The following is a 52584-nucleotide window of genomic DNA, read 5'->3' as shown; positions in this document are numbered from 1 at the left end:
TAGCGCGACGGACGAGGGGACGCGGGGGCCGCCGTCAGTGCTCGCCGCCCGTCCCGCGGCGGTCGGAGTCCAGGTCGATGTCGAGCTCGTCGAGGAGTGCCTCGGCCTCCTCGCGCTTCTCTTGGTGGTCTTCGAGGAACTCGCGCATCAGCTCGGCGGCCTGCTCCTTACAGCCGCCACAGAGGCGCTCGCCGTTGACGCACTCGGAGTAGACGGTCTTGGTGAGCTCGTCGTCGTCGCCCGCGAGCAGGTAGGCGTACAGCTCGTAGACGGGACACTCGTCGGCCTCGCCGCCGAGCTCGCGCTGTTCGTCGGCGGTGTCGCGGCCCCCGGTGGTCGCCGCCCGGACCTTGTCGTAGCCGTCCTCGGGGTCGTCGAGCAGGGAGATGTGGCTCGCCGGGATCGACGAGGACATCTTCCCGCCGGTGAGCCCGGTCATGAAGCGGTGGTAGATCGAGGAGGGCTGCCGGAAGCCGAACCCGTCGTGGTCGATCTCGACCTCGCGGGCGACCGATTCGGCCTCGCCGCGCGTGAGATCGAAGGCGTCGACGTGGCCCTCGAACACGCGCTTTTCTCCCTCCACGGCCTCGATCAGCGCCTCGAACGCCTCGTCGGTGGCGTTGCGGTCGAAGAAGCGCACCCGGGGGCGAAGGGGCTCTTTCCCCCCCGCCCGGAGCTTGTCGAGGGCGCCGGCCTTCGCGTCGGCGAGGGGCGTGTCGCTCTCGTCCGCCCCGGTCTCGGGCGGCTCGTAGTCGGCGAGCCACGCGGCGGCGTCCTCACAGCGCACGTCCGTCTCGGCGTCGTCGACCTCGCCGTCACCGTCGGACCCCGCGAGCGCGTCGTAGGCGGCCCGCACGAGCTGCCGCTCGTCGTCGTCGAGCTCGAAGGAGGCGAACGCCTCGGTCACCTTGAAGTAGCGCACGCGGGTCGCCAGGTCGCGCGTCAGGCGGACGTGGGGGTCCTGGTCCGGGCCGACCGGAATCACGGTCGGCTTCGGCTCGTCGACGAGCTGGGGGTAGAGGATGTCCGCGGTCTGGGTGATCACGCTCTGCATGTGCGAGATGTTAGTCTCGCCGTCGAAGCCGTAGATCGCCTCGAACTCCGAGAAGTTCGCCTTCGAGCCGAGTTCGAACCCCAGATCCTGTACCTCCCGGTTGTCGGACTGGCGGTAGATCTCCCCCGCCTCGGCGTCGAAGCCGAGCGCGAGGAGGCTCAGGAGGTAGTTGCGCGCGTGCTCGTCGATCTCGTCCCACGACATCCCGCGGGCGGAGTGGGCCTCCAGGTCGGCGATCAGCCCGAACGCGTCGCCGCCCTGCCGTTGGTGCCAGATGATCTCGTCGAACACGAGCTTGTGGCCGATGTGCGGATCGCCGGTCGGCATGAACCCGGAGAGCGCGGCGAACGGCTCGTCGTTGGCCATCGCCTCGGCGACCGCGTCGTACTCGCGGTGGCCGAAGATGACGCCGCGGCGCATCAGGTAGTGCGGGTCGACCACGTCGTCGGCAACCTCGTCGAACGCCTCGATGCCGAACTCCTCGAACAGGTCCGCGTAGTCGCCGACCGACGCCGACCCCCACGGGTCGAGCGCGACGTCCTCGGTCGGTTCCGCGCGCTCGGTCCCGCCGTCCGTCCGGGGGGTGTCCTCGTCCATACGTCTCCTCCAGTCGGTCGACGCAAAAACCGTTCGCTTGCGCGGGAGGGGTTGCCACGCCGGGGCGGAGAAACGAGACGACGGGAGAACGAGGCGACGAGGGAAGGGGACGACGGGCAACGAGTGCCGACCCGCACCGCGCGTTCCCAGCGAGCGACCGAGCGGGCGTACCGTTATTTGCCACCGGATCGAACGGGCACCTATGTACGACGACCTGCTGGTGCCGACCGACGGAAGCGAGGCGGTCGACCGGGCGCTCGATCACGCGATCCGGCTGGCGACCGACCACGACGCGACGATCCACGCGCTGTACGTCGTCGACCGACGCATCGCCACCGCGAGCTCCGGCGAACTCCACGACGAGGTCGTCGCCGACCTCGAGTCGCAGGGCGAGGCGGCGGTCGGTACGGTCGCCGATCGGGCCGAGGAGGCGGGCGTCGACGTCGAGACGCACGTGGTGGCGGGGACCCCCGACACCGAGATCGTCGACTACGCCGACGAACACGGCATCGACGTGATCGCGATGAGCCCCGAGGGGAAGTCGCCCCGCGAGCGGATCCGATCGCTCGGCAGCGTCTCCGACCGCGTGGCCGACGACGCGAACGTACCGGTGTTCCTGATCAAGTAGGCGACCGAGTTAGGTGACTGGGGGCACGGACACACGAGCATGGAACTCACCGTTCTCGGGTCCGGCAGCGCGATGCCGGTCCCCGACCGCGCGCAGGCGGGGTACCTCCTCAACGACGGCGACCGCTCCCTGCTCGTCGACTGCGGCAGCGGCGTCCTCCAGCGGCTGGCCGGCACGGAGACCGGCTACGAGGGCGTTTCGACCGTCCTCTTAACGCACCACCATCTCGACCACGTCGCGGCGCTCCTCCCCTTGATAAAGGCCCGGTGGCTCGCCGGCGAGGAGCACTTGGAAGTCGTCGGGCCCGCGGGGACCAAGTCACTCCTCGACGACCTCCTCGGCGTCCACGAGTATCTCGACGGCCGAATCGATCTGGCGGTCCGGGAGGTGTCGGCGGCCCGGTCCTTCGCCGCCGGCGGGTTCGACGTGACCGCCCGCGAGACGCGCCACTCGATGCCGGGGTTCGCCTACCGTTTCTCGCCGCCGAGCGCGTCCGTCGACCCCGCGGACGGCCCGCTGACGCTGTCGGGAGACACGGAGGCGTTCGCGGGCATGGCGTCGTTCGCGGACGGGACCGACCTGCTGGTCCACGACTGCTCGTTCCCCGACGGGACCGACGTGTCGAACCACCCGAACCCCACGACGCTCGGCGAGTCGCTCGCGGGCGTCGACGTCGACACCCTGCTGCTCTCGCACCTGTACCCCCACACCGGCGGTCGCGAGCGCGAGATGGCACAAAGCGTCCGCGACGCGGGGTTCGGCGGCGACGTCGAGGTCGCTACCGACGGGCTTCGGATCGCGATAGCAGACAGGGATTAGTCAGTAATACCACAAAGTTATACCGCGGCGCATCGAGGGGTCGCCCATGGCGTTCAGCGACGAACTCCTGACAGCGGGGGCGGACATCTGGGCGGCCCAGTTCGAACACCCGTTCGTGCGCGAGCTGGCGGCCGGCGACCTCGACAAGGCGGCGTTCCGGCGGTGGCTCGAACAGGATTACCGGTATCTCTCCGACTACGCCCGGACGTACGCCGTCGCGGGGTCGAAGGCGCGGGACGAGACGGCGATGGCGACGCTCCTCGGCGGCGCCGACGCCGTGTTGAACGAGGAGCTCGAGCTCCACCGGTCGTTCGCCGGCGAGTACGGCGTCGCGCCCGAGGAGCTGGCCGCCGTGCGGAAGCGCCCGACGTGCGAGGCGTACACGAGCTTCCTCGTTCGCACGGCACACGAGCGCCCCGTCCCGGTCGCCGTCGCGGCGCTTTACCCCTGCATGCAGGGGTACCTCGACGTGGCGGACCACATGGCCGGCCTCGCCGACGAGACCCACCGGTACACCCCGTTCATCGAGACGTACACGAGCGAGGCGTTCCGCGCGGAGACCGACTCGATGCGCGGTCTCCTCGACGACTACGCGGAGGCGTACCCCGGCCACCGCGACGCGATGCGCGACGCGTTCCACAGGAGCGCCCGCCTCGAACTCGCATTCTGGGAGATGGCGTACGTGGGGGAGGAGTGGGTGTCCGAGAGCGCCGACGGAGCGGGACAGAGCGCCGGCATGGATGCGCCCGTCGAGGCGAATGTGACCGACGGGGCCAACGAGTCGGACGGGACGTAACCGCTCTACGTTACGCTCACCGGCGATCGACCCAGATATTTAAGCGAACGCGGCGGCTCCGTTCGGGCATGGCCGGCCCACTCGCTGACGATTTCGGACGGGAGGTGACAGGGGTGCGGATCTCGCTCACCGACCGGTGTAACTTCGACTGCGTCTACTGTCACAACGAGGGGTTAGGCGACACGCGAGGGCCGATGGAGCCGAGCGACGACGAGATGAGCGCCGACGACGTGGTCCGCTTTCTGGAGGTCGTCGAGGGGTACGGCGTCGATTCGGTGAAGTTCACCGGCGGCGAGCCCATGCTCCGGCAGGATCTCGAGGAGATCGTCGAGCGCACGCCCGACTCGATGGAGGTGTCGCTGACGACGAACGGGACGTTCCTCCCCGGACGCGCCGCGGACCTGAAGGCGGCCGGGCTCGACCGCGTGAACGTCTCGCAGGACGCGCTCGACCCCGACGACTTCGCCGAGGTGACGAAATCCGGCGCCTACGAGCGCGTGCTGGAGGGAGTCAAAGCCGCCGTCGACGCCGGGCTCGACCCCGTGAAGCTCAACATGGTCGTGTTCACGCACACCGCGGGCTACGTCGAGGAGATGGTCGAACACGTCGCCGACAACGAGGGGCTCCAGCTCCAGCTCATCCAGTACATGCCGGAGTTGACCGGGAAGCCGGAGTGGAACGTCGACATCGAACGCGTCCACGACTGGCTCGCCGGAAAGGCCGACCGAGTCGAGCGCCGCGAGATGCACGACCGGAAGCGGTACTACGTGGGCGAGAGCGACGACGGCGAGACGGGCGGTATGGTCGAAATCGTCGATCCCGTCGAGAACGAGGATTTCTGCGCCAACTGCGGCCGCGTCCGCGTCACCCACGAAGGGTACCTGAAGGGATGTCTCAACCGCAACGACGACCTCCGATCGATGGGCGAGATGACCCGCGACGAGATCGCCGAGACGTTCGAGGCGGTCGTCGCGAACCGCGTCCCCTACTACGGCGAGTACCTGATCGAGAACGACGACGGCGAGTACGAGATCAACGAGTCGTATCTTGGGGCGCCGAGCGTGTCGGACTGAGGCGGGCTCGCTGCCCGTCCACGCTCCGACGTTGCGACGACAACTCCTGCCCACCAAGATGGTGAACGGGCACGGTGGGATTCGAACCCACGACCATCGGATTAGAAGTCCGACGCTCTATCCGGGCTGAGCTACGTGCCCTCACTCCGAAGTCTCTCACCCAGCGGCAAAAACGCCGACGGTTCGAAGCGGGCTCGGCAGCGCCGCCTCCCCAACAGCAGACCTAAGTCCGACACGGGATTAGCCCCGTCAATGAACGTTATCGGAACCGTCGGCCTCCCCGGCAGCGGCAAGGGGGAGGCGGCGAACGTAGCCGAGGAGGCGGGGATCCCGGTCGTCGTGATGGGCGACGTGATCCGGGCGGAGTGCCGCCGACGCGGGCTCGATCCGGCCGAACACCACGGCCGGATCGCCGGCGCGCTCCGCGAAGAGGAGGGCGACGACGCGATCGCCGCCCGGACGCTCCCGCGGATCCGGGAGGCGGCGGCCGAAAGCGAGCACGACACCGTCCTCGTCGACGGACTCCGATCGACCGTCGAACTGGAGCGCTTCCGGGAGGCGTTCGGCGACGACTTCACGCTGGTGGCGGTCCGCGCCCCGTTCGAGCTCCGCGCCGAGCGGCTCGACGACCGCGGGCGCGACGACTCCGACTCCGACATGGAGGCCCTCCGCGAGCGCGACGCCCGCGAGGTCGAACTCGGTCTCGGTGAGACGCTCGAACGGGCCGACATCGAGATCGACAACACCGGGACGCTGGCGGCGTTCCGACGCCGCGTCCGAGAGGTGCTCGGCGTGACCGACTCCGAGTCTGACTCGGATGGCGATGCGGGTCCCGCGACCGCGAACGCCGGAGGTGACGGCTCGTGATCTACAGCGTCGACGTCCGGATCGAAGCGCCCGTCCGAGACACCGAGGTGACAGACCGGGTCGCCGACGCGGTCCGGAACGTGTTCCCGGACGCGGAGCCGGTCCACGAGGACGGTCGGCTGGTCGCCGAGGCGCACACCCTCGACGCCTTTTCCGACGTGCTCCACGAGCAGGAGATCCTCGACACGGCCCGCCGGGTGTTCCTGCAGAACAGCACCGAGGAGGGGTTCGACTTCTCCCTCAAGAAGCAGGCGGCGTTCGAGGGCGTCGTCAACTTCGCCGTCGGGGAGCCGGACGAGCTCGGCGAGATCGACGTCGAGGTCCGCGTTCGGGAGCCTGACGTCGAGGCGTTCATCGACTACGTCGCGCCCGAGACGGACGAGGGGCGACCCGTCGATCCCGCCCGGGAGTACGGCGACCGGATCGACCCCGAAGACGCGGAGTACTGACGGTCGGTGGCGGTGCGGTCGATGCGGCCGGGGTCGATCCGGTTGAGGTTGATTCGGTCGAGACCGGTTCAGTCGGGGTCGAAGCGCTCGGGACGCTCCCGAAACGAGAACAAAAAGCGGCCAGCCTTCTCCGGACTCAGTCGCTCAGCAGCGATGCGGCGGCCCCGCCGATCGCGCCGAAGACCGCCGGGTAGACGGCGCCGGCGAGCAACACGGCAGTGACGAGGTCGGGCGCCACGGTCCCGTCGCCGACGGCGTACCGGAACAGGAACGCCCCGATCACCGCGAGCGGGAGGTACCCGGCGAGGACGAACGCGCCGGCTTTCGCCCCGTCAGCCGGATCTGACGCTCCCGCAGCCCGACCGGCGACGACGCCCGCAACGACGAGCAGGAGCGGCGGGACGACGAAGAGCAGCGCCAGCGACCCGCCCTCCGCCTGCGAGATGAGGTTCGCCGACTGCGCGCCGCCGATCAGCGACGGGACGCTGATGTCGACGAAGTGGGCGTTGTAGAACATCCACCCCGCGGCCTGCCACGTGGAGATCGGGTCCCCGCCGAACAGGTCGGCGAAGAAGTTGATACCCGAGAGCCCCTCCTCGATCTGGTCGCCCTGCGTCACGTAGACGACCAGATAGCCGAGGACGTACGCGACGGCGCCGGCCGCCGCGCCGCCGACGATTCCGCTCGTTCGGTTCGATCGGTCGGGGACAGACATGTGCCCGGAGTCGTTTCGGCGATCATAAGTGTTTGTTGGGTCGGCGCGCTCAGCGCCGAACGTGTTCGGGGTTTCGGGCACCAGCCGGGTCGCATCTCCCCGCTTCCGGCTACTCGGTCGCCTCGCGCCACTCGTCCTGCGAGATCGAGTATCGGACCTCGTCGTGGACGCCGCCGTCAGCGAAGGTGATACTGTTCCGCAACAACCCCTCGCGGCGGCCGCCGAGACGGTCGACGTACTTCTCGATCGCCCGCTGCGACTGCTCGTTCTCGGGGAGGTGGCTGACGACGACGAGGTCGAGATCGAGGTCCTCGAAGGCGACCGCGACGAGCGCCGCGGCGCGCTCGCCGGAGTAGCCGCGGCCCCAGAACCGCTTGCGGAGCCACGTCCCGAGCAGGGCGGTCCGTTTCTCCCAGTCGACGGAGAAGCCGCCGAAGCCGGCGATCTCGCCCGCACCGTCCTCGCCCTCGCGCGGGCGGATGACGTAGTCGGCCGCTTCGTCGTCCTCCCATCGCTCGCGGCCGCGTTCGAGGAACTCGAGCGTCTCCTTTTTCGTCTCGTGAGGGTCCCACGTGACGTACTCGGTCACCTCGTCGATCCCGGGATCCGACGAACAGATGCGGTAACACTCGTCGAGATCGACGCGCTCGGGCCAGCGGGGCTCTAACCGCAACCGGTCCGTTTCGATCGTCTCGGGGAACATACGCGCACGTCTCGCGGATGCGTATAAAAACCACCCCGGACGTGTGCCGTGTTGACTCAGGGCAAGCAAGCCGTGCCGACGCGAGACGCACCGGCTACCCGAGCACGTCGTACTCCCGGAGCGCGTCCTGGAACGCCTCCCGCTTCACCAGCGCGAACCCGGCGCAGATGATCAGGAAGCCGCCGACGGTGTTGAGCGTGATCGCCTCCCGGAGGAACACCCAGCCCGAGACCGCGGCGAACACCGGTGCGACGTACGAGACGAGGTTGATCTCGATCGGGCCGAGCCGGTCGAGGAGATCGAAGTAGATGAGGAACCCGAGCCCGCTGGCGACGACCGAGAGGTAGCCGAGCGCGAGGACCGCTTCGGCGGTCCACGTCACGCCCGAGAGCGACTCGCCGAGCGCGAGCGACAGCAGGTGCATCAGCGCGGCGCCGAGGAGCATCGACCACGCCTCCATCGTCTCGATCGGGAGGTCGTCGTCGGACGCCCGGGTCAACACCGAGCCGAGCGCGAACGCCGCCGCCGCCAGCAACACGAGCAGTTTCGGGACCGTGCCGCCTCCGGCGAGATTGTTCGGGTCCGGCGCGGCCAGCACGACCGCCCCGACGAGCCCGACGAGGAGGCCGATCACGCCGACGACGGTCAGCCGCTCGGAGGGGAGGAACGCACGCGCGAAGACGGTCGTCAGGACGGGCGAGAGGCTCACGATCACCGCCGCGACCGCGCTCGTCACGGCCGGGTCGCTCTCGCCGATGAAGAGGAACGCGTGGTAGGCGGCGATGATCAGCGTCGCGCCGACCGCGACGACGGCCCACTCGTCGCGACCTCGCGGGATCGGGTCGTCGACGACGTACGCCGCGTACGCGATCATGACGACGGCCGCGAGGTCGTACCTGAGGGCGGCGAACAGCACGGGGGGGAAGTACGCCAGCCCGGCCTTGATCGCCATGAATGCGGAGCCCCAGACGGCGGCGAGGACGAGAAACAACGCGAGATTCCGTGCTCGGCTCACGCATCGACCTCTCCCGGGGGCGCGCCAAAAGGTTCCGGAAGCGGCCGGTCGTGCAGGGATCTGCTCTCCAGGGGGCGCTCTCGGTTCCCTATCGGATCCGGTAGCGGTCCACGTCGGCGGAGCCGTCGCGCGCGACGACCCCGACGTCGGCGAGCCGGCGGAGCGCGTCAGTCACCGTCTCCTCGCGGGCACCGACCTCGTCGGCGACCGCGGCCGGAGTGCCCTCGGTCTCGACCAGCGCGGCGAGGACCGCCGCGAAAAACCGACTGTCCGACTCCGTTCCGAGTCGTTCGTCGATCTCCGCCAGCGTGTCCTCCACGCGGCCCTGCACCCACCGCTGGGCCAGAGAGAGCTCCCGGTCGAGGTTCTGGAGTCGGCCGAACTCGCCGGCCAGATCGGCCAGGTTGCTCGACGAGCCGGAGCCGTCGGGGACCTCTATCGAGAGGTGCTGACACCGCGACGCCATGTCGAAGCTGTTCTTCGCCGGGTACGCGCTCTTCGCGCCGAAGCCGTACGGGGAGACGCTCACCTCCAGCCGGAGGCTCCGCGTGATGCGGAAGTACTTCCGGCGCTGGTCGTCGGTGGTCGACTCGATGAGACCGGCCTCCTCCAGCTTCCGCAGGTGGTCGATGACCGCCTTCGGGCTCACGTCGAGGTACTCCGAGATCTCCGTGACGTAACAGGGTTTGGTGGCGAGCAGCCGGAGGATGCGCCGCCGGTTCTCGTTGCCGAGGAGATCGAGCAGTACCGCGGAGTCCATTAACGTATGGTTAGCGTCGCAGAGGGAAAAGGCTGACTTACGTCGCCCGACCGAATCGCCCTCCCGCGGGTGGTCACCGAGGTCGCGTCCGGTGGCCACCGGCGGGCGTCGATGTCGCGTCCGTGGTTGCGGAGGCCGCGCCCGCCGGTCGGTCGGAGCGAAGGGTAGTTACCCCGTCGCCGGGAACTGCCGGTATGGAAACGGCGCTCATCATTCTGGACGGATGGGGTCTCGGCGGCGGGACGGACGCGGGCGAGGACGGCGAGACGGTCGATCCCGCTGGTCGACCGGCGGGCCGCGACGCGGTCGCAGCGGCGGACACGCCGGCGTTCGACGCCGCGACCGAGCGCGGCGCGGACGGGCGGCTCGCCGTCCACGGGCGGCGCGTGGGACTCCCGGAGGGTCAGATGGGGAACTCCGAGGTCGGCCACCTGAACATCGGCGCGGGCCGGGTCGTCAAGCAGGCGTACACCCGGATCACGGACGCGCTCGCGGAGGGGTCGCTCTCCGATAACGACGCCATCGCGGGCGCGCTCGACCACGTCGAGTCGACCGGAGGCCGGGTCCACTTCATGGGGCTGGTCTCCGACGGCGGCGTCCACTCGGACGTGGAGCACCTGCTCGCGCTGATCGACGCCGCGGCGGACGCGGGCGTGCCGGCGACGAGCCACGCGTTCACGGACGGTCGGGACACCGCCCCGGAGATCGCCGACGAGTTCCTCGCGGACGTGACCGCGAAGGCCGACGAGCGCGGGACCGGACACGTCGCGACCGTGATGGGCCGCTACCACGCGATGGACCGGGACGAGAACTGGGAGCGGACCAGGAAGGCGTACGACGCGATCGTCGAGCGCGAGGCCCCCCACGTGGCCGAGACGGCGGTCGGGGCCGCGACCGAGGCGCACGCCCGTGGCGAGACGGACGAGTTCATCGAGCCGACGCTGGTGGCCGATGAGCCCGCGCTCGCCGACGGCGACGCGGTCGTCTTCTTCAACTTCCGCGCGGACCGCGCCCGCCAGCTGGTCCGGATGCTCACCGACACCCGACCCGCGTGGAGGTTCGATCTGGACCAGCCGGAGATCCGCATGACCACGATGACCGAGTACGACGAGACGTTCGACTTCCCGGTGGCGTTCCCGCCGGAGATGCCCGAGAACACCATCGGCGAGGTCGTCGCCGACGCCGACCTGACCCAGCTCCGGATCGCCGAATCGGAGAAGTACCCGCACGTGACGTACTTCCTCAACGGCGGTCGCGAGGTGGAGTTCCCCGGCGAGCGGCGCGAGATCGTCGAGAGCCCGGACGTGCCGACGTACGACCTGCAGCCGGAGATGTCGGCTCCGGAGCTGACCGACGAGGCGGTCGGGATCATCGAGGCTGACGACCCGGACCTGCTGGTGTTGAACTACGCGAACCCCGACATGGTGGGCCACACCGGCGACTTCGACGCCGCGGTGGAGGCGGTCGAGGCGGTCGACGCCCAGCTCGATCGGCTCCTCGACGCGGTCGCCGACGCGGGCGGTCACGCGGTCGTGACGGCCGACCACGGCAACGCCGACGACATGGGCACCCTCGACAATCCTCACACCGCACACACGTTCAACCCGGTCCCGTTCGTCTACCTGACCCCCGACGGCGACGACGGCGGGCGCGCGGTCCGCGAGAACGGCTCCCTCTGTGACATCGCCCCCACGCTCGTCGACCTGATCGGTATCGACCGGCCCGCCGAGATGACCGGCGAGAATCTCCTGACGGAATAAACGGTGAACTCCGGTCGGATTGTTTCTGGTTCCACGCCCTTTTAAGTCCCCGACCGGCCAGTGATCGTTCATGACAGACGAAACGACGCCGGTTATCGCCGCCGCATATCGAACGCCGCAGGGACGAGACGGGGGCGTCTACGCGGACGTCCGCAGCGAGGACCTCTCGACGCGGCTCATCGACCACACGCTCGCGGAGACGGGGCTGACGAGCGACCACGTCGACGACCTGATGTGGGGAGTCGCCCAGCAGCGGACCGAACAGGACAACAACGTCGCGCGCGTCATCGCGCTGCTCTCCGACCTCGGCGAGTCGGTGCCGGCGACCTCGATCAACCGCTGGTGCGCCTCCTCGATGCAGGCGATCATCTCGGCGGCGGACGCGATCGCGGCCGGGAACCGCGACTGCATCGTCGCGGGCGGCGTCGAGAGCATGAGTCGCGTCCCGATGGACGGCGACTCCTACCAGCACCTCCACCCCGAGCTCTCGGAGCAGTACAACGTGTTCCAGCTCCAGATGGGAATGACCGCCGAGAAGGTGGCCGAGGAGTACGGCGTGAGCCGCGAGGCCCAAGACGAGTACGCCGCGCGGAGCCACCAGCGCGCCGCCGAGGCGACCGAGTCGGGGCGCTTCGACGACGAGATCGTCCCCGTGGAGACCGATGACGGGCTCGTCGAGGCTGACGAGGGGATCCGCCCGGACACGACCGCCGAGAAGCTCTCCGGACTCTCTCCCGCCTTCACCGGCGACGGAACGGTGACCGCGGGGAACTCCTCGCAGATCTCCGACGGCGCGTCGCTGACGCTCGTCACGAGCAAGGCGTTCGCGGAGGACCACGGCCTCGACGTGCTCGCGGAGGTCGGCACGAACGCGGTCGCCGGCGTCGACCCCACCGTGATGGGGATCGGTCCGGTGCCCGCGACCCGGAGCCTGCTCGACCGCGCCGGTCGGACCATCGACGACTACGACCTCGTGGAGCTCAACGAGGCGTTCGCCTCCCAGTGCGAGTACTCACGGCGCGAGCTCGGCATCGACGAGGACATCTACAACGTCAACGGCGGCGCCATCGCCATCGGCCACCCGCTCGGCGCCTCCGGCGCGCGGCTCCCCGTCACCCTGATCCACGAGATGCAGAAGCGCGACGCCGACCGCGGGCTCGCGACGCTCTGCGTCGGCTTCGGACAGGGCGCGGCGATCGAGTTCAGCAGATAGGCGCTCGGCGCTGTCGCTCGCTCGGTTCGAACGGTGTTTCGTACGCGATACGGCCGCGACGGCCTAGTGGTGCGGCGGCGGGCGTTACTGAATGTGGCCTTCGCGCCGGAGCTGGTCCGCGTCGTCGTCGTCGTACCGCCACTCGACGTTCGCTTTCTCGTCCTGCCAGTCCCACGGCTCCGCGAGGACCACGTCGCCCTCGCTGATCCAGGTCCGATACTTCATGCGGCCGGGGATCCGGCCCATTCGCGTCTCGCCGTCGACGCAGCGCAGTCGCACGTGGTTCCCGCCGAGGTGTTCCGTCACCACGGCGAACACTTCGTCGTCGTTGGGCATTCGGAGGTTCCGTCGCCCGGATTCTTCGCTCATACAGGTAGTACGACGGTCGGCCGTATAAGTGATGGGAGACGCGTGTGCGCGTTTCTCGTGAGGGGCGTTAGCACGACCGGCGAGCGGTCAGGATCGCGCGACCCGCCGGCCGTCCTCACGGGCGCGGTTCGCCGCCGACGGCGCCCGGTCTCTCGCGCTCAACGGCGCCCGACCTTCTCGCTCAGTCGCGGTCGCGCCCCGCCTCGCCGAACGCGGCGTCGATCTGCGCGAACGTCTCCGCCTGATCGCCGGAGTTGTCGACGACGACGTGGTCGGGTTCGATCCGGTCGAACAGCTCCTTGAAGTGGAGGTGGATCTCGAAGTCGGCGTCGCTGATCCCGTCGCGGCGCTCGATCCGGCGCTTGACGACCGGCTCGTCGCACGTCACCTCGACGAGCGCGAACTCGTCCGCGACCCGCTCGCCCACCTCGCGGGCGTCGGCGCGGAACCGGGCGTCAGCGAACGTCGCGTCGAGGACGACGGTGTCGCCGTCGGCGACGCGGTCGCGAGCGCGCTCGATCAGCTCCGCGTACACCGTCTCCGTCTCCGCGTCGGTGTACGCCGGCTCGTCGAACAGTCCCTTCCGAACCACGTCGGTCCGGAGGATCTCGCCGTCGACGTGGTCGGCGATCCGCTTTGCCACCGTCGACTTGCCGACCCCCGGCAGCCCGCAGACCACGATCAACGCGCCGCCCGACGGCTCGGTTGCGGTCGCCGACCCGGTCGCCGCGTTAGCGGCGTCACCGTTCGACATCGCCACCCCGTCCGGTCCCGACCGTCAGCCGTCCTCCGTCACTCATCCGTCCGCACGGTCCGTCGAGAGGTACATGAACCTTCCCCTCAGCGGCGGCGCAAGGAGGGTTTTCGGGCCGTTTCGTCGCCCCTCCGAACGGGACGCTCCGCCGAGCGAAGCGTTCAAATCCCGTCGCGACGACGGCTTTGGCATGAAAGATATGGAGTCGCTCGTGCTTGATCAGGACGACGAGATGCTCGCGCCCGCGGTGGTGGTGGCGACGATCGCTCTCCTCGCCGTCTTCGTCATCGGCTTCCTCGTGCAGATCGTCGGCCTGATCGCGTGATCCGATCCGCTCCGATCGCCGCCGCCGTCCCGCCCCGATTCTGATCGCCGCAGTCCCCCCGTCTCGATTCTCGCCACGTCCGTCCCCCTTTTCAGACTCGGGAGCGAGTCGACGAGTATGGGACGCGACCTCCTGACCGACCTCCTCGACCGCAACGACGAGCACGTCGCGTCCCCCGGCGCGGACGCCCTCGCCGACCAGCGCGACGGCCAGCGTCCGCCGGTCGTCTCCGTCTGCTGTTCGGACTCCCGCGTGTCGCAAGAGGGGATGTGGGCGGTCGAGCGGCCGGGGTTCCTCTTCACCGCCGGGAACATCGGAAACCGCGTGAGCGACCGCGTCGACGGCGAGCGCGTGCTCGCCGGCAGCGTCGCGTACCCCCTCGTATACACCGGCACGAACGCGCTCGCGATCGTCGGACACACCGGGTGCGGCGCGGTCGGCGCGGCCCTCTCCGCGGTCCGGACCGGCGACCTTCCCGAAGACCCCGGCGTGCGGGCCGACGTGGCGGAGCTCGTTCCGATCGTCGAGTCCGGCCTCGACGCGCTCGCCGGCGACAGCGGAGCCGGGGGGCTCGACGGCGACGGCGCCAGCGTCCGGAATCGACTCGTCGAGTACAACGTCCACGAACAGGTCGCGCTCGCCCGCGAGATCGAACCAGCCGCCGACGCCGACGTGTACGGCTTCGTCTACGACTTCCACGGCGCGTACGGGAGCCGCGACGGGACGGTCTACCTCGTGAACGCCGACGGCGAGCGCGACCCCGACGCCCTCCGAGAGCGGGTGGGACCGGCGCACGCGGACCACGTCGACACATTGCTGTAAGCTCCATCGACCGCCGCGCCGCCGTCTCCTCGCGGTTCGTCGTCCGTCTGCCCCGTTGTCCGTTCCCCCATCTGTCCGGTCCGCCCTCCGGGCTCGCTCCTCACCCGCCGCATCCGACAGCGGTATCACCGCGACGACCGAACCAGTCGGTAATGGACCGCCGCGTTCTGTTCGCGAGCCTGATCCTGTTGGCCGGCGGCGCGACCGGCGTCGGCGTCGCGCTCTTCGCGTTCGTCGGCGTCGACGACGCGACGATCGATGCGCAGGTCGTCTGGGAGTCCGAGCCCGTCGGCGGCGACGACGGCAGCGGCGCGGTCGTCGCCACCATGGACGGCGACCCGCTCGTCCTCCAGCCGGCGATCGAGGACGGAAATCGAACGATACGCGCCACCGCCGCGGGCGGCGACGTGGAGTGGAGGACGACCGTCGGCGGCGCTGGCGCTGCGAACGACGCCGACGGCACCGATCCCCCCGCGACGAGCGGGCTCGTCACCGGCGAGCTCGGCGGCGACGAGGTCGCCGCGTTCACGACCGAACCGGGTTCCCTCGTCGTTCTCGACCCGACCGACGGCGCCGAGCGGCTCGCCGTCGACCTCGGCGGACCGGGCGGGCTCCGCCCGGCGATCGGCGACCTCGACGGCGACGGCGACGCCGAGATCGCCGCGGCGACGACCGACGGAACGGTTCGCGCGATCGATGCCGACGGCGACACCGTGTTCGAAACGGACCTCGGTGCGCCGGTTGAGCGCCGGCCGCTGGCCGTCGACTTCGCCGACTCCGATGGCAGCGCCGACCGCGGGGTCGCGGTCGCGACCGCCGTCGACGGCGAGCGCTCGATCAGTCTGCTCGACGCGACCGGCGAGCCCCGGTGGACGACGACGCCGTCGGTCACCCCCCTGAGCTGGAGCGCGGCCGACACCCGGAGCGGGCCGGTGCTCGCGCTCGGCGGCGCGAACGGAAACCTGGAGACGATCGATGTCGCCGACGGCGGGAGTCGCTACGAGGTCGGGTTACAGGACCTCCCCGTCACCGTCGGCGACGCGGATCCCGGGCGGGTGTACGTCGGCGGGAGCGGGAGCGTCTGGGCAGTCGACCTGCTCGACGGCGAGGTCGTCTGGAAACAGCAGTACGGCGGCGACACGCGGCTGAACGCGCCCGGCGTCGCGGACGTCGACGGCGACGGCTCCCCGGGCCCGGTCGTGGTGAACCGCAACGGGAGGGCGCTCGCGCTCAACCAGAACGGCGAGGCGATCGCCCGCGGCGACATCGGCAACGCCGTCGTGTACGCGGGCCCGCTGTTCGCGGACGTGACCGGTGACGGGAGCGCCGAGGTGCTCGTCGTCGCCGAGGACGGTCGGATCGTGGCGCTATCCGACTGAGAACGACCGGCCTCGGTTGGCCGGGTTTATCAGTCGATCTGTGCCGGATACGCGTCGCAGTCACCGATTTTTAGCCGTGATTTCACCGGAAACGAGGTGTGTCGGAATAGCTATCGCTCTCGGGACCGCGGCATCGGCAAAAACGAAAACGGCGTCGCCGTTTCAGTGCTGTTCGTCCTCGTACACCCAGGCGGCGGTGTCGAGGCCGTAGTCGACGAGCTCGTCGTCGTCGAAGAACAGGTCGATCTCGCGCTCGTTGGCGCCCTCGTCCTCGTGGTCCGACGCGTGGATCACGTTGTGGCCGAGGTCTAAGCCGAAGTCGCCGCGGATCGTGCCCGGGGCGGACTCGGCGGGGTCGGTCTCGCCGACCATCGCGCGGACCTGACGGGTCGCGTCCGCGCCCTCCCACACCATCGCGAAGACGGGGCCGGAGGTGATGAACTCGACGAGGCCGTCGAAGAACGGTTTCCCCTCGTGTTCACCGTAATGCTCGTGGGCGAGGTCCTCGTCGATCTGCATGAACTTGCCGCCGACGAGCTTCAGGCCGCGCTCCTCGAAGCGGGAGACGATCTCGCCGATGAGACCGCGCTGCACGCCGTCGGGCTTGACCATCACGAAGGTGCGCTCGTCGTGGTGGCTCATCTACTCGCCACCCTGATTGCGCCCTTCCTCGGTCCACTCGAGGTCGCGCGCCTCACGGCCGAGGAAGTAGTTCTTCTCCGCCTTCGAGTCGACGAAGTGGAGGATCTGTCCGTCCTTCTTGACGTACATCGTGCCCGTGCCGGGCTCGATCTCCTCGCCGGTGTAGTCGCAGGTTCGTGTCTCGACCATTGGTTATCGCCCTCCGATGGAGTCGGCGTCGCGCTGGGTCTCCCGGAGCTGGAGCACGTCGCCCATGCGGACGGGGCCCAGGACGTTCCGGGTGATGATCCGGCCCTGGTTCGATCCTTCCTGGATGCGGCACTTGACCTGCATGGCCTCGCCGTGCATCCCGGTCTTGCCGACGACCTCGATGACCTCCGCGGTCGTCGAGTCGCCGGTGCCCTCTTCTGCGCTCATGGGTGGTTATCGGAGCTCCGCGACCTTCTCGCCGATGTCCTCGACGTCGTCGTCGGCGTCGCCGGCGTCAACGACGGCGGCGGCGGCCGAACCGACTTCGAGGCCGGCGGCGTGGCCGACTTCGTCCTGCGTGTCGACGAAGACGACCGGGATGCCCTTCTCCTCGGCAAGTTCGGGGAGGTGCATCACGATCTCCTCGGGGGAGACGTCCTCGGCGACGATGACGAGATCCGCGTTGCCGCGCTCGACGGCCTTCGTGGTCTCGTTGGTTCCTTTCTTCACGGTACCGGTGTCTCGGGCGACCTCGAGCGCCTCAAGCGATCGCTCGGCGAGGTCGGCTGGGGTTTCGTAGTCTACGTAAACGGGCATATGTTGTTCACCTATCCCCCGCGCGGGCTCGCGTGTCCGTCCCGTGGTCGGTCCCTAACGGAACGGCACATCATCAACCCCGCAGAGGCTGTGAAGCGACGTAGTCCGGACATCCATAAAAGCGCTTTCAATGTCCTGCGCGTGTGCGAGCGGGGGTCACGGGGGGCGGACCGGCCTCACCCACGCTCTGGCGGCGGTCCTCACGGCGTGTCGTGTCGCGCCCCGACGGCGACGCGCCGCTCCGACTCCGCGATTTTTAAGCGTCGCTCGCCCCTCCGCCCGCACATCGAATGGTCCGTCTCGTTCACTACTCCGACATCGAGAACGTCTTCGACGTCCCCGAGCGGGCGGCCCGCCTCGCCGGCCGGATCCGGGAGCTCTCGGGCCCCGACGCCGCCGTCGTCGCCACGGGCGACACGACCGCCCCAGGCGTCCTCTCGCTGGTGGCGACCGGACGGCAGGTGCTCGACTTCTACGCCGCGACCGACACGCTCCTCGACACGTTCGGCAACCACGAGTTCGACTACGGACCCGACCCGCTGCGCGGGCTCGTCGACGACGCCACCGCGACGTTCGTCTCCGCGAACGTCCGCGACGAGCGCGGCGAGCCCTTCGGCCGCGACGAGGGCGTCGTCCCGTGGGCGACCCGGCGGATCGGCGGCGCGACCGTCGGCTTCGTCGGCGTCACCGATCCCGCGACGGACTCGCTGAACCCCATGGCCGCCGAGCTCACGTTCGACGACCCCATTCCCGCCGCGCGGGACGCGCTCGCCGAGATGCGCGCCGCGGCGGCCGCGGACGGAGACGGCCTCGACCACGTCGTCGTCCTCTCGCACCTCGGCTCGGGTGACGAGGACCTGGCCCGCGAACTCGACGTCGACGCGATCCTCGGCGGTCACATCCACAGCCCGCGCATCGAGCGCGTGGCCGAGACCCTGCTGGTCCGTCCCGGTGTCAACGGCGAGGCGGTCGTCGAGGTCGACCTCGGCGAGACGGGAGGCGCCGGCGGCGACGCCGAGCGCGAGGCCCCCACCGCGACGCTCCGCGAGCCGGACGGCGCCGAGCCGATCGCCGCGCTCGAAGCCGCGCTGGTGGAGCGAATGGCCGCCGCCGACCTCGACGAGGTCGTCGGTCGGGTCGACGAGCCGATCGAGCGGACCGGCGACACCGTCCACGGCGGGGAGTGCCGCGTCGGCAACTTCGTCGCGGACGCGTTCCGGTGGGCGCTCGACGCCGACGTGGGGCTGTCGAACGCGGGCGGGCTCCGACAGGGCGACCCGTGGACGGGCGACGTGACGAAGGCCGACCTGATCAGCCTGATCCCGTTCGAAGAACCCGTGGCGCTCGCCTCCGTGACGGGCGCGGAGCTGCGCGACGTGCTCCGCGAGATGGCCGCGCCCGACGTGGACTTCGGCAAGGACGACTGGTGGCACGGCCACGTCTCGAACGCGCGGGTCGTCTGGGACGCCGACGCCGAGCTCATTCTGGAGGCGACCGTCGGCGGCGACCCGATCGACCCCGAGGCGCGCTACACCGTCGCCGTCTCGGAGTATCTACTCCACTCCGACCACGAGTTTCCGACGCTCGCGCAGCGCCACCGGGTCGACGAGGGCGACATCCAGTACGAGGTGCTCGCCGACTACGCCCGCGAACACGGGATCGATCCCCGGATCGAAGGCCGGATCGAGATCCGGAACCGCGAGGCGATCGCCGGCGAACGTCAGTGAAGTGAGCGAACGACGACGCGCCGGCTACGCGCTGCTGTCGACGAACTGCTCGGCGCCCTCGTAGAACCAGTACCCGTTCTCGCGCATCGCGCGCCCGAGTTCCTGATGGAACTCGACGAAGTCCGCGAACTCCTCTTTCTCGACGTTCTCGAAGATGTCCTCGACGGAGACGACCGTCTCGTAGTCGATCCGGATCGGATGGTCGCCGTACTGTTCGACGTAGTCGGCGGCCGACAGCGGGAAGTCCTCCTCCTCGTCGATCTTCTTCGCGAGCACCGCGTGCCCGTACTGCCGCCTGCCCTCGCTCCCCTGTTCACCGTCGGGGTCGTGTGGCCAATCCATACGTCACGATTCATCGGGACCGGGCATAGTCATTACGGAAGGCCAGACCGGCCTCGGCCGCGTCGATCGCCGTGTGAGACCGGGACGACCGACTGCTTCCGTCGCCGATGGGGGAGCGAGCGCCACGACGGCTAATTGAACTATACCTTAATTTATTAACAGTATATATAATGTAAAAACGTTTAGGATACTAGACGCTATTCGATCACACGGATCACACCATGAGAGCTGTTGTATACCAAGGCCCGTACGACGTTGCCGTTGAGGACGTAGACGACCCGGAGATCGAACACCCGAACGACGTCGTGGTCGACATCACGACCTCGTGTATCTGCGGCTCCGACCTCCACATGTACGAGGGGCGAACCGCCGCCGAGGAGGGGATCGTGTTCGGCCACGAGAACATGGGGATCGTCTCCGAGGTCGGTGACGCGGTCTCGACGTTAGCGGAGGGCGACCGCGTCGTGATGCCGTTCAACGTCTCCTGCGGATTCTGTCAGAACTGCGAGGAGGGGTACACCGGCTTCTGTACCAACGTCAACCCCGGCTTCGCCGGCGGGGCGTACGGCTACGTCGCGATGGGCCCGTATCCGGGCGGACAGGCCGAGAAACTGCGCGTCCCGTATGCGGACCACAACGCGCTGAAACTCCCCGAGGGACGCGAACACGAGGACGCGTTCTCGCTGCTCGCGGACATCTTCCCGACCGGCTGGCACGGCACCGAACTGGCGAACCTCCAGCCCGGTGAGTCCGTCGCCATCTTCGGCGCCGGCCCGGTCGGGCTGATGGCCGCGTACAGCGCGAAGATCAAGGGCGCCGCCGAGATCTACGTCGTCGATCAGGTGCCGAGTCGACTCGAACTGGCCGAGGAGCACTGCGACGCCCACGCCATCGACTTCTCCGAGGGAGACCCGGTCGACCAGATCATCGAGGAGCACGGCGGGATGGTCGACAAGGGTGTCGACGCGGTCGGGTATCAGGCGACCGACCCCGACAACGTCGACACCGACACCGAGGACTACTCCTACCAGCCGGCCAAGGAGAACCCGGCGGTCGTGATCAACAACCTCATCCGCGTTGTCCGACCGACTGGCGAGCTCGGTATCCCCGGGCTGTACGTGCCGGAGGACCCGGGCGCGCCCGACGACATGGCCGCGCAGGGGCGGCTCGGCATCGACTTCGGGAAGTTCTTCGAGAAGGGACTCAAATGCGGCACGGGCCAATGTAACGTGAAGGAGTACAACCGGTACCTCCGCGACATGATCATCGAGGGGCGAGCCGACCCGAGCTGGGTCGTCTCGCACCGCGTCAACCTCGACGAGGCGCCCGAGATGTACGAGGCGTTCGACGCCCGCGAGGAGGGCGTCACGAAGGTCCTTCTCGAACCCTAAGTCGGCGCGGCCGCTCGCCGCAGTTCCGATTTTTCACCGTCCCGAGCGTCAGACCCGGAGCCACGCCTTCGGGTGTTCGTCGCGGAGGTGCGACTGGTACCGACCGACGAGCTCCGGATACCCGTCGGCGACGCAGTGCCAGCCGCAGTGCTCGCAGGTGCGTTCGACCGCGTCGTCCCCGCTCTGTACGTGTCCGCCGCGTCTGTACGTGACCATGGGCGTCTCGTCGCGGGTCGACCGCGCCGATAGCTAACGTACGCCGCGGGCGGGGTTCACTCTGTCGGCGCTCGCGAAGCGCGCTCGCTCCGTCCGACCCGCCGAAACCGGTATGACGGTCCCGTCCGTTCCGGTCGGTATGTGTAAGTACTGCAACTGGGCGTTCCACGACGGCTGGGGGGAGCTGCTGAAGTACGACGACGTGTACCAGTCGGCCGTCGGCGCCGAGACCGAGTCCACCCACGGGTTCCACGAGGACTGGGACGACCTGCAGGCCGAGTTGGGGCTCTGATTCCCCCTACAGCGGGAAGGCGTCCGCGCTCTCGACCGACTGCGGGTCAGACGCCGCCAGTCCGTCGAGCTCGCTGCGGATCCGCGATTCGTCCAGCTCGCTGCCGATGAACACGAGCCGCGTGCGTCGGTCGTCGGTCGGTCCCCACTCGCCGATCGGCCCCGCCTGCACCGAGGGGCCGGCCTGGCTCACGCCGATGACCTCGTCGGTGCCCGCGACGTTCGCAACGCCCTTGGCTCGGATGATATCGCCGTCCCAGTCGGCGAGCCAGTCGGCGAACGACCCCGGATCGAGGGCGTCGGCGGAGCGGTAGACGAACGAGTCCACCCCGTGGGCCGCGGCGGCGCCTTCGGCGTGGTCGTGACCCCGGTGCTCGCCCGTCGAGCCGTCCCCGCCCTCGCTTTCCGCGATCGCCCGCTTCCACCCCGGCGACCGCTTCGCCGTCTCGAAGTCGAACCGCCCCGTGTCGAGCACGTCGCCCGGGTCGACCTCGGAGTAGCTCGTCCGGATCCGCTTCGCCCGCGGGCCGAGCCGGTCGGCGACCGACTCGATCTCGTCGAGCACGTCGTCGGGAACCATGTCCGTCTTGTTCAACACGAGCACGTCGCAGAACTCGATCCCCTCGACGAGCACGTCCGCGAGGGGCCGGTCGGCCGCCGGCTCACCGTCATCCGGCAGGCTCTCGCCCGCGTCGAACTCCTTCCAGAACCCGTAGGTGTCGAGGACGGTCACCATCGTGTCGAGCCGGAAGCGCTCGGTCGGGTCGATCGCCGACTCCTCGGTCCCCTCCGTGAACGCCCGCGCCACCGGAATCGGCTCGGAGATGCCCGACGACTCCACGAGGAGGTAGTCGAACTCGCGGGACTCGGCGAGCGCCGCGGCCTCGCTCAGCAGGTCGTCCTGGAGCCGGCAGCAGATGCAGCCGTTCGAGAGATCGACGATCCCCTCCGACTCGTTCTCGCGAGCGACCAGGTCGGCGTCGACGTTCACCTCGCCCATGTCGTTCAGGATGACGGCGATCCGCCTGTCGCCGGGGTTCGCGAGCAGGTGGTTCACCATGGTCGTCTTCCCGGCACCGAGGTACCCGCTGAGAACGGTGACGGGAATCCGGTCGTCGCTCATGTGTGTTACCGTGAGACGTGCTACCAGTATGAAACGATCGATCGGTGAGGTTCCCGCGGCCGCAACGTTAACGCCCGCCGGCGTGCGCCCCTCACCCGTGCGCCGCAGAGCCCTCCTCTCGACGGCGGCCGCCGTTTCGACCGCCTCCATCGCCGGGTGTCCGACTCCGCCGTGGGGATCCGTTCCCGAGCGCGTCGAAGTCCGCCACGGTACCGAGACGGTGCTCGACGAGGCCGTCTGACCCGGCCGCCGGTTCAGCGCTCGATCCCACCCTGCGCCTTTATCCGCATGATGTGCCGGACGTTCAGGTAGATCTCTTCCGGCGAGGTCTGCTCGTCCGGGTCGTACAGGTCCGACACGCGGTAGAGGATCGCCGAGAGCTGCCGGCTCTCGGAGCTGTCGCCCCGCACGTCGGCGGCGATCTCGCGGAGGAACTCGCGGACCTCGTCGTCCTCGGCGAACGACTCGTCCGCCGCGTCCGCGGCCGCCTCCGGAACCACCGGGTCGATGCCGGCCGCGTCGAGGGGGTCCGCGTCGTCGCCGCTCGTATCGTCGCCGTCCGGTCCGCTTTTCTCCCCGCTCATCGCTCTCCGCTCGCTCCGCGGCGGCGCACCACCCCGGCGTTGTTCGCGACGTTCTCCACGATCACCCGGAACGCGTCCGCGGTCTCTCCCTCGTCGAGCACGACCGGCTCGCCGTCGTCGCCGCCGGTTCGGACCGCGGGATCCAGCGGGACGCCGCCGAGGAAGGGGAGCTCGTGCTCCTGTGCCAGCGCCTTCCCGCCGCCGGAGCCGAATATCTCGTGGAACCCGCCGCAGTCCGGACACCGGAAGCCGGCCATGTTCTCGGCGATCCCGAGCACGTTCGTGTCGTGTTTGCCGAACATCCGAAGCCCCTTCACCGCGTCGTCGAGCGCGACCTCCTGGGGCGTCGTGACGATCACGGCGCCCGTCAGCGGGAGCGTCTGGAGGATCGTGAGCTGGGTGTCGCCGGTTCCGGGTGGCAGGTCCATCACGAGGTAGTCGAGCTCGCCCCACTCCACGTCCTCGACGAGCTGGGTGATGATCTTGTGGACCATCGGTCCGCGCCAGATGACCGGGTCGTCCTCGCCGGTCAGGAAGTCCATGCTCATCAGTTTCACGCCGAAGCGCTCGGGCGGGACGATCGTCTCGCCGTCGGTCTGCGGGCGCTCCTCGGCCGACACCATCCGCGGGACGTTCGGGCCGTACACGTCGGCGTCGAACAGTCCGACGCGCGCGCCGAGCTCCGAGAGCCCCGCCGCGATGTTGACCGCCATCGTCGACTTGCCGACCCCGCCCTTCCCGGAGGCGACCGCGATCACGTTCTTCACCCCGGGAAGCACCTGCTCGTCCGCGTCGAGCTCGTCCGGGATCGACGCCGACAGCTCCACGTCGAGCCCGGTGTCCGCGAGCGCCGTCCGCACGTCGTCGGCGATCGCCGACTCGTGCGGGGAGAAGGGGGCGCCGAGCGCGAGCGAGACGCGGACCGTCCCCTCGCTCCCCTCCTCCGTCAGTGCAACGTCGTTCACCAGCCCGAGCGAGACGATGTCGTCGCCGAGGTCGGGGTCCCGCACGTCCGCGAGCCGCTCCCGTACGTCCGCTTCGTTCATGCCCGGAGGGAGGGTCGTGGGTCGAATAAGGGTTCTGTCACTCGATCAGTCGATCCGGGTTCCGGCGTCCTCGCCGCGCAGGAACCCCGCCAGCCCTGCCGCGCCGAACACGTGTGCCGGCGCGTCGAGCGCCAGCAGCTCCCGCACCTTCGCGGCCATCCCGCCGGACACGTCGGTCGCGTCGCTCGCGCCCAGCGCGTCGGCCACCGCCTCGAACGAGCCGATCGACGCGATCACGTCGCCGTCGCCGTCGAGGACGCCCGGCACCGTCGAACAGACGCCGACCCGGCGCGCGCCGAGCCCGGCGGCGAGATCGACGACCAGCTCGTCCCCGGAGACGACGGTGACGCCCGCGCCCGCGGTCGCGACGGCGTCGCCGTGGAGCACCGGAACGAACCCCTCGCCGAGCAGCGTCGCCGTCGAGGAGAGCGGCAGGTCGAGGTCGCCGTCGGGTCCCGCTGGGCGGGCCGAAAGCGAGAGCGGACGGACCGGCACCGCGGGCACGTCTCGCTCGTGCAACCGGTCGAGGACGGCGTCGTTGAGCTCCGTCATCGCGCCGTGGATATCCATCACCGCGCCCGCGTCGTCGGTCCCGGCCGTCGTCGAGACGCCGTGTTCGCTGGCGTGGTGGTGGCCGAAGCTCCCGCCGCCGTGGACGACGACGAGGCGCTCGACCGCCCCGTCGGCGAGCGCGCCGGCGACCGCGTCGCAGGCCGCGGCGAGCGCCTCGTCGTCGATCGTCTCCGGACGGTCTTTCTCCGTGATCAGGCTCCCGCCGAGCTTGAGCACGACGGGGGGCGCCTCCCCGCCCCCCGTTCCCGACGGCCCTCGGTCCGCGCTCACGGCTCCACCACCCGGACGCCCTCGGGCGCCAGCTCGGCGCGGAACGCCTCCTCGCACCCCTGCGTGAACGAGAGCGCCGTCTCCGTCGCGTCGCTCGGGTCGAGCGCGACGATGCAGCCGCCGCCGCCCGCGCCGGTGAGCTTCGCGCCGTGGGCCCCGGCGTCGCGGGCGGCCCACACCATCGCGTCGAGCGAGCGCGCGGAGACCCCGAGCGCGGCGAGCAGCCCGTGGTTGAAGTCCATCAGCTCGCCCAGCTCCGCGAGCAGCTCGAGCGACGGGTCCCCCCCCGAGACGGCGTCGGCGAGCAGTTCCTCGCCGGTCCGGACGAGGTCGCCGATCGATTCGACGGTGTCCGCGGCGAAGCGGTACTCATCGCGGAGCGCGCCCACGCCGGCGACGAGCTCGCCGGTGTCGCCGGCGCCGCCGTCGAAGCCGACGACGAACGGGAGGTTCGGCGCCTCGATCGGCTCGCAGTCGTCGCCCTCGACGCGGACCGCCCCGCCCATCGTCGAGCAGAACGTGTCGGCGCGCGAGGCCTGCCCCTCCTGTACCTCGTACTCGGCGCGGTACGCCCGGTCGGCCAGCTCTCGGCGGTCGAGCGGCTCGCCGAGCGCGCGGGTCGCGGCGTCGATCCCGGCGACCACGACGGCGGCCGACGACCCGAGCCCGGCGCCGAGCGGGATGTCGCTCTCGACGGTGATGTCAAAGCCGGCGTCGGGGGCGTCGGCCGCGTCGCGCGCCTGTTCGACCGCGGCGTCGACGTACCCCATCGCGGCCTCGACCAGCGGGGTCGGCACGTCCACGTCGGGGCGGTCGCCGTTCCCGCCGGAGTACTCCACGGTGAACCCGTCGAGCGAGAGGTCCTCGGCCTCGACGCGGACGTGGTCGTCGGACCGGGGCTCGGCGGTCACCGTGGCGCGCCGCTCGATCGCCGCCGGCACAGCGGGCTCGCCGTAGACGACGGCGTGTTCGCCGAAGAGGTACACCTTCCCCGGCGCTTCACAGACGGTCATACGAACTCCCTCTCTCCGCGGGCTTACAGGCGTTGCGCTTGCGGGGCCGTCGCGGATGGCGCTCCGGTGCGGACGTGAACTCCCCCACCCCCGCCACCTTTTCACCGACGGCCGCCGTCGCGTGGGCCATGACCCGGATACCGTCGCTGCTCGCGCGGTCGCTCACGAACTTCGTCGAGGGGCTGGCGGTCGCGATACCGCGGCTGCTCTCGGGGCTCGTCTTCCTCGCGCTGGCGTACGTGACGGTGCGGATCCTCCTCGCGCTCGTCCGGTCGTCGATCGGCCGAATCTACATCGGCGACCGCGAGCTGGTGGGTGATCTCATCGTCACGCTCGCGGCGATCTTCCTGTGGTTCGGCGTCGCGCTGACGTTTCTGAAGGTCGTCGGGATGGGCGACATCGCGGCGAGTCTGGGCACCGCCGTCGGCTTCATCGCGCTGGGCGTCTCGTACGCGCTCTCCGAGATGATCGAGGACACGGTGGCGGGCGTCTACCTCCTCCGGGACCCCGACTTCAACCCGGGCTACCGCGTCGAAGCGAAGGGGGTGACGGGGACGGTCGCCGCGATTGAGCTTCGGAAGACCCGGATCGACACGGACGCCGGCGACCGCGTCGTCTTGGCGAACCGGGAGATAGAGTCACGGTGGACCCACGACTTGCCGGACGGGGAGGGGTCATCGAACGCGGACGAGTGACGGCGTTTCTGCGACCGGCGTCCCGCCTCGTGAGCGGCCATCAACGGGAGATAGTTTCTGCATTCGGACAGGTTGAGCACCCAATACTTATGAGGTGACTCTGAGAGATACGTCAACATGTCCACGCAACCAGAGGCAACCACGGAAACCGTAGAGGGAGATACGACTCTCGCGGCGCTCTCACACGCGTCGGCGCTCGTCGCCTCCTTCCTGGGACCGCTGCTGTTCCTGATACTCGCGGACGACGACGACGACCTCGTCGAGCGAAACGCGAAAAACTCGCTCAACTTCCAGCTGATCATCTTCATCGCGATGGTCGTCTCGGGGCTACTGACGGTCGTGCTCGTCGGCTTTCTGCTCCTCCCGCTCATCGGACTGCTCGACCTCGTGTTGGTCCTGATAGCCACCCTACGAGCCAACAACGGACAGGTCTACTCGTATCCGTACACCCCGGATATCCTCTGAGGACCCGGGCACGAGCCCGTTCGCGCTTTCGGCGGCGCTCGTGAATCGTCCCGTCGGGCCGTCGCTGCCGCAGTCGCGACGGAGACGGCAGCAGCTACGACGGCCGGGGACTGGCAGAAAAGTCGAACTCGACGTCGAAGACCGACTTACAGCTCGTCCTCGAAGTCGTCGAGGGCGAACACGGTGTCGGCGCCGCGGCGGTCGAGCGTCTCGTTGGCGAGGAGCCAGTAGACGACCGACAGCGCGCGTCGACCCTTGTTGTTCGTCGGGATGACGAGGTCGACGTTCGACAGCTGGTTGTTGGAGTCGCACATCGCGATGACCGGGATGCCGACGGTGATGGCCTCCTTGACGGCCTGCGCGTCGCCGATCGGGTCAGTGACCACGACGACGTCCGGCTCGATGTAGCCGGCGTAGTCGGGGTTCGTCAACGTGCCGGGGATGAAGCGTCCCGTGCGTGCGCGGGCGCCGATGGCGTCCGCGAACTTCTCGGCCGGGAACCGACCGTACTGGCGCGACGACGTGACGAGGATCTGCTCGGGGTCGTAGTTCGCGAGGAAGTCCGCGGCGGTGCGGATCCGCTGGTCCGTCGTGCTCACGTCGAGCACGTACAGGCCGTCGTCGCGAACGCGGTGGATGAACCGCTCCATATCCTTCGTCTTCTGCTGGGTCCCGATGTGGACACCGGCGGAGAGGTAGTCCTCGACGGGGATCAGCAGGTCGACGTCGTCGTCTGGCATGACGTCGTCGTCGAACGGGGAGGCGTCCTCCTCGTCCGCGGCGTCGTCGGCCTCGGCGGTTGCGTCCTCCGCGGCCGCGTCGGCGGCAGCGCTCTCGGCGTCGGCGGGTGCCTCCTCGGCAGCCGCGTCAGCGGTCGGTTCCTCGGTCGTGTCGGCCTCCTCCTCGACCGCCGCGTCGACCGCCTCGGTCTCCGCGTCGTCGTCGAGTTCGACCGCGTCGTTGTCTTCCGTCATGCGTGGTGTGGGCCCGTCATACCGCGTCGTCCGCGATGCGGACCAGTTCGTTCAGCTTGGCGGTGCGCTCGCCGCCGACCGTGCCGGTCTTGATGAACCCGGCATCGGTCGCCACGGCGAGGTGTGCGATGGTGGTGTCCTCGGTCTCGCCCGAACGGTGGGAGATGACCGTCTCGTAACCGTTGCGGGAGGCGAGTTCGACCGCGTCGAACGCGTCCGACAGCGTCCCGATCTGGTTCGGCTTGATCAGGATGCTGTTGGCCGCGCCCGTGTCGATCCCGTCTTGGAGCCGCTCGACGTTGGTGACGAACAGGTCGTCGCCGCAGATCAGCGTGCGGTCACCGACTCGGTCGGTCAGCTCCGCGAACGCCTCGTAATCGTTCTCGTCGAGGGGGTCCTCGACGTACGCGAGGTCGTACTCGTCGACGAGGTCGGCGACGTAGTCGATCTGCTCGCCGGTCGATTTGGTCTCGTCGCCGTACACGTACGCGCCCTCGTCGTCGTCGTACAGCTCTGCGGCCGCCATGTCGAGGCCGAAGCGGATCTCGAAGCCCACTTCCTCCTCGACGCGGTCGACCGCCTCCTCGACGACTTCGAACGCGTCGGCGTCCGAGATCGGGGGCGCCCACGCGCCCTCGTCGCCCTTGGCGGCCGGCACGCCGCGCTCGTCGAGCACGTCCGCGACCGCCGCGTGGACCGCGGCGTTCGCGAAGACGGCCTCCGAGACGCTGGGCGCGCCGACGGGCGCCGCGAGGAACTCCTGAATGTGGGTCGCCTCCTTGGCGTGCTCCCCGCCGCCGACGACGTTGCCGAGCGGGATCGGGAAGTTCTCGCCGCGGAACGCGCCCCCGAGGTGCTGGTACAGCGGCGCACCGAGCACGTCGGCGGCGGCCTTCGCGGCCGCCATCGAGATCGCGACCGCGCTGTTGGCGCCGATCGCGGAGAAGTCGTCGGTGCCGTCGGCCGCGCGCAGCGCGTTGTCGACGGCGCGCTGGTCGCCGGCGTAGACGCCTTCGAGACGGGGAACCGCGTGCTCGCGGGCCGCCGCGATGGACTCGTTTGCCGGGAGTTCGATCGCCTCGTACTCGCCGGTGGACGCCCCGCTGGGCGCCGCCCCGCGGCCGAAGCCGCCGGACTCGGTGAGCACGTCGGCCTCGACCGTGGGGTTCCCCCGGGAGTCGAGCACGCGGCGCAGCGAGATGCCGGTGATTCGAGTCATCAGTTGGACTCCCTCCGGACTGTGAAGGGGAGCGCACCCGCATCGTACTCCTCGGCGGCGACGAGGATGGGCTCCGTCTGGTCCGTCTCGATCAGCACGGGTGCCCCGTAGGACACCTGCAGCGCTCGCGCGCCGAGGATTCGTGCTTTCTCGTATCGATTGTATCGCTGTCCTGACATGGTTTACTGGTACGGCGAGACGACGTCGACGAGGTCGCGGTGGCTGACCAGCATGCGGCGACAGCAGTGCCGGTCGACGCCGAGGTCGTCGAGGACCTCGCCGGGGTCCTCGTCGCCCTCCCGGGCGCGCTCCTTAAACTCCTCCCAGTGTTCACCCACGACGTTGCCGCACGTGAAACACCGGACGGGGATCATCATGACTGGATCACCTCAGCGGTAGGACTTCTGGTAGCGAGCGCGCGCACCGGGTCCGCCCCACTTCTTGGGTTCGGACTGGCGCACGTCGTTGACCAGCAGCGTGCGGTCGAAGTTCATGTACGCGTCGCGCAGCTCGGCGTCGCTGAGGTGCTGGACGAGACCGCGCGCGATGGCGGTCCGCGTCGCGTCGGCCTGACCGCTGAAGCCGCCGCCCTCGACGTTGACTTCGATGTCGACGTCGGCGCGGAGCTCCTCGCCCGCGATGCGGAACGGCTCCAGCATCTTGAGCCGTGCCTGCTCCGGTTCGACCAGCTCGACTGGCTGGGAGTTGATTCGAACGCGGCCCTCGCCGTCGCGCACGGTGGCGCGGGCGACGGCCGTCTTCTTCTTGCCTGAGGTGTTAGTTACCATGTGACGTTGGCTCCCAGTGACTCGGAGATCTCCCCGAGCGTCGTGAATTTGATGTTCGAGAGGCGGTCGAGCGAGGTGTCGTCGAGGACGACGCTCTCGGCGTCCTCGTCGCGCTCGTAGGGGTTCCCGACGTACACGCGCACGTTCGAGAACGCCTCGCGGCCGTCCTCCGTCTTGTACGGCAGCATGCCGCGGATGGCGCGCTTGAAGATCCGGTCGGGGCGCTTGGGGTAGTACGGCCCGCTGTCGGACCCGAGCTCCGCGCGCTTGTGGTAGGTCTCCATCGTCGCCTCCTCGTTGCCGGTGATGACCGCGCGCTCGGCGTTGACGACGGCGACCGTCTCGCCGTCGAGGACGCGCTGTGCGACCTTCGAGGAGACGCGACCGAGGATGCAGTCCCGTGCGTCGACGACGACGTCCGCGTCGATCTTTGCGAGACTCATCGGATCACCCGTACGTTGCTCCCTTCGGGATTCTGTTCGATGAACTGTTCGAGCGACACCGCTTCGCCGGCCTGGTCGATCTTCGTGCGGGCGGTTCCCGAGAAGTCGACGGCGGCGACGGTGACGTTCTTTTCGAGCACACCGCTGCCCAGCACCTTGCCGGGGACGACGACCGTCTCGTCTTCCTGCGCGTATCGTTCGATACGGCCCAGGTTGACCTCAGCGTGCGTGCGCCGTGGCTTCTCCAGTCGGTCGGCGACATCCTGCCACACGTTGGCGTTGGAGTCGCGCGAGACCGACTTCAGATCGGCGATGAGGTTCTGTAGTTTCGGATTCGTCTTGCTACTCATAGCTGTCCCTCCTGAAGTGGAGAGTTAGTGAAAACGGAGTGCAGGGAGCAGGATTTGAACCTGCGGACCTCTACAGGACAGCGCCCTGAACGCTGCGCCGTTGGCCTGACTTGGCTATCCCTGCGTGCACTCCTGCGTAATCCGGCTCCCTTCAAACCACTTTCGGTCCCGTCGTCGGGGCGATCCGACTCGGGCGCAAAGCGATCCGACGCGGCGTCGGACCGGAGCGCGGCGCCGCGGCTCCGTGCAGGGGCGAGCGCCGAGCGTGTGGTCTGAAGGTCCGTCATTACGTTAGACTGCGACTTTCGTCTGTAGTTCGTCCGCGCGCTCCTCGATGGAGTCGATCGCGCGGAGCAGCAGTTCCTCGACGTCGAACGAGCCGTCCGTCTCGATGTGGAACACGAACGCGCCGGGGACATCCTCGACGCTGACCTCCTTCCCGGGGAACCGCTCCGAGAGGTCGTTGTCGAACTCGTCGGTGAGCTCGATCTCGCCCTCCGGCGTCTCGATGACGCCGCGGAGGATCCGGGGCTCGTCGTCGTCGAACTCGCCGAGGTCGCCCTCGACGGAGACGCGCTGAAGGTGGCGGTAGCCGACGGAGACGCCGCCCTGATGTTTGGCGTGCTCCTTGCCGGTGTCGAGCACCGCGTCGGCCTCGAACTCCAACCGCTGTCCTTCCTTCAGCTCGATGATCGGGATGTTGTCGTCGGCGACCTCGACGAGCGGGTCCGCGCACTCGATGTCGCCGGAGTACGCCGTCGCCGGTCCTTCGACGTCGAGCGCGAGGGTGACCTCGTCGCCGATTTCGAAGTCGTCGAGCGGCGTCGTCAGGGGAACGAGCCCCAGCCGAAGCCCGATCATCTCGTCGAACATGACGGAGGAGTTCTCGACGAACCGAACGGTGTCGATCGAGAACGTCGGGACGTCGGCGATCATCGCGCGGCGGATGCCGTTGGCGAACGCCGGCGTGAGCCCGCGGATCAGCACCCGCGCGCTGCGTTCGTCCCGTTCGACGTACTGGACGTCGAATTCGTCTTCCGTCATGTCAGACTCGCTTGTTCTTGGGCGCCTTCGTCCCGTCGTGCGGGATGGGCGTGACGTCCTCGATCCGGCCGATCTCGACGCCCGCACGCGAGAGCGCGCGGATCGTCGCCTGCGCACCGGGACCGGTGGACTTGTTGAGGTTGCCGCCGGGGCCGCGCACGCGAACGTGCACGCCCTCCAGGCCGGCATCCTTGACGCGCTCCGCGACGACCTCCGCCATCTGCATGGCGGCGTACGGCGACGCCTCGTCGCGGTTCTGCTTCACCACGGTGCCGCCCGACGACTTGGCGATCGTCTCGGCGCCCGTCTCGTCGGTGACCGTGATGAGCGTGTTGTTGAACGACGCGTACACGTGGGCGATTCCCCACTTTCCGTCCTCGGATTCACTCATGGTTGGTTACTCCTGTGACTCCGCGCGCTCGGGGTGGAGATCATCCGCGAGCGGGCTGTTCTCGTCGAAGGCGATGGCGCCTTCGTCGTCCACGTCGACCTTCACCGACGGACGCGTGACGCGGGCGCCGTTGACGGTGATGTGGCCGTGAACGATGAACTGGCGGGCCTGCTGGGTCGAGGACGCGAACCCCTGTCGGTAGGCGACCGTCTGGAGACGGCGCTCGAGCAGGTCGGTCACGTCCAGCGAGAGGACCGCAGAGATGTCGTCGTTGTCGCCGAGGATGCCGATGCGGCGGAGTCGTGCGACGAACTCCGCGCCGGCCTCCTGGGCGGCGTCGACGTCGCCCTGTGCCTCGCCGAGCAGGCGACGCGCCTCGCGTCGCATGCTGCGCAGCTCGGACTGGGCGCGCCAGAACTCCTCTTTGTTCTTCAGACCGTACCGCGAGAGGAGATCGGACTCCTCGGCGATGCGCTCGCCCTGGTACGGGTGATTCGGCGTCTCGTAGCCTTTCGTGTTCTTGCCGGTGCTCATTCCTCGTCACCCGCTTCGTCTTCGGCCATCTCCTCGCGGATCTCCTCGACGTTGACCCCGATGGTCCCCTCCGAGCGACCCGTGGACTTCGTGCGCTGGCCGCGTACCTTCTGGCCGCGCTTGTGGCGAACGCCCTTGTACGATTCGATGATCTTCATCCGGTTGATGTCGTGACGACGCTTCTCGCTGACGTCGGTGCCGACGAGGTGGGTCGTCTCTCCGGTGAAGAAGTCGTTCTGTCTGTTCGTCATCCACGACGGGACGTGGTCTTCGAGGTTCTCGGCGATGTCGACCACCGCGTCGAGATCTTCCTCGTCGAGGAGCCCGAACGTGGCGTTTCGGTCCACGTCGGCCTTCTCGGCGACCAGCCGCGCCGTGCGCGTGCCGATGCCGTCGAGTTCGGACAGGCTTCGCTCGACCGTCTTCGTCCCGTCGAGGTCAGCGCCCCCGATCCGGACGAAGTACTGGAGGTCTTCCTCCTCCTCCGGCGAGTCGTCCTGTGATTCTTCCGTGCTCATGTGTTGGTTGTGGTGAGCCCTACCGGCGCGAATCCGGCGGTGCTCGGTCCGTTCGAGCGTTGCGGCGGGGATTCGAACCCCGGAGGCAGTGACGCCACAGAGTTAGCAACCCTGCGCCTTGGGCCAGGCTTGGCTACCGCAACTCGCGTCGTAACATCGCCCTCTCGGACTCGGGACCCGACGCCCCTGCAGTTCGTGCATCTGTACCGTCCGGCCTTCAGTACTTAAACATCACGAAAGTCGCGGGGGGCTGTGCCCCGTTCACACGGGCTCTCGGCGGCTATCCGCGGCGCGTGTCTTCCGAGCGGCGTCGGCCCGCATCTGCGGGAACGAGCAGTGGGAGCCGTTTGGCGTACTGTTTAGTAGGTGCCGAGGGTGGATCCCCGTATGAAGGCCGTCCAGTTCGACACCCACGGCGACCGCGACGTGATCGAGTACGGCGAGTTCCCCGACCCCGAGCCCGACCGCGGCGAAGTCCTCGTCGACGTCAAGGCCGGTGCGCTGAACCACCTCGACATCTGGACGCGGCGCGGGATGCCCGGCATCGACCTGGAGATGCCCCACATCCCCGGCAGCGACGCGGCCGGCGTCGTCGACGCCGTCGGGGAGGACGTGACGCGCTTCGAGCCCGGCGACCGCGTCGCCGTGAGCGCCGGCGTCTCCTGTGGCGAGTGCGAGTTCTGCCGGCACGGCGAGGAGTCGCTGTGCCCGTCCTTCCACATCATCGGCGAGCACGTTCGGGGCGTCCACGCCGAGCTCGCGGCCGTGCCCGCGGAGAACCTCGTCCCGGTCCCCTCGGGCGTCGATTGGGAGGTCGCGGGCTCCGCCTCGCTCGTCTTCCAGACCGCGTGGCGGATGCTCCAGACGCGCGCCGACATCGAGGCCGGCGAGAAAGTGCTCGTCCTCGGCGCCTCCGGCGGCGTCGGCCACGCCGCGGTACAGATCGCGGACCACGCCGGCTGCGAGGTGTTCGCGACCGCCTCCTCCGAGGAGAAGCTCTCGCACGCCGAGGCGTGCGGCGCCGACCACGTCATCGACTACGAGACGAACGACTTCGCGGAGGAGATCGCCGAGCAGACCGGGCGGCGCGGCGTCGACGTCGTCGTCGACCACGTCGGCGAGGCGACCTATCCCGACTCGCTGAAGTCGATGGCGAACGGCGGCCGCCTCGTCACCTGCGGCGCGACGACCGGCCCGAACCCCGACGCCGGGCTCAACCGCATCTTCTGGAACCAGCTGTCCGTGATCGGCTCGACGATGGCGACCCCCGGCGAAGTCGACGACGTCTTGGAACTCGTCTGGGACGGCACGTTCGAACCGCACGTCCGCAAGACGCTCCCGATGAGCGAGGCCGCCCGCGCACACGAGATGATCGAGAACCGTGAGGGCTTTGGCAAAGTGGTCGTTAAACCAGATAGTGAGCTCTGAAGCCGACGGCGACGCGGGAGAGAGCCCGGACGGCGGATACGTCCACGTGCCCGACGAGGTCGGCGGAGACGGGGACGACGTCAGCGGGGGCGCCGGCGCGTCCGAACCCGAGGCCGACGGGTTCGGCCGAAAGGGCTGGGTGCTGACGGCGGTGCTTTTCACCTGCGTCCTCGTCATCCCCGGCATCATCTACGTGTACCCGTACGCGGCGGGAGCGCTCGGCTTCTCGTTTTTCGCGACGTATCTCGCCTTACCGCTCGTCCCGGCCCTCCTGCTCGGCGCGGTCGCGGTCTGGTCGATGACCGCGGCGACGCGGACCCAGTAGGGTCGTTCCGCCGTTCGGTGGCGCTCCGCGCCCCTTCCGCGGGCCGAACGACAACCGTTTTGAACGACACCCGCGCAGTAGCGATATGTTGATCACCGTCTCCGGCCCGCCGGGAAGCGGGAAGAGCACGAACGCCGCGGGGCTCGCCGATCGGCTCGGCCTCGATCACGTCTCCGGCGGCGACATCTTCCGGGAGATGGCGGCCGAACACGGTATGACGCCCGTCGAGTTCAACGAGTTCGCGGAGGAGGATCCGCAGATCGATCGGGACCTGGACCACCGGCTTCACGAGATCGCCACGGGCCGCGACGACCTCGTGTTGGAGTCCCGGCTCGCCGGGTGGCTCTCCGCGGACCACGCCGACTTCCGGTTCTGGTTCGACGCCCCCGTGTCGATCCGCGCCGAACGCATCGCCGAGCGCGAGGGGAAACCCGTCGACCGCGCGAAGGCAGAGACCGAGCGCCGCGAGGCCTCGGAGAAGAAGCGATACCGCGAGTACTACGACATCGATATCGACGACCTCTCGATCTACGACGCCGCGTACAATACCGCCCGGTGGGGCCCGGAGGCGTTCATCGACGTCCTCGCCGCGACCATCGACGCGTACGACCCCGTGAGCGACGAGGGGAAAGCGCCGATCGAGGACGTGAGCTACGACTTCTAACTGCTCCACTCACCATCCCCGCATGACCCGACACCCCGACGACGCCGATTCCGACGACGCCGACTCCAGCGACACCGATCCCGACGACGGCACCGCCGAGCGCGGTGCCGACGATCTCCTCCGATCGCCGCCGGACGAGCGGTCGGTCCCGGAACTGCTCCGGTTCGGTGTCGTCAACGTCGACAAGCCGGCCGGGCCCTCCTCCCACCAGCTCTCCGCGTGGGTGCGCGACGCGATCAACGAGACGCTCGCCGCGCTGGACCCCGACGGCGCCCCGATCGAGGGGGTCGCGCACGCCGGGACGCTCGACCCCAAGGTCACGGGCTGTCTCCCGACGCTGACCGGCGACGCCACCCGAGCCGCGCAGGTCTTCTTGGAGGGGAGCAAGGAGTACGTCTCGGTGCTTGAGCTGCACGGACCGCCGCCGGCGGACTTCCGCGACGTGGTCGCCGAGTTCGAGGCGGAGATCTACCAGAAGCCGCCGCGCAAGAGCGCGGTGACGCGTCGGCTCCGCACCCGCACCGTCCACGACCTCGACGTGTTGGAGGTGGACGACCGACAGGCCTTGCTCCGGATCCGGTGTGAGTCCGGGACGTACGTCCGGAAGCTGTGTCACGACATCGGCCTCGCGACGGGCGTCGGCGCGCATATGGGCCATCTCCGCCGGACTGCCACCGACCCGTTCGACGACCGCGATCTGCACCCCTTACAGGACCTCGTCGACGGGCTCGCGTGGGCCGAGGCGGGCGACGACGCGCTCCTCCGCGAGGTCGTCCGCCCCGCCGAGGACGCGCTGGTCCACCTCCCGTCGGTGACGATCGCGCCCTCCGCCGCGCGCAACGTGGCCACCGGCGCGCCCGTCTACGCCCCCGGCGTCATCGACGCGGACCCGATGTCGGAACGCGAGGAGAGCGACGACGCCGACGCCGCAGACGAACCCCCGCTCGTCGCCTGTCACACGCCCGACGGCGCCGCGGTCTGTCTCGGGCGACTGGTCGGCGATCCGGACGCCGAGTCGGGCGTCGTCGTCTCGCTGGAACGCGTCCTCGTCTGAGGCGGTCGCGACCGACGAGCGCGGAGTGAAACGAAGTCCTTAATTACCGGACTCTCGTTTTTTCTGATGCAGACAGGGACCGTGGGGTAGTGGTATCCTATGCGGATGGGGTCCGTATGACCTGAGTTCGACTCTCAGCGGTCCCATAAAAATTCTGACTGCTCCTCATTATCAGCAGTCTCAGCGCCATCTAACGCCCGCAAACCGCGTTCGGGGGTGCGCGCTATGACCCGCCTCGGCGGCGGTTCCGGCGACGAACACGACCGATCCCATCCTGTCTCGGGCGTGGTTTCTTCCGTCGTATGAGCCGTGAGAGCGCCACCGGAAGCGAGCCCCTCCTCACGAGTCGGGGCGGGCCGCTTCCCACAGCGTCGCCAGCGTCGGCTCGTCGACGGCCGCAACGTACAGCGGTCCCTCTCGGCGGGTCACGCCACCGGCCGCCGACGCGAACAGCTCCGTGACCGCCTGTTCTTCCTCGTCCGGGTGGAACTGCACGAGCCCCTGAACGCGTCCCCGAGCGAACAGCCCGGAGTGAACGGTCGGCGACCAGCTGGAGACCACCCGCTTGACTTGCTCCTCCAGCGACGTCCGGATCGACTTGGCCCGCCTCGTGAGGTCGGGATCGCGTGGCACGTCCCGCCCGACGATCGTGGCGACGGTGGCGGCCGCTATCTCCACGTCGTTCTCGGCGGTCGTCGGTTCGCCCCCGTACCGGACGCCGTCGCCGCGGCGGGCGACATAGGTCTCGCCGGTCGCGGGCTGGTGGACTGCCGCGACCAACGGCTCGCCGTCTCGGAGGACCGCGGCCGAGGAGGCGAACGTCGGCAGTCCCGCGGCGAAGTTGTTGGTCCCGTCCAGCGGGTCGATGATCCAGCGGTACGGCTCGCTGCCGGCGAACTCGCCGGCCTCTTCGGCGAACACGGCGTGGTCGGGAAACGCATGCTGAACGATCGGGAGCATCCGCGCCTCGGCCGCCTCGTCGGCCGCGGCCTTCACGTCATGGGCGCCGTAGGTGGCCTCGTCGTCGCCGTCCTGGTACCGCTCGTGGAGTTCTGCCCCGCCCGCGAGGACGGCCCCGCGGGCGACCGCCGCCAGGTCGTCAATGTCTGGCCTCGTCACGCTCCGCGGTTCGACGTGTGCTCGAAAAAGCGTACCGGTGGTACAGAGACGTCCGCAACCGCGTGGTCAGAGTCGCGCGCGTCTTCCCGGTCGGCGAGCCCCCCGTGCGCGTTTTAGGGCCAGCGCCCGAGCGGGCGCGTCGACGAGATGGACGTGCTGCGGCGCGACATCGCGGATCTCGGCCGAGCGCAGCCCGCGGCGCGCCGAGGCCGAACCCGAACTGTTCCCCGGTGTCGGCCGCGATCGCCTCGAGCTTCTCGCCGTACCTGTCCGGGAGTGGTCGCGTCGAAATAGGCTAGCTCCGTCGCTGGTACTGCGGATCTGAGTGACGAGACGACGCCGGCGTACTGTCCGTCGTTGGCGCCCCGATCGTGAGCCGCCAGATGCGGACGGGATCGGGGTTGTCAGGGTCGCTCCCGAACGTCCATGAGGAAACACCGTTAGGTGCGTTCGGCCCGTAGGGAGGCTATGTCCGTCCGCTCTCGGCCGGTCGCCGTCGCTGTCGCCGCGTCCGCCCTGATCGCGACGCTGGTCGCGCGACCGGTCGCGGCCCACGTGGACTACGTCACCGAAGACGCGGGGGACCCGATCGACGCGGCGACGTTCACCGCAGACGTGTTGTCGGACCCGCTGAACGCCGCGGTGTTCGCAGGTGGCGGGCTCGCCGCGGTCGCCGGGATCGCCGTGTATCTCCGGGTGCGGCCGACGATCACCGACGTGGTCGTCCTCCGCGAGAAGCTCGCCGGCTACGGCGACCTCGTCCCGTGGATGCTGCGGCTCGCCATCGGCCTCCCGCTCGTCGGCGCCGGGTTCCAGGGGTACCTCTTCGCCCCGACGCTCGCGTTCGACACCGGAGCAAGCCCGTTCCTGCGGGTGTTGTTCATCGGGCTCGGCTTCTTCGTCCTCTTCGGGCTCGCGACGCGGATCGCTGCGGCGGTCGGCCTGCTGACGTACGCGTGGGTCCTCCTCACGGTCGACGCCGCCGCCGTCATCGCGATGGAGTACGTCCCGGTGTTGACCGCGCTCGTGATCCTCGGCGGGGGGCGCCCGAGCGCCGACGACATGCTGCTGGCGGTCGCGAGCACACCGGGGTCGTACTACGGTCGGATCGACCCCGTCCACCACCTGAAGTCGTTCCTCGACGCGTCGACGGCCCCACTGCGCCGGTACGTCCCGACCGTCCTCCGCGTCGGAATGGGGGTCACGTTCGTCTACCTCGGCCTCATCGAGAAGCTCGCCGACCCCGGACGGGCGCTGCTCGTCGTCGAGAAGTACGACCTCACGTCGGTCGTCCCCGTCGACCCGGGGCTGTGGGTCGTCGGCGCCGGCGTGACCGAAATCGCGGTGGGGGTGGCGCTCATCGCCGGGTTCTTCACCCGCGGCGCGGCCGCGCTCTCGTTCGTGTTGTTCACGACGACGCTGTTCGGCCTCCCGGACGACCCGGTTCTCGCTCACGTCGCGCTGTTCGGGATGGCGTCGGCCGTCTTCACGCTCGGGTCCGGCCCGCTTTCGTTCGACCGCGCGGTCGGCCGTCCGGCGCTCGACGACGGCGCGGGCATCGCGACCGAGTAGCGGCTTCACACCGAGGCGCGGACGCAGGCGGGGGAGCCGGACGGCCGCCGCGGGCGCCGCTCCGCAACCACTAAACGCGGCTCGCTCCTTGCCTCGGTAATGGCCGATTGGACGGAGAAGTACCGCCCGAGCACGCTCTCGGAGGTCCGCGGCAACGACAAGGCCCGCGACGCGTTCGCGGACTGGGCGCGCTCGTGGGACGACCACCGCGAGGCCGTCGTCCTCCACGGGAGCCCGGGCGTCGGGAAGACGAGCGCGGCGCACGCGCTCGCGAACGACATGGGGTGGGAGACCGTCGAACTGAACGCCTCCGACCAGCGCACCGCCGACGTCATCGAGCGGTTCGCGGGACGGGCCGCGCGCAACGCCACCCTCGGCGGGAGCGCGGCGGACGGCGGCGCGGCGGGCGGCGACACCGCCTCCCGGCAGCTCGTCATCCTCGACGAGGCCGACAACATCCACGGCAACTACGACCGCGGGGGGGCCTCCGCGATCACGAAGCTGGTCAAGGAGTCGGGCCAGCCCATCGTCCTCATCGCCAACGACTACTACGACATGGCGCGCGGGCTCCGCAACGCCACGCAGGAGATCGAGTTCCGCGACGTCTCCGCGCGCTCCATCGTCCCCGTCCTCCGCGACGTGTGCCGGAAGGAGGGGATCGAGTTCGAGTCGGACGCGCTCGAACGGATCGCCGAGCGGAACCGCGGCGACCTCCGGGGCGCGGTGAACGACCTGCAGGCGGCCACGGAGGGGCGCGGTTCGATCACGGTCGACGACGTTGTCACCGGCGACCGGGACAAGGCGCTCGGGCTGTTCCCGTTCCTCGACGCGGTCCTCAAGGAGGAGTCGGCGGAGGAGGCGCTCCAGTCGGCGTACGCCGTCGACGAGACGCCGGACGATCTGACGAAGTGGATCGAGAACAACGTCCTCGACGTGTACGACCCGATGGAGGCGGTCCGCGCGTACGACTTCCTCGCGAACGCCGACGTGTGGCTGGGCCGCGTTCGGGCCACCCAGAACTACACCTACTGGCGGTACGCCACCGACAACGCGGCGGCGGGCGTCGCCGCCGCGCGCGACGGGACGAAGGGCGGGTGGACGCGCTACGGTCGCCCGCAGTTCTGGAGCTCCTCCGACGCGACCGCGGATGAAGTGGTCGGACAGATCGCGGCAGAGAGCGGGTGTAGCGTCGCGACCGCGCGCCGCGAGGTGCTCCCGTTTCTGCAGGCGGTCACCCACCACTGCAAGCCCCGCGAACTGACGGTCGCGATGGCGGCCGCGTACGACCTCGACGAGGCGGGCGTCGCCTTCGTCACCGGCTCCGGCGAGTCGACGAACAAGGTGGCGTCGATCGTCGAGGACGCGCAGGCGCTGCGCGAGGATCGGATGGAGGACCACGCCGAGGGCGCCTTCGCCGGCGGCCGCCGCCCGGCGGACCAGAGTGCTCCAGCGGACGACGACTCGGGCGCTGCCGCCGGCCACGAGGGGGCGACGACCGGCGATCAACCTGGCGGCGGTGGCGGCGAAAGCGGTGAAAACGGCGACAGCGGTGACAGCGGCGATGACGCTGCCGACGATGACGACGGACAGGCGGGACTGAGCGACTTCGTCTAGCGAGAGCGCGCGCTCGGGGGCGCCCGCGCGGTCGGCGCGACGGTCACTCGTCCGGCGGCGTCCCGGATCCGGTCTCCGAACCGGCCCCGTCGGAGCGGGGCGCGACCCGCCTGTCCGGCGCGGCGTCGGGGGCGCCGCTCTCCTCGGGATCGGTGAGATCGACATCGGTAAACTCGAACCGGGCGCCCCCCGTCCGACTCTCGGCCACTGCCACCTCCCAGCCGTGGGCCTCCACGATGCGCTCGACGATGGAGAGCCCGAATCCGGTCCCGTCTTTGTCGGCCGAGTGGCCGGGATCGAAGACGGTGTCGCGCTCCGACGGGTCGATCCCCGTCCCGTCGTCGGCGACGTAGAAGCCGTCCGACAACCCTCCCACGAACACCTGGAGCGGGGATCCGTCCTCTGCCCCGTGTTCGATCGCGTTCCGGAACACGTTCTCTAACGCCTGACGGAGCCGGCTCTGGTCGCACTCGATCCACGGCAGCGGTTCGTCGACCGTGAGGGCGGCGTCCGACGGGGCGTCGATCGTCTTCCACGCCCGATCCACGACACACCGGAGGTCGGTCGTCGCGGTCTCCTCGACCGACTCCCCCTCGCGGGCGAGCGCGAGGAGGTCCGAGATGAGGCTGTCCATGTAATCGAGCGCGTCGTGGGCGCGGTCCAACCGCTCGCGGACCGCCTCGCCGTCGGCGTCGCCGGCGAGTTCGATGTTCCCGACCGCGACGGACAGCGGGTTTCGCAGGTCGTGAGAGACCACGCTGGCGAACTCCTCTAACCGCTCCCGCTGCTGTTCGAGCTGTTTGCGCCGCTGGACCCGCTCGTCGGCCGGGAAGAGATAACCCACCACGTCGCCGGTTTCGTCACGCGCGCCGCGCTCGTGGACCCACTCGCACTCGTCGCTCGCCGTGATCCGGTACGTCACGTCGACCGCGCCCTCGTCGAGCGCGTCGCGGAGCCGGCCCCTGTCGTCGGACGCGACGACCCGGAGCCAGTCGGACCGCGGCAGCGCCTCCGGGTTCAGATACGACTCGCCGGCGGCCTCGACGACGAGTCGGGTCGGGTCGCCGTCCGGTCGCCGATACGCGACCCCCGGCCGACGCTCCATTGGGTCCGTCACACGTGGTCCACTCATCTGTAGAATAATAAACCTTTCTCAAATATCAGTTATTTTGGAGGTCGTGTTGACACGATGCTAACATCATTCGTGCCTCAGAGACGTTGATACATCGTTTTATGCCTGAAAACAACCGTTGGATCTACCATCTATCTAATTCGTATCATGTTCGGATCACGTGTCTGACGGCGGGATGACCGGGAGATCGGTTTTAATCACCGTGGGATCGTGGTCCCGGTATGCGCGCGGCGATCCTTCGCGAATACGGCGAACCGCTGGCCATCCGCGACATCCCCGAGCCGGAGCCCGGCCCCGACGGCGCCGTGGTCCGCGTGGCGGCCTGCGGGGTCTGTCGGAGCGACTGGCACGCGTGGGCGGGGCACGGCGAGTGGGCCGACGACCGAGTCCCCCGCGGACAGGTGCTCGGCCACGAGCCCGCCGGCGAGGTGGTCGCCGTCGGCGACGCGGTGGATCGGTTTGCGCCGGGCGACCGCGTCGTCGTCCCCTTCTCGCTCGGTGACGGGACCTGTCCGCGCTGCCGGCGGGGGCACGGGAACGTCTGCGACGACGGGCGGGCGCTCGGGTTCGAGCCCGACGCCCCCGGAGCGTTCGCCGAGCGCGTCGCCGTCCCGGACGCCGACTACAACCTCGTCGAACGCCCGCCGTGGCTCGACGCGACCGCGGCGGCCGCGCTCGGCTGCCGGTACATGACGGCCTACCACGCCCTCGCGGACCGAGCCGGGCTCGACGGCGGCGAGTGGCTGGCCGTCCACGGCTGCGGCGGCGTCGGGCTCTCGGCGATCCAGCTGGGCGACGCGCTCGGCGCGCGGATCGTCGCCGTCGACGTCGACGACGGCGCCCTCTCGCTCGCCCGCGACGTGGGCGCCGACGAGACCGTGAACCCGAGCACGCTCGGCGGTGAGGAGAGCGAACCCGTCCCCGAGCGCGTCAGGTCCCTCACCGACGGCGGCGCCGACGTGTCGGTCGACGCGCTGGGGATCGCCGAGACGTGCCGCAACTCGGTTCGGTCGGTGCGGCCGCGGGGGACCCACGTGCAGGTCGGGCTGACCACCGACGCCGAACGCGGCGAGGTGTCGCTCCCGACCGACTGGATGACCCGCTGGGAGGTGTCGTTCGTCGGCTCGCGCGGCATGTCCCCCACCAGCTACGACGACCTGTTCGCGCTGGTCGAGGCGACCGACGTGGATCCCGCCGCGCTGGTGAGCGACGAGCTCGCCCTCTCCGAGGTCTCGGCGCGGCTCGCCGGGATGAACGAGTACGACGCGCGCGGCGTCGAGGTCGTCACGGAGTTCGACGGGTAGCGCCTCACTCCTCGCGCTCGACGCCGAGTCCGGGGATCGCGACGCGCTCTTCGACGCGCTCCATCAGCTTCGACGCGGTGAGGACCAGGGCGAGGTACGTCACCCCGGTCACGACGAAGATGAGCGTGTACCGGAACGTCTCGGAGGCGACCTGGTCGGCCCGGTAGTACAGTTCGGGGACGGTGATGAAGGCCGCGAGCGACGAGTACTTGATCAGGTAGACGAACTCGTTCGTCCACGACGGGATCGCGTACCGGAGCCCCTGCGGGAGCACGACGTGGTATATCGTCTCCAGCTTCGAGAGCCCGATCGCGCGGCCGGCGGTGATCTGTCCCTCCTCGACGCTCTCTAAGGCGCCTCGGATGTACTCGGCCTGATAGGCCGCCCCGTTGAGCGTGAAGCCGAGGATCGCCACCCAGACCACGTCGCGAACGAAGACGCCGGAAAACGCGCCGGGCACGTAGCTCGCGAGGTTGAGCCCGTAGTAGAGCACGAACAGCTGCGCGAGGAGGGGCGTCCCGCGCAACAGCTCGGTGTACGCGAGCGAGAGCCACGCCGAGAACCGCCCGTACACGCGGGACACCGCCAGCGGCACGGCGATGAAGAAGCCGAACACGAGGCTCACGGCCGTTATCACGACCGTGAGCCACGTTCCCCGCGCCAGTTCCGGCGTGAGATCGACGACGAAGGCGGCGTCGGCGGCGTACGCGGCGAGTCCGGGGACCGCCGCCACGGTCGCCTCGACCGCGCCCGGCGGGAGGAGCGGCTGGCCGACCGGAACGAGGACGCCGCCGAGCCACCGGTTGACCCAGCTGACGACGAGCCAGCTCCAGAACAGCGCGCCGACGGAGAGGAGGAGGAGCCGGCCGACCGAGCGGTCGGAGTCCGCCACGCGTTCCCGGACCGTCGCGGGTCTCGTCGCGCTCGCCATCAGTCGTGGCTCGCGATCCGTTCGAGGAACCGGCCGGTCCGGTCCTCCTCGGGGTTCTCGAAGAGCTGTTCCGGCGGTCCGCGCTCGATCACGTGGCCGTCGTCCAAGAACACGATCTCGTCGGCCACCTCCCGGGCGAAGCTCATCTCGTGGGTGACCACGAGCATCGTCATCCCCTCGTCGACGAGCCCGTGCATCACCTCCAACACCTCGCCGATGAGCTCCGGATCGAGCGCGCTCGTCGGCTCGTCGAACAGCATCAGCTTCGGCTGCATCGCCAGCGCGCGGGCGATGCCGACCCGCTGCTGTTGGCCCCCGGAGAGCTCCGCGGGGTAGGAGTCGAACTGCTCGCCGAGCCCGACGCGCTCCAGTTGGGCCTCGGCGCGGTCGCGGGCCTCCGCCTCCGAGAGCCCGAGCACGCGGCGCGGGCCGAGCGCGACGTTACCGACCGCGGTGAGGTGCGCGAACAGGTTGAACCCCTGGAACACCATCCCGACTTCGCGGCGGAGGGCGTTGACGTCGAGGTCGGGCGAGAGCACCTCTTCGCCGTCCAGTCGGATCGATCCCTCCTGCGCCTCCGCGAGCCGGTTGACACAGCGCAGCATGGTCGATTTCCCGGAGCCGGACGGCCCGATCAGGACGGTCACGTCGCCCCGGTTCATCTCGAAGGAGACCTCGTTGAGCACCTGCTCGTCGCCGTACCACTTCGAGACGTCCGTCACGCGGAGGAAGTCGTCGTCACTCACGCCGACTCACCCTCCGGGATCGCGTAGTGGTCGCCGAGGTAATCGAGCGCGCGGTTCGTCGTGAACGTGAGGACGAAGTAGATTGCACTGATGAAGAGGATGACTTCGAGCACTGCGGTCGTCTGCTCCGAGAACAGGTCGTACCCCCGAGTGAGCAGCTCCGCGAGCCCGATTGCGAACACGATGCTCGTGTCCTTCAACACGATCGTGAACTCGTTTTGAAAGCCCGGGATCGACCGGCGCAGGGCCTGCGGCACGACGACGTACCGGACCGCCTCGAACCGGGACAGGCCGATCGAGCGCCCGGCCTCGAGTTGGCCGTCGTCGACGCTCGAGAGGGTCGCCCGGAAGATCTGCGACTGGTACGCGGCGCTGCGCAGGCCGAGTCCCAGTATCCCCGCCGTCATCGCCGAGGAGATCGAGACGACGCCCAGGTTGATCTGCGGAACGCCGACGACGAAGTACATCACGATGAGGATCACGACGATCGGCGTCCCGCGAAGCACGATGCCGACAATGCTGACGGCCCGTTCGAGGAGTCCGTCACCGTACACCTCGACCGCACCGGCGGGGAACCCGACGACGAAACCGAGGAGGATCGACGCGACCGTGATCCCGATCGTCAACAGGGCGCCGACACCGAGGTAGTCGGCGTTGCTGACGACGAACTCCCAGTCCGCGGCCTCGCCGATGAACGCGAGCGCCGCGAGCGCCGCTCCCGCCGGGAGATCGGCCGCGACGCTGGCGATCGCCGCGAGCGCGAGCGTCCCCGGGTCCGACATCCTACTCCTGCCCGAACCAGTTGTTCGTGATCTCGCTGTACGTCCCGTCGTCGCGGACGGTCGCGAGCCCGTCGTTCAGCGCCGACTGGAACTCCGACTCGCCCTGCCGGATACCGAAGCCGAACCGCTCGCCGGTCTCCTCGACGAACGCGACCGCCACGTCGCGGTTGGCCGCGAACGTCTCCGCGACCGGGAGGTCGATGACGACGGCGTCCACGTTCTCGTTCACGAGGTCCTCGACCGCGAACACGTAGCTGTCGTACGAGGAGTAGTCGCCCTCGGCGATGATGCCCGGATCGATGAGGTTCGCCGACACCTGGTCGGCGCCGGTCGTCCCGGACTGCGCGCCCACGGGGACGCCCTCGAAGTCCTCCCACGCCGACGGCTGGAAGTCGCCGCCCTCGCGCACGAGGATCGCCTGATCCGACTCCCAGTAGGGGTCGGAGAAGGCGATCGTCTCCTGCCGGTCCTCGGTGATCGTCATCGCGGCGGCGATCACGTCGATCTCCTCGTTCTGGGTGAGCGCGGGGATGAGCGAGTCGAACTCGAAGGTGGCCCACTCGCCCAGCTCGTAGTCGGTCTCTCCGACGACGGCCTCCAGCAGGTCGATGTCGAAGCCGACCAGCTCGCCGTCCTGCTGCATCTCGAACGGCGGGAAGCCGGGCGCCGTACCCGGAGTGATCGTGGTGCTGTCGTCGCCGAGGCAGCCGGCGACGCCGGTGAGTCCGACGGCGCTGGCCCCGCCGGTCAGCTTCAGGTACGTGCGACGGCTCATGTCCGTCTCCGCGCGGTATGACATACCGGTGGGAGAACGGGAATCGTTTTTAACCTTTCCTCCTTGGGCGCGTGATTCGTGCCCGGACGCGCCGTTGCACGCGCTCAAGCGGGATTCTCACCGATCGCTCCGCGCCTCAGTCGCCGCGGACGGGACCGGTCGTCGCCCCCTCCGACCCGACGTCTCTGACCGCCCACGCGGCGCCGAGCGCGAGGGCGGCCGCGACGCCGAGGGCGACGAGGTTGAGCTGCTGCCAGAACGCGGTGTACAACACCAGATCCCGGCCGAGGAGCAGGGTTCCGACCAGCGCGGCCATCGACCCGGCGGCGAGCAGGCGGACCGTCTTCGCGGTCGACCGGTCGAGCCCCGGGTAGCCGCTGCGGACGGCCTCCGTGGCGTACGCGACGGTCGCGACGAGCCCGAGGTGGCCGGCGAGCCCGGTCACGTAAAACCCCGCCTGCGCGCCCGGCGAGTAGGTGACGAAGGGGACCGCCCGCGAGAACACCGCGCTGGCGACGATCCCGACCGCGGCGACCGCGACCGCGGCCCTGAGCAGCCGGGGGGAGCCGCGGCCGCCGCCCCAGATGGTCGCCAGCCCGAGTAGCGTGAAGATCCCCAGCGCGACGATCAGGTGCGCCGCGTGCGTCGACACCGTGTAGCCGCCGGGAACGAGTCCGCCGAGGGTGACGGTGAGCGCGCCGACCGTGATCTGCAGCGGGAGGATCGCGACCGCGAGCGTCGCCGCCAGCCGGGTTCGACGGTCCCGACCGCCGAACCACGACCAGCCGGCGACGCCGATGATGAGGAACCCGGTGACCATCGCCCACACGCGGTGGAACCACTCGATGAAGTCCGGGTTGATAGTGAGCGTGGGGATGAACTGATCGGAGCAGAGCGGCCACTGGGCCTGACACGCTAGCCCTGAGCCGGTCGCCGCGGTGTACACGCCGAGCGCGAACAACACCAGCGTCATCCCGGTCGTCGTCGCCGCGTATCGCCTGAAGGTCAACCACGCGGGCCGAAGACTCATTGGTCGAGTTCGGGTTTGAGCGCACTTAGACCGTTCGGAGGCTCCACGCGGGCGGGAACGCGGTGACCGGAGAACAGCGATCGAGGAGACAGCGACGGCCCGCCCTTACCCCGACAGTTCCCGCTTCGCGCGGCGGGCCCGGTCCGACATCTCCTCGTTCCCCTCGACGTCGGCGAGGGTCTCGAGCGCCTCCAGCTGCCGCACCGAGTCGTCGAGGAACGAGAGCACGTCGCCGGTGTAGGCGTACACCATGTAGTCGTCGCTCATCACGTCCACGATCGCCTGCGGCCCGAGCCCCTCCGCGCGGAGCTCCAACACGTACCGCATGAACTTCTCCTCCGGACAGCCGCAGTAGGGGTTCGCCTGACAGTCGCAGTCGAGGAAATCCTCCGCGAAGTCCAAGATCCGGTCCCGCGTCGTCGAGTCGAGCTTCGAGAGCCCGTCGCCGGTGAACAGCATGTCCAGCGTCGCGCCGGCGAACGCTCCCTTCGGGATGTTCGTCTCCAGCTGGGAGGCGAGCTGCCGGTGGTTCTTCACGTAGATCTTGTCGGTGAACGCCACGGTTACCCGCGAATACGCCGGCTGGGAGTAAAAGCGACGTGGTCGCGGTGGCAGTCGACGCGCCGGCGCCCGACGCCGCTCACCGGACGGCACCGCGTCACACGCCCGTCCGGGAGTCGTAACGGTTATTTATCAAAGCGGGATAGATATCGACGCGTGTCCGGGTTAGGGTAGTGGACTATCCTTCAGCCTTGTGGAGGCTGAGACGCGGGTTCGATTCTCGCACCCGGACCTTTTCGCGACGACCACCAAGAGGAGTGGTACCGCCGGGAGATACGATCGGTGTTCCCCGCCCTACGCCGGGAGCATCGACGCGAGTCGGTCCGCGAGATCGTCCCGGCGGACCTTTTCGGTCGAGACGTCGGTCCCGCCGGCCCCCGACTCCTTGAACCCCGTTCCGGTCGGGACGAGGACGACGGACTCGTCGGCGTCGATCTCGCCCCGGTCCGCGAGACGCGACACGCCCGCGAGCGTCGTCGCGGACGACGGCTCGACGCAGAAGCCACCGTCGACCGCGAACTGGCGCGTCGCGGTGCGTATCTCGTCGTCGGTGACGGAGACGACGGCGCCGTCCGTGTCGCGAACTGCGGCGAGCGCACGAGCGCCGCTCGGCGGGTTCGGGTTCCCGATCGAGTGAGCGATCGTCTCGCCGGTCTCGTCGGGCGACAGCGGCGTCGGATCCGTCGCGCCCGCCTCGAACGCCCGGGTCAGCGGGTCGCTGGCGGCGGTCTGGACGAGACACAGCCGGGGGGACTCGTCGATCAGCCCCGCGCGTTCGAGGTCCCGGATACCGAGCCAGACGCCCGAGGCGAACCCGCCGGAGCTCGCCGGCAGCGCGATCACGTCGGGCGTCTCCGGGGCGAACGATTCGCAGATCTCGAACAGCGCGGTCTTGTACCCGCTGATGCGGGTCGGCGCGTCGCTCACGAGGACGTCGATCGGGAGCCGCTCGGACAGGTCGAGCGCGTCGCCGTACAGCTCCCCGTAGTCGCCGTCGACCTGCACGACGGTCGGCTCGTACCGAGCGATGTGCTCCAGCCGACCCGCCGGGATGTCCGCCGGGACGAACACGACGCACTCCCGGTCGAGGCTCGTCGCGTGCGCGGCGGTGCTGATCGCCATGTTGCCGTACGAAACCGTCCCCACGACGTCGTCGCCGGTCGCGATCGTGTGGGGAACCGCCACCGCGCTCCCGCGGTCCTTGTACGCGCCGGTCGGGCTCTCGCCCTCGTCCTTGACGAACACCCGAGCGCCGGCGACCTCGTCGAGCCCGGGGCTCCGAACGAGGGGCGTGCCGCCCGCGGCCCGCGAGACGCCCTCGGGGCGATCGATCGGCAACAGCGCCTCGTACCGCCACATTCCGTCCCAGCTTCGACAGTCGTCCCACGAGAACGCCGTCGGCCGCGCGTCGATCCAGAGCGGCTCACCGCAGGCACATCGGACGCGGTCGTCGTCGTAGCGCTCTCCGCAGCGGTAACAGCTCAACGAGCGGGGCATACCGACGCTGTGACGGCCGGAAAGATAGGCGTTTTCTTGCGTTTCGGCGGCTGTCCGCTCACCCGCCCCCGCCGCTCTCGCCAGCAGGTATATGTCGACCGGCGGCGATGGATGCTTCCGATGGCCGACATTCCCGATCGCCGGGCCCTCGTCCGCGGCGCGGGGGCGCTGTTCGCGTTCGGCACGCTCGGCGTGCTCGCCCTCGCGACGTACTCGGTGCCGTCGCTCCGCGAGACCCCCGAGCTCGCGTCGCTGCCATACGCGGCGCTCGTGGCGATCGCGTCGGTCAATTCGCTGCTGCTGTTGGCGGTGTTCACCGGTGCGGGAGCGCTGACCGCTCCGCGGCTCGACCTCGACTCGCACGTGTTCTCGTGGGCGACCGGCGGCGACCCCGACTGGAGCGCCTTCCGAAGGTCGCTCCCGCTCGCGGCGGTCGCGGGCGTTGTTCTCTTCGCCGTCATCGCCGTGCTGGACGCCGCGTTCGCGCAGTTCACCCGGGCGTCTCTCGGGGAGCTGTCGGCCGGGAGCGGGGCGCTGAGCGACCTCTACGCGTCGGTCCCGATGCGACTGCTCTACGGCGGGGTGACGGAGGAGATACTCCTCCGCTGGGGCGTTATGGCCCCGGTCGCGTTCGTCGTCTGGTGGGTTCGGAACAGGATCGGCGAGCCCTCGGCGGCGCCGGGGGAGACGACGATGTGGATCGCCATTGTCGTCAGTGCAGTCGCGTTCGGCGTCGGACACCTCCCTGCGCTCGTCTCGACGGTCGGGTCCGCGCCCGCCCTGATCGTCCGCACCGTGCTCCTGAACGCGCTCGCGGGGATCGCGCTCGGCTGGCTGTTCTGGCGGCGGTCGCTCGAAACCGCCATGGCGGCACACGCCGCGTTCCACGTCGCGCTCGTCGGGGTGTCCGCGGTGCTGATCCGGGTCGCGTGATCGCGAACTGGACCGGCGCCCCTCACGGTGTCGTGAGTCGGTGGGCGTTCTCGCAAGGCGGTGTTACCGGGGGGAACGTCCGACGCGCTCCGTCACGCACCGTGAACTTATGTGTCGGTCGGGCGTCGTGTCGCCCGTTATGAACGGACGTGGCGCGCCGTGAGAGGGCGGCGTCTGCCTCGGCGGAGCGCCGGGATCGGCGTCGCCGGCGCGGCGGTGATCCGGCAGGCCGACGCGACCCACTACGTCGACGACCGCCCGGAGCCCGTCGAACCGCAATGAGCGGGACGACGGACCCGAGATCAGGTGCGCCCGATGACGACGACAGTACCGCGACCGACGACGACGGGGACGCGACCGACGACGGTCGCGCGGTCGACGGCGAGCGCGACGCAACTACCGCCGACACGATGCGCGAACGCGCCGACGAGAGTCGACTGAAGATCTGGCTGCTGGTGCGCGCGAACCGGCTCGTCGTCGCCGGCGTCCTGACGGTCGTCGTCTTCCTCGCCTTCGTCGCCGTGGCGGCCGCGTTCTCCCCGTCTCTCGCGGGGAAGGTCGGGGCGAGCGACCCGATCGAGACGCTGTTCGCTTCGATGATCACGGCGATCGTCACCGGAGCGACGCTCGTCGTCACGATCGGCCAGCTCGTGCTCACGCAGGAGAACGGCCCCCTCGGCGACCAGCGGCAGCGGATGGACGACACGCTCGCGGTTAGAGACGACGTCGCGGCGCTGACCGGTGCGCCGGCTCCCACGAACCCCGCCGCGTTCCTCGACGCGATCCTCGGCGCCGCGTCGGGGTGTGCGCGGGACCTCCGCGAGTCGGTGCGCAGTCGGGGGAACGGCGATGGCGGGCCGGCCGGGACTGCCCTCGAAGCCGATATCGACGACCTCACCGCGGATGTCGTCGAGAACGCCTCCGCCGTGCGCGGTCGGCTCGACGGCGCGACGTTCGGCTCCTTCGACGTCGTGTTCGCCGCGCTGGACTTCAACTACAGCCGAAAGATCGCTCGGATCGAGCATATCCTCGCCGACCACGACGAGGCGCTCACCGAAGCGGAGCGAGACCGCCTCGGGGAGCTAAGGGAGTCGCTGTCGCTGTTCGCCCCCGCCCGCGAGCACGTCAAGACGCTGTACTTCCAGTGGGCGCTGATCGACCTCTCGCGGCTGATCCTCTACGCCGCGGTGCCCGCGCTGCTCGCCGCGGGGTTCATGGTCGCGGTCGTCGACGCCGAGACGTTCCCGGGGCAGACGCTCGGGATCGACCACGTGACACTCGTCGTCGGGGGCGCGTTCGCGGCCACACTCCTGCCGTTCTCGCTGTTCGTTGCCTACGTGCTCCGGGTCCTCACGCTCGCGAAGCGGACGCTCGCGATCGGTCCGTTGGTGTTGCGGGACTCCGGGGAGTCGGGGTAGTCGAGCGCGACCGGTCTCGGAACGGCGGGTCTCACCGAGCCAGGTTTCTGATGGCGGTGTTCAGATAAGGATTGAAAGGAGAGGCGGTGCGTTTTCAAAGTGATCTATGCCCGAAAACGACCGCCTCAGCGGCTGTTTAGACGAGATCAACTTAGAGTTTGTGGAGCGAGAAGCAA

General features: G+C 69.4%; 66 protein-coding genes, 5 tRNA genes and 1 pseudogene (1 of these 72 only partly in view). 31 read left to right on the top strand and 41 right to left on the bottom strand.

Annotation, left to right across the window (positions count from 1 at the left end):
* Positions 1–3 carry the end of a DUF5518 domain-containing protein gene (locus DJ69_RS10125; protein WP_099255487.1) on the top strand. It extends 237 nt beyond the left edge of the window, so 3 of the gene's 240 nt are visible here — the last part of the coding sequence; its start codon lies off the left edge, out of view; its stop codon occupies positions 1–3.
* Positions 4–34: 31 nt separating this feature from the next.
* On the opposite strand, the gene DJ69_RS10120 is transcribed toward DJ69_RS10125, so the two are convergent.
* A complete protein-coding gene (locus tag DJ69_RS10120; RefSeq protein WP_099255486.1) occupies positions 35–1651 on the bottom strand; it encodes a tryptophan--tRNA ligase in 1617 nt (538 codons plus the stop codon).
* Between the two features lie 202 nt (positions 1652–1853).
* On the opposite strand from DJ69_RS10120, the gene DJ69_RS10115 reads away from it, so the two are divergent.
* The 4 genes from DJ69_RS10115 to moaA all read left to right on the top strand — a co-directional run bounded on the left by DJ69_RS10115 (position 1854) and on the right by moaA (position 4967).
* The gene (locus tag DJ69_RS10115; RefSeq protein WP_099255485.1) at positions 1854–2279 is read left to right on the top strand and encodes a universal stress protein; all 426 of its coding nucleotides are present in this window, start codon (positions 1854–1856) and stop codon (positions 2277–2279) included.
* Between the two features lie 39 nt (positions 2280–2318).
* Positions 2319–3098, top strand: a complete 780-nt coding sequence (locus DJ69_RS10110; protein ID WP_099255484.1) for an MBL fold metallo-hydrolase — start codon at positions 2319–2321, stop codon at positions 3096–3098.
* A gap of 46 nt (positions 3099–3144) precedes the next feature.
* Positions 3145–3894, top strand: coding sequence for a thiaminase II (gene tenA / locus DJ69_RS10105; RefSeq protein WP_099255483.1), 750 nt, complete (start codon positions 3145–3147; stop codon positions 3892–3894).
* 68 nt (positions 3895–3962) lie between these two features.
* Entirely contained in the window at positions 3963–4967 is a 1005-nt protein-coding gene (gene moaA, locus DJ69_RS10100; RefSeq protein ID WP_099255482.1) for a GTP 3',8-cyclase MoaA, read from the top strand.
* 66 nt (positions 4968–5033) lie between these two features.
* On the opposite strand, the gene DJ69_RS10095 is transcribed toward moaA, so the two are convergent.
* Positions 5034–5108, bottom strand: a tRNA-Arg gene (locus tag DJ69_RS10095).
* Positions 5109–5219: 111 nt separating this feature from the next.
* Here DJ69_RS10095 and DJ69_RS10090 point away from each other — a divergent pair.
* Positions 5220–5834 carry an AAA family ATPase gene (locus DJ69_RS10090; RefSeq protein WP_099255481.1) on the top strand — a complete coding sequence of 205 codons (615 nt, stop codon included), beginning with the start codon at positions 5220–5222 and terminating at the stop codon, positions 5832–5834.
* Positions 5831–6283: an RNA-binding domain-containing protein gene (locus DJ69_RS10085; protein ID WP_099255480.1), complete on the top strand. Its 453-nt coding sequence runs from the start codon at positions 5831–5833 to the stop codon at positions 6281–6283. The genes DJ69_RS10090 and DJ69_RS10085 overlap by 4 nt, the downstream gene beginning before the upstream one ends.
* Positions 6284–6419: 136 nt before the next feature.
* Here DJ69_RS10085 and DJ69_RS10080 read toward each other — a convergent pair whose 3' ends face one another.
* From DJ69_RS10080 to DJ69_RS10065, 4 genes are all read right to left on the bottom strand, one after another.
* Positions 6420–6998: a transporter gene (locus DJ69_RS10080; RefSeq protein ID WP_099255479.1), complete on the bottom strand. Its 579-nt coding sequence runs from the start codon at positions 6996–6998 to the stop codon at positions 6420–6422.
* Positions 6999–7107: 109 nt separating this feature from the next.
* Entirely contained in the window at positions 7108–7701 is a 594-nt protein-coding gene (locus DJ69_RS10075; protein WP_099255478.1) for a GNAT family N-acetyltransferase, read from the bottom strand.
* A gap of 94 nt (positions 7702–7795) precedes the next feature.
* Positions 7796–8716 (bottom strand): DMT family transporter, encoded by a 921-nt coding sequence (locus DJ69_RS10070; RefSeq protein ID WP_099255477.1) that lies wholly within the window; start codon positions 8714–8716, stop codon positions 7796–7798.
* An 88-nt stretch (positions 8717–8804) separates the two neighbouring features.
* Complete coding sequence (locus tag DJ69_RS10065; protein ID WP_099255476.1) at positions 8805–9476, bottom strand: ArsR/SmtB family transcription factor; 672 nt, start codon at positions 9474–9476, stop codon at positions 8805–8807.
* Between the two features lie 194 nt (positions 9477–9670).
* Between DJ69_RS10065 and gpmI the strand changes: the two genes are divergently transcribed.
* Both gpmI and DJ69_RS10055 read left to right on the top strand, forming a co-directional pair.
* Complete coding sequence (gene gpmI / locus DJ69_RS10060; RefSeq protein WP_099255475.1) at positions 9671–11236, top strand: 2,3-bisphosphoglycerate-independent phosphoglycerate mutase; 1566 nt, start codon at positions 9671–9673, stop codon at positions 11234–11236.
* Positions 11237–11306: 70 nt separating this feature from the next.
* Positions 11307–12449 (top strand): thiolase family protein, encoded by a 1143-nt coding sequence (locus DJ69_RS10055; RefSeq protein ID WP_099255474.1) that lies wholly within the window; start codon positions 11307–11309, stop codon positions 12447–12449.
* A gap of 84 nt (positions 12450–12533) precedes the next feature.
* On the opposite strand, the gene eif1A is transcribed toward DJ69_RS10055, so the two are convergent.
* Both eif1A and DJ69_RS10045 read right to left on the bottom strand, forming a co-directional pair.
* Positions 12534–12818: a translation initiation factor eIF-1A gene (gene eif1A / locus DJ69_RS10050; RefSeq protein ID WP_004046489.1), complete on the bottom strand. Its 285-nt coding sequence runs from the start codon at positions 12816–12818 to the stop codon at positions 12534–12536.
* A 181-nt stretch (positions 12819–12999) separates the two neighbouring features.
* Entirely contained in the window at positions 13000–13572 is a 573-nt protein-coding gene (locus DJ69_RS10045) for an AAA family ATPase (protein WP_099255473.1), read from the bottom strand.
* A 190-nt stretch (positions 13573–13762) separates the two neighbouring features.
* Here DJ69_RS10045 and DJ69_RS19030 point away from each other — a divergent pair, with 190 nt between their 5' ends.
* The 3 genes from DJ69_RS19030 to DJ69_RS10035 all read left to right on the top strand — a co-directional run bounded on the left by DJ69_RS19030 (position 13763) and on the right by DJ69_RS10035 (position 16098).
* Positions 13763–13897, top strand: coding sequence for a hypothetical protein (locus DJ69_RS19030; protein WP_275539520.1), 135 nt, complete (start codon positions 13763–13765; stop codon positions 13895–13897).
* A gap of 117 nt (positions 13898–14014) precedes the next feature.
* Positions 14015–14719: a carbonic anhydrase gene (locus DJ69_RS10040; RefSeq protein ID WP_099255472.1), complete on the top strand. Its 705-nt coding sequence runs from the start codon at positions 14015–14017 to the stop codon at positions 14717–14719.
* A gap of 152 nt (positions 14720–14871) precedes the next feature.
* A complete protein-coding gene (locus DJ69_RS10035; RefSeq protein ID WP_099255471.1) occupies positions 14872–16098 on the top strand; it encodes a PQQ-binding-like beta-propeller repeat protein in 1227 nt (408 codons plus the stop codon).
* Between the two features lie 162 nt (positions 16099–16260).
* On the opposite strand, the gene ndk is transcribed toward DJ69_RS10035, so the two are convergent.
* From ndk to rpl7ae, 4 genes are read right to left on the bottom strand one after another with little or no spacing between them, the layout of a single operon-like run.
* Positions 16261–16740, bottom strand: coding sequence for a nucleoside-diphosphate kinase (ndk, locus tag DJ69_RS10030; RefSeq protein ID WP_099255470.1), 480 nt, complete (start codon positions 16738–16740; stop codon positions 16261–16263).
* Positions 16741–16929, bottom strand: coding sequence for a 50S ribosomal protein L24e (locus tag DJ69_RS10025; RefSeq protein WP_004046480.1), 189 nt, complete (start codon positions 16927–16929; stop codon positions 16741–16743).
* A 3-nt stretch (positions 16930–16932) separates the two neighbouring features.
* On the bottom strand, positions 16933–17157 hold the full coding sequence (locus DJ69_RS10020; protein ID WP_004046478.1) for a 30S ribosomal protein S28e: 225 nt from the start codon (positions 17155–17157) through the stop codon (positions 16933–16935).
* 6 nt (positions 17158–17163) lie between these two features.
* On the bottom strand, positions 17164–17526 hold the full coding sequence (gene rpl7ae, locus DJ69_RS10015) for a 50S ribosomal protein L7Ae (protein WP_095637209.1): 363 nt from the start codon (positions 17524–17526) through the stop codon (positions 17164–17166).
* Between the two features lie 290 nt (positions 17527–17816).
* On the opposite strand from rpl7ae, the gene DJ69_RS10010 reads away from it, so the two are divergent.
* A complete protein-coding gene (locus DJ69_RS10010) occupies positions 17817–19253 on the top strand; it encodes a bifunctional metallophosphatase/5'-nucleotidase (protein ID WP_099255469.1) in 1437 nt (478 codons plus the stop codon).
* 24 nt (positions 19254–19277) lie between these two features.
* On the opposite strand, the gene DJ69_RS10005 is transcribed toward DJ69_RS10010, so the two are convergent.
* Positions 19278–19595 (bottom strand): DUF5785 family protein, encoded by a 318-nt coding sequence (locus DJ69_RS10005; protein ID WP_099255468.1) that lies wholly within the window; start codon positions 19593–19595, stop codon positions 19278–19280.
* A 221-nt stretch (positions 19596–19816) separates the two neighbouring features.
* Between DJ69_RS10005 and DJ69_RS10000 the strand changes: the two genes are divergently transcribed.
* Positions 19817–20986, top strand: coding sequence for a glutathione-independent formaldehyde dehydrogenase (locus DJ69_RS10000; RefSeq protein ID WP_099255467.1), 1170 nt, complete (start codon positions 19817–19819; stop codon positions 20984–20986).
* A gap of 48 nt (positions 20987–21034) precedes the next feature.
* On the opposite strand, the gene DJ69_RS18385 is transcribed toward DJ69_RS10000, so the two are convergent.
* Positions 21035–21202 carry a hypothetical protein gene (locus tag DJ69_RS18385; protein ID WP_180271786.1) on the bottom strand — a complete coding sequence of 56 codons (168 nt, stop codon included), beginning with the start codon at positions 21200–21202 and terminating at the stop codon, positions 21035–21037.
* Positions 21203–21341: 139 nt separating this feature from the next.
* Between DJ69_RS18385 and DJ69_RS18380 the strand changes: the two genes are divergently transcribed.
* Entirely contained in the window at positions 21342–21494 is a 153-nt protein-coding gene (locus DJ69_RS18380) for a hypothetical protein (protein WP_180271785.1), read from the top strand.
* A 6-nt stretch (positions 21495–21500) separates the two neighbouring features.
* Here DJ69_RS18380 and DJ69_RS09990 read toward each other — a convergent pair whose 3' ends face one another.
* Positions 21501–22616, bottom strand: coding sequence for a CobW family GTP-binding protein (locus DJ69_RS09990; RefSeq protein WP_099255465.1), 1116 nt, complete (start codon positions 22614–22616; stop codon positions 21501–21503).
* Positions 22617–22713: 97 nt separating this feature from the next.
* Between DJ69_RS09990 and DJ69_RS18375 the strand changes: the two genes are divergently transcribed.
* Positions 22714–22857, top strand: a complete 144-nt coding sequence (locus DJ69_RS18375; RefSeq protein ID WP_180271783.1) for a hypothetical protein — start codon at positions 22714–22716, stop codon at positions 22855–22857.
* 13 nt (positions 22858–22870) lie between these two features.
* Here the strand turns inward: DJ69_RS18375 and DJ69_RS09985 are convergent, their stop codons facing one another.
* From DJ69_RS09985 to mvk, 4 genes are read right to left on the bottom strand one after another with little or no spacing between them, the layout of a single operon-like run.
* Positions 22871–23200 carry a hypothetical protein gene (locus DJ69_RS09985; protein ID WP_099255464.1) on the bottom strand — a complete coding sequence of 110 codons (330 nt, stop codon included), beginning with the start codon at positions 23198–23200 and terminating at the stop codon, positions 22871–22873.
* Positions 23197–24246, bottom strand: a complete 1050-nt coding sequence (locus DJ69_RS09980; RefSeq protein ID WP_099255463.1) for an Mrp/NBP35 family ATP-binding protein — start codon at positions 24244–24246, stop codon at positions 23197–23199. Before DJ69_RS09980 ends, DJ69_RS09985 begins: the two co-directional genes overlap by 4 nt.
* A gap of 45 nt (positions 24247–24291) precedes the next feature.
* On the bottom strand, positions 24292–25089 hold the full coding sequence (locus DJ69_RS09975) for an isopentenyl phosphate kinase (RefSeq protein ID WP_099255462.1): 798 nt from the start codon (positions 25087–25089) through the stop codon (positions 24292–24294).
* Complete coding sequence (mvk, locus tag DJ69_RS09970) at positions 25086–26102, bottom strand: mevalonate kinase (protein WP_099255461.1); 1017 nt, start codon at positions 26100–26102, stop codon at positions 25086–25088. Before mvk ends, DJ69_RS09975 begins: the two co-directional genes overlap by 4 nt.
* 128 nt (positions 26103–26230) lie before the next feature.
* Between mvk and DJ69_RS09965 the strand changes: the two genes are divergently transcribed.
* Both DJ69_RS09965 and DJ69_RS09960 read left to right on the top strand, forming a co-directional pair.
* On the top strand, positions 26231–26797 hold the full coding sequence (locus tag DJ69_RS09965; RefSeq protein ID WP_099255460.1) for a mechanosensitive ion channel domain-containing protein: 567 nt from the start codon (positions 26231–26233) through the stop codon (positions 26795–26797).
* 117 nt (positions 26798–26914) lie between these two features.
* On the top strand, positions 26915–27262 hold the full coding sequence (locus DJ69_RS09960; RefSeq protein WP_099255459.1) for a DUF4870 domain-containing protein: 348 nt from the start codon (positions 26915–26917) through the stop codon (positions 27260–27262).
* A 146-nt stretch (positions 27263–27408) separates the two neighbouring features.
* On the opposite strand, the gene rpsB is transcribed toward DJ69_RS09960, so the two are convergent.
* The 13 genes from rpsB to DJ69_RS09895 all read right to left on the bottom strand — a co-directional run bounded on the left by rpsB (position 27409) and on the right by DJ69_RS09895 (position 33666).
* Positions 27409–28236, bottom strand: coding sequence for a 30S ribosomal protein S2 (rpsB, locus tag DJ69_RS09955; RefSeq protein ID WP_099255458.1), 828 nt, complete (start codon positions 28234–28236; stop codon positions 27409–27411).
* 16 nt (positions 28237–28252) lie between these two features.
* On the bottom strand, positions 28253–29455 hold the full coding sequence (eno, locus tag DJ69_RS09950; protein WP_099255457.1) for a phosphopyruvate hydratase: 1203 nt from the start codon (positions 29453–29455) through the stop codon (positions 28253–28255).
* The gene (locus tag DJ69_RS09945) at positions 29455–29634 is read right to left on the bottom strand and encodes a DNA-directed RNA polymerase subunit K (RefSeq protein ID WP_008008427.1); all 180 of its coding nucleotides are present in this window, start codon (positions 29632–29634) and stop codon (positions 29455–29457) included. Before DJ69_RS09945 ends, eno begins: the two co-directional genes overlap by 1 nt.
* Before the next feature lie 3 nt (positions 29635–29637).
* A complete protein-coding gene (locus DJ69_RS09940) occupies positions 29638–29832 on the bottom strand; it encodes a DNA-directed RNA polymerase subunit N (protein ID WP_006628058.1) in 195 nt (64 codons plus the stop codon).
* A gap of 12 nt (positions 29833–29844) precedes the next feature.
* Positions 29845–30243, bottom strand: coding sequence for a 30S ribosomal protein S9 (locus tag DJ69_RS09935; RefSeq protein ID WP_015910536.1), 399 nt, complete (start codon positions 30241–30243; stop codon positions 29845–29847).
* Positions 30237–30686, bottom strand: coding sequence for a 50S ribosomal protein L13 (locus DJ69_RS09930; RefSeq protein ID WP_099255456.1), 450 nt, complete (start codon positions 30684–30686; stop codon positions 30237–30239). Before DJ69_RS09930 ends, DJ69_RS09935 begins: the two co-directional genes overlap by 7 nt.
* A complete protein-coding gene (locus tag DJ69_RS09925) occupies positions 30683–31036 on the bottom strand; it encodes a 50S ribosomal protein L18e (protein WP_099255455.1) in 354 nt (117 codons plus the stop codon). Before DJ69_RS09925 ends, DJ69_RS09930 begins: the two co-directional genes overlap by 4 nt.
* A gap of 39 nt (positions 31037–31075) precedes the next feature.
* A tRNA-Leu gene (locus DJ69_RS09920) sits at positions 31076–31160 on the bottom strand.
* 167 nt (positions 31161–31327) lie between these two features.
* Positions 31328–32080 carry a DNA-directed RNA polymerase subunit D gene (locus tag DJ69_RS09915; RefSeq protein WP_099255454.1) on the bottom strand — a complete coding sequence of 251 codons (753 nt, stop codon included), beginning with the start codon at positions 32078–32080 and terminating at the stop codon, positions 31328–31330.
* Between the two features lies 1 nt (position 32081).
* Entirely contained in the window at positions 32082–32471 is a 390-nt protein-coding gene (locus DJ69_RS09910) for a 30S ribosomal protein S11 (protein WP_004046448.1), read from the bottom strand.
* A gap of 6 nt (positions 32472–32477) precedes the next feature.
* The gene (locus DJ69_RS09905; RefSeq protein ID WP_099255453.1) at positions 32478–33005 is read right to left on the bottom strand and encodes a 30S ribosomal protein S4; all 528 of its coding nucleotides are present in this window, start codon (positions 33003–33005) and stop codon (positions 32478–32480) included.
* Positions 33002–33523, bottom strand: a complete 522-nt coding sequence (locus DJ69_RS09900) for a 30S ribosomal protein S13 (RefSeq protein WP_099255452.1) — start codon at positions 33521–33523, stop codon at positions 33002–33004. Before DJ69_RS09900 ends, DJ69_RS09905 begins: the two co-directional genes overlap by 4 nt.
* 57 nt (positions 33524–33580) lie before the next feature.
* Positions 33581–33666 (bottom strand) — tRNA-Ser (locus DJ69_RS09895).
* A 244-nt stretch (positions 33667–33910) separates the two neighbouring features.
* Here DJ69_RS09895 and DJ69_RS09890 point away from each other — a divergent pair.
* From DJ69_RS09890 to DJ69_RS09870, 5 genes are all read left to right on the top strand, one after another.
* A complete protein-coding gene (locus tag DJ69_RS09890) occupies positions 33911–34951 on the top strand; it encodes a zinc-binding dehydrogenase (RefSeq protein WP_099255451.1) in 1041 nt (346 codons plus the stop codon).
* Positions 34941–35276 (top strand): hypothetical protein, encoded by a 336-nt coding sequence (locus tag DJ69_RS09885; RefSeq protein WP_099255450.1) that lies wholly within the window; start codon positions 34941–34943, stop codon positions 35274–35276. The genes DJ69_RS09890 and DJ69_RS09885 overlap by 11 nt, the downstream gene beginning before the upstream one ends.
* Before the next feature lie 85 nt (positions 35277–35361).
* On the top strand, positions 35362–35940 hold the full coding sequence (cmk, locus tag DJ69_RS09880; RefSeq protein ID WP_099255449.1) for a (d)CMP kinase: 579 nt from the start codon (positions 35362–35364) through the stop codon (positions 35938–35940).
* Positions 35941–35962: 22 nt separating this feature from the next.
* A complete protein-coding gene (locus DJ69_RS09875; RefSeq protein WP_099255448.1) occupies positions 35963–36994 on the top strand; it encodes an RNA-guided pseudouridylation complex pseudouridine synthase subunit Cbf5 in 1032 nt (343 codons plus the stop codon).
* Positions 36995–37069: 75 nt separating this feature from the next.
* Positions 37070–37140: transfer RNA gene (locus tag DJ69_RS09870), tRNA-Pro, on the top strand.
* A gap of 193 nt (positions 37141–37333) precedes the next feature.
* On the opposite strand, the gene DJ69_RS09865 is transcribed toward DJ69_RS09870, so the two are convergent.
* Positions 37334–38113, bottom strand: coding sequence for an inositol monophosphatase family protein (locus tag DJ69_RS09865; protein WP_099255447.1), 780 nt, complete (start codon positions 38111–38113; stop codon positions 37334–37336).
* Positions 38114–38581: 468 nt separating this feature from the next.
* Here DJ69_RS09865 and DJ69_RS09860 point away from each other — a divergent pair, with 468 nt between their 5' ends.
* Positions 38582–39685 (top strand): DoxX family protein, encoded by a 1104-nt coding sequence (locus tag DJ69_RS09860; protein ID WP_099255446.1) that lies wholly within the window; start codon positions 38582–38584, stop codon positions 39683–39685.
* A 99-nt stretch (positions 39686–39784) separates the two neighbouring features.
* Complete coding sequence (locus DJ69_RS09855; protein WP_099255445.1) at positions 39785–41299, top strand: replication factor C large subunit; 1515 nt, start codon at positions 39785–39787, stop codon at positions 41297–41299.
* Positions 41300–41342: 43 nt separating this feature from the next.
* Here the strand turns inward: DJ69_RS09855 and DJ69_RS09850 are convergent, their stop codons facing one another.
* Positions 41343–42404 (bottom strand): sensor histidine kinase, encoded by a 1062-nt coding sequence (locus DJ69_RS09850; protein WP_099255444.1) that lies wholly within the window; start codon positions 42402–42404, stop codon positions 41343–41345.
* 248 nt (positions 42405–42652) lie between these two features.
* Between DJ69_RS09850 and DJ69_RS09845 the strand changes: the two genes are divergently transcribed.
* Positions 42653–43735 carry a zinc-dependent alcohol dehydrogenase family protein gene (locus DJ69_RS09845; RefSeq protein WP_099255443.1) on the top strand — a complete coding sequence of 361 codons (1083 nt, stop codon included), beginning with the start codon at positions 42653–42655 and terminating at the stop codon, positions 43733–43735.
* Positions 43736–43739: 4 nt separating this feature from the next.
* Here DJ69_RS09845 and DJ69_RS09840 read toward each other — a convergent pair whose 3' ends face one another.
* From DJ69_RS09840 to DJ69_RS09815, 6 genes are all read right to left on the bottom strand, one after another.
* Positions 43740–44666: an amino acid ABC transporter permease gene (locus tag DJ69_RS09840; RefSeq protein WP_099255442.1), complete on the bottom strand. Its 927-nt coding sequence runs from the start codon at positions 44664–44666 to the stop codon at positions 43740–43742.
* The gene (locus tag DJ69_RS09835; protein ID WP_099255441.1) at positions 44666–45412 is read right to left on the bottom strand and encodes an amino acid ABC transporter ATP-binding protein; all 747 of its coding nucleotides are present in this window, start codon (positions 45410–45412) and stop codon (positions 44666–44668) included. The genes DJ69_RS09840 and DJ69_RS09835 overlap by 1 nt, the downstream gene beginning before the upstream one ends.
* A complete protein-coding gene (locus DJ69_RS09830; RefSeq protein WP_099255440.1) occupies positions 45409–46194 on the bottom strand; it encodes an amino acid ABC transporter permease in 786 nt (261 codons plus the stop codon). The genes DJ69_RS09835 and DJ69_RS09830 overlap by 4 nt, the downstream gene beginning before the upstream one ends.
* A gap of 1 nt (position 46195) precedes the next feature.
* On the bottom strand, positions 46196–46993 hold the full coding sequence (locus DJ69_RS09825; RefSeq protein ID WP_099255439.1) for a basic amino acid ABC transporter substrate-binding protein: 798 nt from the start codon (positions 46991–46993) through the stop codon (positions 46196–46198).
* 112 nt (positions 46994–47105) lie between these two features.
* Positions 47106–47999 carry a COX15/CtaA family protein gene (locus DJ69_RS09820; RefSeq protein ID WP_275539519.1) on the bottom strand — a complete coding sequence of 298 codons (894 nt, stop codon included), beginning with the start codon at positions 47997–47999 and terminating at the stop codon, positions 47106–47108.
* A 105-nt stretch (positions 48000–48104) separates the two neighbouring features.
* Positions 48105–48560 (bottom strand): DUF5814 domain-containing protein, encoded by a 456-nt coding sequence (locus DJ69_RS09815; protein ID WP_099255437.1) that lies wholly within the window; start codon positions 48558–48560, stop codon positions 48105–48107.
* Positions 48561–48719: 159 nt separating this feature from the next.
* Between DJ69_RS09815 and DJ69_RS09810 the strand changes: the two genes are divergently transcribed.
* Positions 48720–48792, top strand: a tRNA-His gene (locus DJ69_RS09810).
* A 62-nt stretch (positions 48793–48854) separates the two neighbouring features.
* Here the strand turns inward: DJ69_RS09810 and DJ69_RS09805 are convergent.
* Positions 48855–50057, bottom strand: coding sequence for a threonine synthase (locus DJ69_RS09805; protein WP_180271784.1), 1203 nt, complete (start codon positions 50055–50057; stop codon positions 48855–48857).
* A 120-nt stretch (positions 50058–50177) separates the two neighbouring features.
* On the opposite strand from DJ69_RS09805, the gene DJ69_RS09800 reads away from it, so the two are divergent.
* The 4 genes and pseudogenes from DJ69_RS09800 to DJ69_RS09790 form a co-directional block, all read left to right on the top strand.
* Positions 50178–50990 carry a CPBP family intramembrane glutamic endopeptidase gene (locus DJ69_RS09800; RefSeq protein WP_099255436.1) on the top strand — a complete coding sequence of 271 codons (813 nt, stop codon included), beginning with the start codon at positions 50178–50180 and terminating at the stop codon, positions 50988–50990.
* Positions 50991–51149: 159 nt separating this feature from the next.
* Positions 51150–51272 (top strand): hypothetical protein, encoded by a 123-nt coding sequence (locus DJ69_RS19025; protein ID WP_275539518.1) that lies wholly within the window; start codon positions 51150–51152, stop codon positions 51270–51272.
* A 128-nt stretch (positions 51273–51400) separates the two neighbouring features.
* Positions 51401–52408, top strand: a complete 1008-nt coding sequence (locus DJ69_RS09795) for a hypothetical protein (RefSeq protein WP_245851619.1) — start codon at positions 51401–51403, stop codon at positions 52406–52408.
* A 106-nt stretch (positions 52409–52514) separates the two neighbouring features.
* A pseudogene (locus DJ69_RS09790) lies at positions 52515–52584 on the top strand (IS6 family transposase); the annotation flags it as partial.

Source organism: Halorubrum persicum, assembly GCF_002727125.1.
Classification (GTDB): domain Archaea; phylum Halobacteriota; class Halobacteria; order Halobacteriales; family Haloferacaceae; genus Halorubrum; species Halorubrum persicum.
Note: the sequence above shows the minus strand (reverse complement) of the source record. Positions and strands in the feature narration are given on the sequence as shown.

Coding starts and splice junctions, on each gene's coding strand:
- DJ69_RS09935 (WP_015910536.1), bottom strand. CDS start 30,243: ATGGTAACTAACACCTCAGGCAAGAAGAAGACGGCCGTCGCCCGCGCC.
- eno (WP_099255457.1), bottom strand. CDS start 29,455: ATGACTCGAATCACCGGCATCTCGCTGCGCCGCGTGCTCGACTCCCGG.
- tenA (WP_099255483.1), top strand. CDS start 3,145: ATGGCGTTCAGCGACGAACTCCTGACAGCGGGGGCGGACATCTGGGCG.
- DJ69_RS10110 (WP_099255484.1), top strand. CDS start 2,319: ATGGAACTCACCGTTCTCGGGTCCGGCAGCGCGATGCCGGTCCCCGAC.
- DJ69_RS09795 (WP_245851619.1), top strand. CDS start 51,401: ATGCGCGAACGCGCCGACGAGAGTCGACTGAAGATCTGGCTGCTGGTG.
- rpl7ae (WP_095637209.1), bottom strand. CDS start 17,526: ATGCCCGTTTACGTAGACTACGAAACCCCAGCCGACCTCGCCGAGCGA.
- DJ69_RS09805 (WP_180271784.1), bottom strand. CDS start 50,057: ATGCCCCGCTCGTTGAGCTGTTACCGCTGCGGAGAGCGCTACGACGAC.
- DJ69_RS10120 (WP_099255486.1), bottom strand. CDS start 1,651: ATGGACGAGGACACCCCCCGGACGGACGGCGGGACCGAGCGCGCGGAA.
- DJ69_RS09945 (WP_008008427.1), bottom strand. CDS start 29,634: ATGTCAGGACAGCGATACAATCGATACGAGAAAGCACGAATCCTCGGC.
- DJ69_RS10055 (WP_099255474.1), top strand. CDS start 11,307: ATGACAGACGAAACGACGCCGGTTATCGCCGCCGCATATCGAACGCCG.
- DJ69_RS10000 (WP_099255467.1), top strand. CDS start 19,817: ATGAGAGCTGTTGTATACCAAGGCCCGTACGACGTTGCCGTTGAGGAC.
- mvk (WP_099255461.1), bottom strand. CDS start 26,102: ATGACCGTCTGTGAAGCGCCGGGGAAGGTGTACCTCTTCGGCGAACAC.
- moaA (WP_099255482.1), top strand. CDS start 3,963: ATGGCCGGCCCACTCGCTGACGATTTCGGACGGGAGGTGACAGGGGTG.
- DJ69_RS18385 (WP_180271786.1), bottom strand. CDS start 21,202: ATGGTCACGTACAGACGCGGCGGACACGTACAGAGCGGGGACGACGCG.
- DJ69_RS09985 (WP_099255464.1), bottom strand. CDS start 23,200: ATGAGCGGGGAGAAAAGCGGACCGGACGGCGACGATACGAGCGGCGAC.
- DJ69_RS09845 (WP_099255443.1), top strand. CDS start 42,653: ATGCGCGCGGCGATCCTTCGCGAATACGGCGAACCGCTGGCCATCCGC.
- DJ69_RS09875 (WP_099255448.1), top strand. CDS start 35,963: ATGACCCGACACCCCGACGACGCCGATTCCGACGACGCCGACTCCAGC.
- DJ69_RS09940 (WP_006628058.1), bottom strand. CDS start 29,832: ATGATGATCCCCGTCCGGTGTTTCACGTGCGGCAACGTCGTGGGTGAA.
- DJ69_RS09900 (WP_099255452.1), bottom strand. CDS start 33,523: ATGAGCACGGAAGAATCACAGGACGACTCGCCGGAGGAGGAGGAAGAC.
- DJ69_RS10005 (WP_099255468.1), bottom strand. CDS start 19,595: ATGGATTGGCCACACGACCCCGACGGTGAACAGGGGAGCGAGGGCAGG.
- DJ69_RS09840 (WP_099255442.1), bottom strand. CDS start 44,666: ATGGCGAGCGCGACGAGACCCGCGACGGTCCGGGAACGCGTGGCGGAC.
- DJ69_RS09930 (WP_099255456.1), bottom strand. CDS start 30,686: ATGAGTCTCGCAAAGATCGACGCGGACGTCGTCGTCGACGCACGGGAC.
- DJ69_RS09990 (WP_099255465.1), bottom strand. CDS start 22,616: ATGAGCGACGACCGGATTCCCGTCACCGTTCTCAGCGGGTACCTCGGT.
- DJ69_RS09965 (WP_099255460.1), top strand. CDS start 26,231: ATGACCCGGATACCGTCGCTGCTCGCGCGGTCGCTCACGAACTTCGTC.
- DJ69_RS10045 (WP_099255473.1), bottom strand. CDS start 13,572: ATGTCGAACGGTGACGCCGCTAACGCGGCGACCGGGTCGGCGACCGCA.
- DJ69_RS09850 (WP_099255444.1), bottom strand. CDS start 42,404: ATGGAGCGTCGGCCGGGGGTCGCGTATCGGCGACCGGACGGCGACCCG.
- DJ69_RS10035 (WP_099255471.1), top strand. CDS start 14,872: ATGGACCGCCGCGTTCTGTTCGCGAGCCTGATCCTGTTGGCCGGCGGC.
- DJ69_RS10025 (WP_004046480.1), bottom strand. CDS start 16,929: ATGGTCGAGACACGAACCTGCGACTACACCGGCGAGGAGATCGAGCCC.
- DJ69_RS09800 (WP_099255436.1), top strand. CDS start 50,178: ATGGCCGACATTCCCGATCGCCGGGCCCTCGTCCGCGGCGCGGGGGCG.
- DJ69_RS10090 (WP_099255481.1), top strand. CDS start 5,220: ATGAACGTTATCGGAACCGTCGGCCTCCCCGGCAGCGGCAAGGGGGAG.
- ndk (WP_099255470.1), bottom strand. CDS start 16,740: ATGAGCCACCACGACGAGCGCACCTTCGTGATGGTCAAGCCCGACGGC.
- DJ69_RS10040 (WP_099255472.1), top strand. CDS start 14,015: ATGGGACGCGACCTCCTGACCGACCTCCTCGACCGCAACGACGAGCAC.
- eif1A (WP_004046489.1), bottom strand. CDS start 12,818: ATGAGCGAAGAATCCGGGCGACGGAACCTCCGAATGCCCAACGACGAC.
- DJ69_RS09860 (WP_099255446.1), top strand. CDS start 38,582: ATGTCCGTCCGCTCTCGGCCGGTCGCCGTCGCTGTCGCCGCGTCCGCC.
- DJ69_RS10010 (WP_099255469.1), top strand. CDS start 17,817: ATGGTCCGTCTCGTTCACTACTCCGACATCGAGAACGTCTTCGACGTC.
- rpsB (WP_099255458.1), bottom strand. CDS start 28,236: ATGACGGAAGACAACGACGCGGTCGAACTCGACGACGACGCGGAGACC.
- DJ69_RS10115 (WP_099255485.1), top strand. CDS start 1,854: ATGTACGACGACCTGCTGGTGCCGACCGACGGAAGCGAGGCGGTCGAC.
- DJ69_RS09890 (WP_099255451.1), top strand. CDS start 33,911: ATGAAGGCCGTCCAGTTCGACACCCACGGCGACCGCGACGTGATCGAG.
- DJ69_RS09915 (WP_099255454.1), bottom strand. CDS start 32,080: ATGACGGAAGACGAATTCGACGTCCAGTACGTCGAACGGGACGAACGC.
- DJ69_RS09980 (WP_099255463.1), bottom strand. CDS start 24,246: ATGAACGAAGCGGACGTACGGGAGCGGCTCGCGGACGTGCGGGACCCC.
- DJ69_RS10065 (WP_099255476.1), bottom strand. CDS start 9,476: ATGGACTCCGCGGTACTGCTCGATCTCCTCGGCAACGAGAACCGGCGG.
- DJ69_RS10020 (WP_004046478.1), bottom strand. CDS start 17,157: ATGAGCGCAGAAGAGGGCACCGGCGACTCGACGACCGCGGAGGTCATC.
- DJ69_RS09960 (WP_099255459.1), top strand. CDS start 26,915: ATGTCCACGCAACCAGAGGCAACCACGGAAACCGTAGAGGGAGATACG.
- DJ69_RS09910 (WP_004046448.1), bottom strand. CDS start 32,471: ATGAGTGAATCCGAGGACGGAAAGTGGGGAATCGCCCACGTGTACGCG.
- DJ69_RS18380 (WP_180271785.1), top strand. CDS start 21,342: ATGTGTAAGTACTGCAACTGGGCGTTCCACGACGGCTGGGGGGAGCTG.
- DJ69_RS09855 (WP_099255445.1), top strand. CDS start 39,785: ATGGCCGATTGGACGGAGAAGTACCGCCCGAGCACGCTCTCGGAGGTC.
- gpmI (WP_099255475.1), top strand. CDS start 9,671: ATGGAAACGGCGCTCATCATTCTGGACGGATGGGGTCTCGGCGGCGGG.
- cmk (WP_099255449.1), top strand. CDS start 35,362: ATGTTGATCACCGTCTCCGGCCCGCCGGGAAGCGGGAAGAGCACGAAC.
- DJ69_RS09825 (WP_099255439.1), bottom strand. CDS start 46,993: ATGTCATACCGCGCGGAGACGGACATGAGCCGTCGCACGTACCTGAAG.
- DJ69_RS10080 (WP_099255479.1), bottom strand. CDS start 6,998: ATGTCTGTCCCCGACCGATCGAACCGAACGAGCGGAATCGTCGGCGGC.
- DJ69_RS09905 (WP_099255453.1), bottom strand. CDS start 33,005: ATGAGCACCGGCAAGAACACGAAAGGCTACGAGACGCCGAATCACCCG.
- DJ69_RS19030 (WP_275539520.1), top strand. CDS start 13,763: ATGAAAGATATGGAGTCGCTCGTGCTTGATCAGGACGACGAGATGCTC.
- DJ69_RS09925 (WP_099255455.1), bottom strand. CDS start 31,036: ATGAGTAGCAAGACGAATCCGAAACTACAGAACCTCATCGCCGATCTG.
- DJ69_RS09830 (WP_099255440.1), bottom strand. CDS start 46,194: ATGTCGGACCCGGGGACGCTCGCGCTCGCGGCGATCGCCAGCGTCGCG.
- DJ69_RS09820 (WP_275539519.1), bottom strand. CDS start 47,999: ATGAGTCTTCGGCCCGCGTGGTTGACCTTCAGGCGATACGCGGCGACG.
- DJ69_RS10075 (WP_099255478.1), bottom strand. CDS start 7,701: ATGTTCCCCGAGACGATCGAAACGGACCGGTTGCGGTTAGAGCCCCGC.